The sequence below is a fragment of the Melissospora conviva genome (assembly GCF_049523535.1).
Classification (GTDB): Bacteria; Actinomycetota; Actinomycetes; order Mycobacteriales; family Micromonosporaceae; genus Melissospora; species Melissospora conviva.
In genome coordinates this window covers 168,017-223,438 of record NZ_JBLLDT010000002.1, presented here as the reverse complement: position 1 = coordinate 223,438, position 55,422 = coordinate 168,017, and the positions used below count along the sequence as shown (strand labels likewise).

Sequence of the window (55,422 nt, the reverse complement as noted above, 5' to 3'; positions counted from 1 at the left end):
GCGGCCGGTCAGCGGCTGGCCACGATGGCGAGTCTGCTCCACCTCGACCGCGACGGACGCTCCCTGGCCGCGGCGCTGATCGCCGATTCCGGGCAGGCGCCCGGGGTGTGGCTGCGGCAGTACCTGGATGCCTACCTCACCCCGCTGCTGCACTGCCTCTACGCCTACGACCTGGCGTTCATGCCGCACGGTGAGAACGTCATCCTGGTGCTCGACGGCTCCCGGGTGCAGCGGGTGATCTTCAAGGACATCGCCGAGGAGATCGTGGTGATGGACGCCCAGGCCGACCTGCCGGCGGCGGTGGCGCGGATCCGGGCCGACATCCCCGACGACGAGAAGGTCCTCTGCGTCTTCACCGACGTCTTCGACTGCTTCCTGCGCTTCCTCAGCGCGACCCTGGTCACCGAGGAGGTGCTGACCGAGGAGACGTTCTGGCGTACCGTCGCCGACTGCGTCGCGGACTACCAGCGGCGCGCGCCGCACCTGGCCGACCGGTTCCGGCGGTACGACCTCTTCGTGGGCACGTTCGCGCTCTCCTGCCTCAACCGGCTGCAACTGCGCAACAACCAGCAGATGGTGGATCTGGCCGACCCGTCGGCCGCGCTGCAGTTCGCCGGTGAGCTCGCCAACCCGATCGCCCGCTTCGCGCCGTCGGCTTGACGGCCCGGCAGCGGGTCACAGGCCGTGCAGGGCCAGGTCGATCGCGCGGATGGCGGCAGCGGACTGGCCGGTCGTCTCGGCGATGCCGTTGACCATCTGGAAGAGCAGCACCAGGTCGTCCGGGACCAGGTCGGACCGGACCTGGCCGTGCTCCTGGGCAAGCCGAAGCGATGGGGCGAGCGTGGTGGTCATCCGGCGCTGGCAGCGGGCGCGGACCTGCGGATCGAGTTCCTGGACGAGGCGCACCAGCGGGCGCATTACCACCACGTTCGTCAGCACTTCGCGCAGCAGGATCCGGAACGCGTGGGGCTGGTCGGCGGTGGCGGCGACCAGTTCGCCGAGCCGGTCCAACTGATAGCTGAGCACTGCGGCGGCCAGGGCACGCCGGTCCGGGAAGTGCCGGTACGCGGTGGCCTGACCGACGCCCGCGTGCCGTGCGATCTCCGGCAGGCCGACGCCCGCGCGTGCGCTCGTCATCAGGTCACAGGCGGCCTCCACGATGGCCGTCCGGTTGCGCTCTGCGTCCCGGCGAAGCGAGGTGCGGACTCCGTACGGCACGGCCACACTCCTTGAACCGACAGATGTTACTCACGCGTAACGATAATGTCATGATCTTTTGATTCTCGGTACGGGTCCCTACGCTGCGGCCACCCCCACGTCAATCCCCTATGAGGAGCACGCATGGCGCGACGCCGCCAGTTTGAGACCAGCCGACTGTTGTCCATAGTGGCAGCGGTGACCCTTCTCGGCGGGGCCGCAGCAGTCCCCGCCGCCTCCGCCGCTCCCGCCCCGGTCCAGGCGGCCGCGACCACCCTGTCGACGACCCCGCTGCGCTTCGTCGACATCGCCGGCGACGGCGTGACGCTCAAGGCCAACCACATCGCCCCGTCGGCGCCGGGCAGCTACCCGGCGATCATCTTCCCCTCCAGCTGGGGCCTGAACGACCTCGAGTACCTGGTCCAGGCGAAGAAGCTCGCCGCCCGCGGTTACGTCGTCGTCTCCTACACCCCGCGCGGCTGGTGGGCCTCCGGCGGCGAGATCGACACCGCGGGTCCCCGGGACATGGCCGACCTGTCGAAGGTCGTCGACTGGACGATCGCGAACACCGCCGCCGACCCGGCACGCATCGGCGCCGGTGGAATCTCGTACGGCGCCGGGATCAGCCTGCTCGGCGCCGCGTTCGACCCGCGGATCCGCGCGGTGGCCGCGATGAGCGGCTGGACCGACCTGGTCTACTCCCTCTACGGCGACCAGACCCGGCACAAGCAGTCGACCGGGCTGCTGTCGCTGACCGCACAGCTGCTCGGCAACCCCGGCGCCGAGCTGACCGGCAAGCTCGGCGATTTCTCCGCCAACCGCAACATCGACCAGGTGATGCAGTGGGCGCAGGTGCGTTCCGCCGAGACCTACCTCGACGCGATCAACGCCAACCAGCCGGCCGTGCTGCTCGCCAACGCCTGGGGCGACACGTTCTTCGGGGCCAACCAGCTGGTTGACTTCTACGGCGGCCTCACCACCGCCAAGCGGCTGGAGCTGCGCCCCGGTGACCACGCCATCGCCGAGCTGACCGGCCTCGCCGGCCTGGACAACGACGTCTGGACGAGCGCCACCCGCTGGTTCGACGAGCACCTCGCCGGGCTCGACACCGGCATCGCCGGCGAGGCGCCGGTGGTTCTCAAGCTCGACGACGGCGCGTACGAGAGCTACCCCGCCTGGTCGGCGCTGAACAACACCACCCGCCGGTACGGCCTGGGCGAGATCCGCCGGCTGGACGGGACCGGGCTGCTCGGCGGGAACCCGAGCGGCGGCTGGAGCAAGAGCCTGCCGGCCGACGCCGACACGATCGCCAACGGCGGTGCCGTGCTGATCACCAACGGGCTCGCCGCCATCACCGGCGAGCGGCCCCAGATCTGGCTGCCGCACGTCAACCGGGCCCGGGCCGGCGTCTGGGCGGCCGAGCGGCCGAACAGCCCGCTCAAGATCCGCGGCATCCCGAAGCTGCACCTGAAGCTGACCGGTACCGCCGCGCAGGGGACCGTGGTCGCCTACCTCTACGACCTCGACCGGCTCGGCAGGGCCAAGCTCATCACCCACCAGCCGGTCAGCTGGTCCGGCGGCACGGGCAACCGCAGCCTCGACGTCGACCTGACGGCGACCGCCTACGACCTGCCCGCCGGGCACTCGCTGACCCTCGTGGTGGACACCGTCGACCCGCTCTACTACGAGGAGAACAGCGCCGGCGTGATCACCGTCGCGGGCGGCTCCTACCTGGACATCCCCGTCAAGTGACCGCGGGCCGCTGAGTCCGGCGCCGTGGTCGACCGATCACGGCGCCGGACACCTGCGCAGGCGGGGCTGCCGCACCGGCCGCACTGCGGCACGGGCCGTACTGCGGGCACCGGCCGGGGGACGGGCCGCAGCTGCCGCATCCGGGTCGGCCCCGGCTGAGACGCCCACCGCCCGGCCGTCGGCGCTCAGCGGCGGGGCGGCGAGAACCGCGCCGTTGCGGCGGCGAGTTCTTCTTCGGTAAGCGACGGTCTGGGCAGGGCGGTCGCGCATCGGCGCGTCACGGGAAGGCCGTCGAGCAGCAGGACCAGATAGCGGCGCCAGGCCTGCGGATCGGCCTGCTGGCCGAAGTCGGCCGCTGCGCCGACCATCAGCAGCACGACCGGGACGTCCTCCGCGGTGAAGTCCGCGCGCAGCGCGCCCGCGGACTGGGCCCGGGCCACGAGGGTCCTGATCGCCGGCACGAGCCGCTCCTTGACGACCGCGATGCGTGCCGGGGCGTACCGGTTGCTCAGGCTGATTTCGCGCAGGCCGTGGTCGAGGGCGTGCCGGGTGCACGCCTCGGTCAGGAAATCGATCAGGGCGGCGCCGGGATCAGGGGCGGCGGCGGCCCGTTCGGCGAGCCCCGCCAGCGCCGCGACCTTCTCCTCGAAGAGGGCCTCGATCAGCTCTTCCTTGTTGGCGAAGCGGCGGTAGACCGTCCCCACTCCGAGCCCGGCGTGCCGGGCGACGTCGTCCAGGGTGACGTCCAGCCCGTGCCGGGCGAAGAGCTCCTCGGCGGCGTGCAGCGTCCGGCGCCGGTTGCGTTCGGCGTCGCGCCGCAGCGGACGGCCGCTCGTCGCTGCGTCCATGTGACGACCCTAGCATTAAGTGGAGAGGCTTCCTCCGTTTGCCGTACGGTCCGGACGACCGTCGGAGCCCGCGCTCCGCCATTGGAAGGACGTACCAGCGATGACCGCTTCCGCCCCGCCCGCAGACAAGGCGGCGAAGGCCGCCGACAAGCGCCAACGAGACTGGGCCGAGGCCGAAGCCGAGGGGATCGACGCCGCGACCTACGGGCGGCGCTGGTGGATCCTCATCGCGATGTGCACCAGCCTACTGGTCGTCATGCTGGCCAACTCGAGCCTCAATCTCGCCCTGCCCGGCATGACGGCGGACCTGGGCATCACGACCCTGCAACAGACCTGGGTGGTGGACCTCTACGCCCTGATCTTCGCCTCGCTGCTCTTCACCGCGGGCGCGGTGGGTGACCGGTACGGCCGCAAGAAGCTGCTCCAGATCGGTCTGGTGGTCTTCACCGCGGCCTCCGCGTACGCCGGGTTCGTCGCCGGCGACGGCGGCGAGCTGATCTTCGCCCGGGGCCTGATGGGGCTCGGCGCGGCGCTGGTGATGCCCTCCACGCTGTCGATCATCAACACTGTCTTCCCCCGCGGACAGCGCGCCTTCGCCATCGCCATCTGGACCGGCATCGCCGGCATCGGCACCGCCCTCGGCTCGGTGCTGAGCGGCTTCATGCTGGAGATCTGGGACTGGCGGTCGACCTTCGTCTTCAGCGTGGCGATCGGCGTCGTGGCCTATCTGGCCAACCACCTGCTCTCCCCGGAGTCGCGTGACGAGAAGCACTCCCCGGTCGACTGGCTCGGCGGCGTGCTCTCCACCGTCGGAATCCTCGGTCTGGTCTACGTGATCATTGAGGCGCCGAGCCACGGCCTGGGTGAGATCGACATCCTCGTCGGCATCGCTGCCGCGCTTCTCGGGCTCGGGTTGTTCATCTGGTGGCAGACCCGCACCGACCACCCGATGCTCGACCTGAAGCTCTTCCGCAACCCGCTCTTCACCATCTCCTCGATCGCCTGCACCGTGGCGTTCTTCGCGTTGATGGGCGCGTTCTTCCTGATGGCGCAGCTCTTCCAGCTGGTGCTCGGCTACGGCACGCTCAAGTCCTCACTGCTCACCCTGCCGATCATGCTGCCGATGATGGTGCTCGCCCCGGCCGCGCCGAAGATCTGGGCGCGGCTGGGCGCCAAGGTGACCATCGGGATCGGGCTCGCCGTCATCGCCGTCGGTTTCGTCCTCTGCTCCACCTGGCGCACCGACAGCAGCTACTGGCACATCCTCGGCTCGCTGATCGTCGTCGTCTGCGGCATGGCGCTGGCGATGACCCCGGCCACCAACCTCATCCTGGCCGCCGTGCCGAAGAACCGTTCCGGCATGGGGTCGGCGATGAACGACACCGTCCGCGAACTGGGCGGCGCGCTCGGGATCGCGGTCCTCGGCGCGGTCATCAGCGCCGGGTACTCCAACGGCGTCACCGACGCCACCGCGCAGTTGCCGCCGGAGCTTGCCGAGGCGGCCGAAGGGAGCCTCGCGACCGCCGTCATGGGCGTCGCGCCCGCGCTGGAGCAGGCCGCCGGGCCGGCGGTCGCCGCGCAGTTCCTCGACACCGCCCTCGCCTCGTGGATGAGCGGGCTGACCTCCGCGATGCTCGTCGCCGCGGTCCTCGCCGCGCTCGCCGCGGTCGGCACCTTCATCGCGATGCCGGGCAAGGAAAAGGAAGCGGAGCTGCTGCACCTGCACACCCTCGACGAGGTCATCCACGCCTGACCGGGCAGCGGCCCGGCGCCGGGCCGGGCCGCTGCCCGGTCAGGGCGGTGGCCCTCGTCGTGCCGGGTCGTCCCCGGCGACCTGCTCCTGCCCGGGGCCGGGCTGGTTCCCGGCCGCCCCGCGGGCGCGCCGGGAGACCGGATAGGTGGCGGCCCGCAGGCGCTGGACCGGTCCCGCCGGGAGCAGCCCGGGCGGATGATTGCCGATCGGGTCGAAGCCCAGGGCCGCGTCGGTGGCCGCGGTGAGCGGATCGCCGAGCGTGATCCGGGCGAACGGCCGCCAGAGGCCGGTGGCGCTCGCCGTGGCCAGCCGCAGCCGCGCCGCGCCCTGCGCGGCCAGGGAACCGACGGAGTCGAGAGTGCTGCCGAGCGGGCGGTCGGCCAGTGCGGCGAGGTAGATCCGCTGGCGGCCCCGCCGGTAGGAGGCGATGCTGCTGTACGGGCCGGCGAAGTCACGCCGGGGCAGCGGCAGATGCCGCAGCAGCGGCGAGCTGCCGCTGGTGGAGACGAGCAGGTCGACAGGGCCGGCCGGCCGGTGCAGTCGCACGGCGAGACCGAGCACGTCGGGCCAGCCCTGCGGGGTCGGTACCCCGCGGGAGAGCCGTACCGTCGCCCGGTAGCGGCCGGGGCCGTCGGCCACCGCGTCGGCGGGCGGTCCCCACAGCTCGGCGGTCGCGGTGAACGAACGGCCGCGGGGATGCAGCAGCCGGCCGCCGCGCAGCCGGGCGAGGTTGCGGGCCGCGCTCCCGGTTCCGGTGGGTCTCATGGTCGGGGCGTTACCCCGCGGCGGTGGGAAATATCGGCACCCCGCCGGACAACCCTTCCGAATTACCCCCTGGGGTATGCTGGCCTGCGGGAGGTGGCGTAATGAATCTTCGACCGGAGATGACGGCCGAGGCGCTGACCCGGCTCAAGCGGGCGCGCGGACAGCTCAACGCGGTGATCGAGATGATGGAGGACGGCCGGGACTGCCGGGAGGTGCTCACCCAGCTCGCCGCGGTCTCCAAGGCCGTCGACCGCGCCGGCTACAAGATCATCGCTTCCGGCATGCGGCACTGCAACGCCGCCCGGGAGCGGGGCGAAGAGCCGGAAATGACCGAGGCGGAGCTGGAGAAGCTCTTCCTGACCCTGGCCTGAACCATTCCGCGGCACGTCTGCCCACCCTGGTAGCGCGAAAGAGGAACAAATGAGCACTTCCGAAGCCGTACGTCCCGCCGCCGTCGACCCGGCCGAACTCGGCGAACTGCTGGCCGCCGGCACGGTGCGCGTACTGGACGTGCGGACCCCGGCGGAGTTCGAGACGGCGCACATCCCCGGCTCTTACAACGTGCCGCTGGACCTGCTCAAGGAGCACCGTGCCGAGCTGCGCGCGCACCTGGACGAGGACGTGGTGCTGATCTGCCGCTCCGGCGCCCGGGCCGGGCAGGCCGAGCAGGTGCTCAGCGGCGCCGGCCTGCCGCGGCTGCGGGTGCTCACCGGCGGCCTGCTCGCCTGGCAGAACGCCGGTGCGCCGGTGACGCAGGGCAAGCCGCGGTGGGATCTGGAACGGCAGGTCCGCCTGGTCGCCGGTTCGATCGTGCTGCTGAGCATCCTCGCGTCGATCTTCGTGCCGGGGCTGAAGTGGATCGCCGCCTTCATCGGCGCCGGGCTGACCTTCGCCGCCGTCACCAACACCTGCGCGATGGGCATGATGCTGGCCAAGCTCCCCTACAACCGGGGCGCGAGCTGCGACCTGCCGACCATCGTCGGACAGTTGCGCGAAGACCGGGCCTGAGCCGGCCCGGCTGTCGTCGGACACCCGCACACGGCAACGGCGGTCACCGTCACGGTGACCGCCGTTGCCGTCTCGCAGAATGGGTCAGCAGGCGTTGGTACGGAAGTCGGAGACCGCCGTGCCGCCGAACCCGCAGGTGAACGGGGTGAAGCGCTGGTCGTTGTTCAGGTAGCGCTTGAACCAGGACACCATCGCCCGCGACGTGGTCGCGTCAGTGGTCTGCGGGAAGAAGTGGCTGGCGTTGTCCAGCTCCACGTACGACTTCGGCCCGGCGAGGCTGTTGTAGAACGGGATCGAGTGGCTGGAGACCGAGGCGACGGAGTCCGATTCGCCGCCGACGATCAGCACCGGCTCGTTGACGTTGTTCCAGGTCTTGTCGGCGTTCCAGGGCGCCAGCGGCACCCCGGCCTTGACGTTGCCGGTGGTGTCGGCGGCGAGCGCCTCCAGGGTGCCGCCACCGCCCATCGAGTGGCCGGCGACCCCGCGGTTGGAGCCGTCGACGCGGCTGCGCACGGCGGTCGGGGCCGAGTTCACCGCCCAGTTCAGCGCGGCGATCAGCTGCTGTCCCCGGCTGGCGGGCTGGTCCAGCCGGGAGTTGGTCTCGATGCCGACCACCACGAAGCCCCAGGAGGCCAGGCGCGGGCCGAGCCAGGAGATGCTCGACCAGGACGCGGTGAAACCGGGGGAGATCGCCACGACCGGGTAGCGGCCGGTCGTGGTGGGGTAGTAGACGGTCCCGCCGCCGAAGCCGCTCACCAGCGAGGAGATGCGGTCCGAGCTGACGGAGAAGCTGCCGTTGCCGGTGATGTTGGAGCTTGTCGGGGCCTGCCCGATCTCGTCGGCGTGGGCCGGGGCGATGGCCACGCCGGTGCTGGTGAGCGCCACCGCGAGTGCGGCGACGGAGAAGAACCGGGCGAACCGGCGGCGACGGCGGGGGACGTCCGCCGACGCGGGGGCGGGTGCGAGAGTCTCTGGTAGCACGGGCTGCACTCCTTTGGGGGATAGCGGAGCACCGGATCGCGCCGCGACGGCTGCGCTCTGGCGAGTGGTGGTGGCGCGGATCCGATCGATGCATGTGATTTTTCGCCGGAGTTGTCCGCGGCGGCATCGGCTAAATCACCGGTCTGTTGCCATCCTGTTTCGCACGCTTTGCCGGAGAACTTTTTTGCCCGGCCGGGTGCCGTCGGTCGATGTCGCCCCGGGCCTTGCGGCACCTCAGCCTGCTTGCGGTCCGGCAATGCCCACCCGGTACGGTGATCTCCACCCCGGCTGTCCCCGGTGAGCCGGGGGCGGCAGAGAAGGGCACGACCATCAACCACGGGCAACCAGCGCGTGCGCCGTCGGGCGCGCGCCCGACGACGGAGCTGTGACGATGCCGTTGCGCGTGGCCCTGCTCTCGTACCGGAGCAAGCCGCACAGCGGCGGACAGGGCATCTACGTCCGGCACCTCTCCCGCGAGCTGGTCCGGCTCGGTCATCAGGTCGAGGTCTTCTCCGGTCAGCCACTGCCCGAACTCGACCCCGGCGTCGGCCTGACGCCCCTGCCCAGCCTCGACCTGTACCGTGAGCCGGACCCCTTCCGCACCCCGCACTGGTCGGAGTTCCGCTCCCCGGTCGACGTGCTCGAGTGGTCGATCATGATCACCGCCGGGTTCCCGGAACCGCTGACCTTCTCCCTGCGGGCCTGGCAGCACCTGCGCGAGCGGCTGGCCGAGTTCGACGTCGTGCACGACAACCAGTGCCTCGGCTACGGGCTGCTCGGCCTGCGCCGCACCGGCGTCCCGGTGGTCGCCACCATCCACCACCCGATCACCGTCGACCGGCGCCTGGAGCTGGCCGCCGCCGCCGACTGGAAACGCCGCTACTCGGTGCGCCGCTGGTACGGCTTCACCACCATGCAGGCCCGGGTCGCCCGCCGGCTGCCCTGGCTCACCACCGTCTCCGGTGCCGCCCGCGACGAGATCGTCACCGACTTCGGAGTGACCCCGGAGCAGCTGCGGGTGATCGGGGTCGGCGTCGACGTCGACACCTTCCAGCCGGCCAGCACCGACGAGGTCGTGCCGGGGCGCATCGTCACCGTCGCCAGCGCCGACGTGCCGCTCAAGGGACTCGATGACCTGATCGAGGCGATCGCCAAGCTGCGCACCGAACGCGACGTCGAGCTCGTCGTCGTCGGCAAGCTGCGACCCGGTGGGGCCGCCGAGCAGAGCATCAACCGGCTCGGCCTCACCGATGCCGTCCGCTTCGTCTCCGGGATCTCCGACGGCGACCTCGCCGCGCTCTTCCGCTCCGCCGAGGTCGCCGTGGTCCCCTCCCGGTACGAGGGCTTCTCGCTGCCCGCGATCGAGGCGATGGCCTGCGGCGCGGCCCTGGTCGCCACCAGCGCCGGCGCCCTGCCGGAGGTGACCGGGCCCGATGGGCACGCCGTGCTGCAGGTGCCGCCGAGCGACGTCGAGGCGATGACGGGGGCGATCCGCCGCATCCTCGACGACCCGGCCCTGCGGCGCCGGCTCGGTGCGGCCGGGCGGGCGCGGGTCGTGGAGAACTTCACCTGGACGCGGACCGCGCAGCGGACCGCCGACTGGTACGCCGAAGCAATCGAAGCGCAGAAACGGGCGAGAACATGTTGACTGTCGACTACGAGCGCCTGGATGTCCGGGCCGGTATGCGGGTGCTGGACCTCGGCTGCGGCGAAGGGCGGCACACGTTCGAGGCGTACCGCCGGGGTGCGCACGTCGTGGCGGTCGACATCAGCGCCAAGGACCTGGCGACCACGCGACAGTGGTGCAGCGCGATCGAGCTCGCCGGGGAGGCGCCGGCCGACGCCACTGCCAACGCCGTCCGCGGCGACCTGCGGCACCTGCCCTTCCCGGACGCCAGCTTCGACCGCATCATCGCCTCCGAGGTGCTGGAGCACATCCCCGACGACACCGCCGCCATCGCCGAGATCGAGCGGGTCCTCAAGCCCGGCGGGCTGGCCGCGGTCACCGTGCCGCGCTGGTGGCCCGAGCGGGTCTGCTGGGCGCTGTCGGACCAGTACCACGCCAACGAGGGCGGGCACATCCGCATCTACAAGGCCGACGAGCTGGCCGGCAAGCTTGCCGGGGTCGGCCTCACCCACACCGGCACCGACCACGCGCACGCCCTGCACAGTCCGTACTGGTGGCTCAAGTGCGCGGTCGGGGTGGAGCGCGACGCGGCGGTGGTGCGGGCGTACCACAAGCTGCTGGTCTGGGACCTGACCGACCGGCCGCTGGTGACCCGGCTGGCCGAGCAGGTGCTCAACCCGGTGCTGGGCAAGAGCGTGGTGCTCTATCTGCGCAAGGACAAGGTGGCGGCCCATGTCGGTTCCTGAGCTGCCGGGGGTGCTGACCGCCGACGACATCGTCGCCACGGCGCGCAGCATCGCCGCTGTCCAGGAGCCCTCCGGCGCCATCCCCTGGGTGCCCGGCGGCGAGGTCGACCCGTGGGACCACGTCGAGTCGGCGATGGCGCTGGACGTGGCCGGGCTGCACGCCGAGGCGGTCGCCGCGTACGAGTGGCTGCGGCGCGTGCAGCGACCGGACGGCACCTGGGCGTCGCGGTACCGGCACGGCGAGATCATCCAGCCGATCAGCGAGACCAACCACGCCGCCTACCTGGCCGTGGGTGTCTGGCACCACTGGCTCAGCACCTCCGACACCGATTTCCTCGCCCGGTTCTGGCCTGCCGTCAGCGCCGGGCTCGACTTCGCCGTCGGCTGCCAGGCGCCCTCCGGGGTGATCTGGTGGGCGGTCGACGCCGCCGGCAACACCGACCCGCAGGCGCTGCTGACCGGCTCTTCGAGCATCCACCAGGCACTGCGCTGCGGGGTGGCGATCGGGGCTCTGCTCGGCGAGGAACGTCCGGAGTGGGAACTCGCCGCCGACCGGCTGGCGCACGCGATCCGGCACCACCCCGGCGAGTTCGCCGACAAGAGCCGCTTCTCGATGGACTGGTACTACCCGGTGCTCGGCGGCGCGCTCACCGGCGACCAGGCCCGCGAGCGGTTGCGCGGACGCTGGGACGAGTTCGTCACCCCGGGCATGGGGGCGCGCTGCGTGGCCGACCGGCCCTGGATCACCGGGGCCGAGACCTGCGAGCTGGCGCTGGCGCTGGACGTCGCCGGCCGGCCCGACGCCGCCGCCGAAATGGTTGCGGCGATGCAGCATCTGCGCGAGGCCGACGGGTCGTACTGGACCGGAGTGGTCCTGCCGGAGCAGGTCCGCTGGCCGGATGAGCGCAGCACCTGGACCGGCGCGGCGGTGGTGCTGGCCGTCGACGCACTGCACGCCGCCCACCCGCGCAGCGGCATCTTCCGCGACAGCTGCCGCGAACCGGACGCCGGCGCGGCTGCCTGCCCACCCGAACTGGTCTGCGCCGCCGGCCGCTAGGCGAGCCGAGGAAGGCTCGTAGGTAAAACCGAAATCGCCGCGATTGTCAAAGACGCTTGAGCAGCTCAGCCTTCTTTTCCGCGAACTCCTGCTCCGTGAGGATGCCAGCTTCGTGGAGCGAGGCAAGCTTTCCGATCTGCTCGACAACGTCTGGCTGAGCTGGGATCGCGGTCGTTGCCTCGTTGCCTCGTTGGAACACCGACGATGCCAGGTTCAGCATCTTCTCGGTTATGCCAGTCTCCGCTGGAAGAGGCTCCGAGGACTCGGCCTGCGGGGCCGGATCGCTCTTTACCTGCTGGCCCTCGAGTAGTACGGAGAAGATCATGAACAGCTTCTCCGGCAACTCGATGATGGACTGATTGCCGTCGGCCCAGTTCACACAGACGGTGTGCCCCGACTTCAAAGCAGTCCCTAGGCTGGCTCCGATAGCTTTGCCGATCATCCCTGGCAGAGCAGCTTTCGCGGCAGCCTGGCCGATGGCGCCGACAACACCGTCCCTGGTAGGAAGCTCCTTCCACTCGAGCACGGTCTCGGCGTTGAGCTTGGGCCGCTTGAACGGGTTGCGTGGGTGCTGGATGGTGAGTCCGCCTCGGGCTGAGAGGACGCTGCCGCTCTCCAGGTGGCCGCCCACCACACGTCCTTGGTTCGTCAACTCCTGCAAGATTGCCACTCGCGAACCGTAGATCAAGACTTCGACCTCACGCATAGGTTGTGCGTATGCAATGGGTCCACTGTACGGATAAGTGACATCTGAGATGACTTGCCGTATAGGCCACTGGAACGGCCTGCTGTGTCCATGCCTTGCGCTCGGAAGGTCCGGGCCGCCGTCGGGTCGCCGCGGCCGTGATCCCGGCGTGCTGGTCGAGCAGGGCGTCACAGATCAGGCACGATCTTGGTGTGCGGCTGCGGCATCGGCATCGGCCTTGGGCGCCGCCTCGATCAGCCGCTGTCAGCTTCCTGCATCGACTTCTGGGATGACAGCGGGCGATTGGCGACGGGCGGCCCGGCCTGCCGGTCAGGCGGGGGCGTGGTCGCGGCGCAGCAGCCGCAGCGAACCCTGTCCCGGCAGTTCGGTGAACTCGCCGGTCGCAAGCGCCGTCAGGTACATCCGGTACGGCGCCTGCCCGCCGTCGGCCGGGTCGGGGAAGACGTCGTGGATGGCGAGCAGGCCGCCGATGGCCAGGTGCGGGGCCCAGCAGTGCAGGTCCCGCTGGGCGGACTCGTCGGTGTGGCTGCCGTCGAGGAAGAGGAACGAGACCGGGGTGCCCCAGAGCCCGGCGAGCGTCTCGGCCCGGGTGACCACGGCGACCACCACGTCCTCGGCCTGGGCGACCGCGACGGTACGCCGGAACCCGGGCAGCGTGTCGATGAGCCCCACCTCGGGGTCGACCAGCGTCGGGTCGTGGTATTCCCAGCCGGGCTGGTGCTCCTCAGAGCCGCGGTGGTGGTCGACGGTGACCACCTGACGGCCGCGCGGGCGCGCCGCGGCCGCCAGGTAGAGAGTGGACTTGCCCAGCCAGCTGCCGACCTCCAGGAACGGGCCGTCGACGGCGGTGGCCAGCGCCGCGTCGCAGAGGGCGCGTCCCTCGTCGGCGGGCATGAAGCCCGGCGCGGCCTGCGCGGCGGCCAGCAGCTGCGCGTCCGGTGCGACCGGGGTCGTCGGGGCTGGCGTCTGCTGGGTCATCGGTGGCTCGCTTCCTGCGCCGCGGTCGGTCCCGGCGCCGGTTGGCCGCCGGTGCCGCGGGCATGACCATACCCAAGGACGTCAGGCGGCGGGCCCGAGGCGTACGGGGATGGCGTCGTAGCCGCGCAGGACCCGGGTGGGGCGCCGGTGCGGCGGCCCGGTCACGGTCAGGTGCGGGAAGCGGGTGAAGAGCGCCCGCAGCCCGATCTCCGCCTCGAGGCGGGCCAGCGCCGCGCCGAGGCAGTAGTGCACCCCGCCGGAGAAGGAGAGGTGGTCGCGGGCGTTGGGGCGGGTGATGTCGAACCGTTCGGGGTCGTCGAAGACGGCGGGGTCGCGGTTGGCGCCGCCGAGCAGCACCTGCACGGGGGTGCCGGGGCGCAGCCGTACGCCGTGCAGTTCGGTGGCGACGCGGCTGATGCGCACGGTGGTCTGCACGGGGGAGTCGTAGCGCAGCATCTCCTCCACCGCGGTGGGCCAGTGCCGGGGCTCCTCGGCGAGCAGCTCGCGCTGTTCGGGGTGGGTGTGCAGGAGCAGGGCGCCGGTGCCGAGCAGGTTGACGGTGGTCTCGAATCCGGCGGCGAGCACCAGACCGGCGGTGGCGAGCAGTTCGTCACCGGTGAGCCGGTCGTCGCCGTCGAGCTGCACGAGCCGGCTGAACAGGTCGTCGCCGGGTTCGGCGCGCAGCCGCGCGAAGTGGCCGCGCAGCCACCCGTTGAGGGCGCGCACACCGGATTCGGCATGCCGGTACTCCCGCAGGCTCAGTCCGAAGTCGAGGGTCCGGGCGCCGGCCGCCCCCCAGCGCAGGAAACGCCCTCGCATCGCCAGCGGCACGCCGAGGATCTCCGCGATCACCGTGACCGGCAGCAGCGCGGCGTACCGGGCGACCAGGTCGACCGGCTCGTCACCGCCGCGGGCCGCGAGGTCGTCGAGGAGTTCGGCGCAGCGCTTTTCGATTCTCGGCCGCTGGGCCTCGACGGCGCGGGCGGTGAACACCCGGGCGACGACGCGCCGCAGGCGGCTGTGCAGCGGCGGGTCGACGGCGAGCAGCGAGGGCGGGTCGACCGGCCCGATCGGGGCGCGCCACTCGGCCAGCCGGGTCAGCGCGACAGCGCCCAGCGGAAGCTGCACGCCGGTGAAGCCGACGCCGAAGCGGTCGTCGCGCAGCAGCATGGTGGCGACGTCGTGCCGGGCGGTGGTGCAGACCAGGGGACCGGCCAGCAGCGGCGCCCGCTCGCGAAGTTGCCGGTAGAGCGGGTACGGGTCGGCGCGTGCGGCCGGGTCGGTCTGCAGCGCCGCGACCGGATCCCCGGCCCGGGCCGCCCGGCGCACCCCGTGCCGGATCAGGCCGTGCTTGAGCGCCCAGCGCACTGTCGTCGCGGGTCCGGTCAGGAGCATGGCGACCGCCCTCCTGGTACCGCTCGGTACCACCCGCGGCCAGTCTTCGCCGATGCCCGGCGGACGTCAATGGGTGCGGTGCTTTCAATCGCATGCGTGACCCTGTTGGAAGCCGTTGTCGTCGTGATGGCTACACCGTCGCTGATGTGCTCACCACATTGCTGTGGTGGCAGTCAATTTGTTGATGACTTTCAGTGGCGTCACGCCGGGCCACACTGGAAAGCGTCTTTGCGCGGTATGGCCCGGCCGATTGGAGGACCTAGCCTCGCGCGACGTGGCCCGGCGCATAGCGGAGTGCACCGGGTCGACACCCCGCGGCGGTCGGTGCTGGTCGGCAGGACCGCCACCGCACGGCGGGGCAGCAGGCCGTCGGGGCCGGCGGCGTCGAGGTCGGTCACGACGAGCTGCTTGACTTTCGCCTCCGGCCCTTCGACGTGCCGCAGGCCGGAGCAGACCGCAACGCAGAGATTCAGAACGGGGAGGGGAGGATCAGCGGCGGAAGGGGCCGGTGACGCAGTACGTGATGCCGCCCGACGACGACCCGGAGGTGCCGCGCTGGGAGGAGAAGTAGAGCCGGTCCCCGGCCGGGGTGAAGGCCGGCCCGGTGATTTCCGACCCGCTCTGCCCGGTGATCCGCAGGAACGGTGAGATCGTGTCGTCCGGGGTGATCAGGCAGATCTCCATGTTGCCGCCGTCCTCGGCCACGTAGAGGTCGCCGTAGGTGGAGCCGGTGATGTTGTCGACGCCGGTCAGCGGCGCCGTGCCGGGGGAGACAAGGTTGTCGTCGTAGGCCAGCTCGTAGGTGCCGGTGGTGAGGTTGACCTGCCAGACCCGGTTGTCGCCCTTGGTGGTGAACCAGACTCTGTCGTCGGCGTAGTGGCAGCCCTCGCCGCCGTTGAAGCTCTTCGTCGCCGCCACCTGGTAGCGGGTGTGGGTCGGCGAGCCGTCCGCGTCGGGCACGGTCTGCCAGGTGAACGAGCCGGAGGTCCCGCTGCCGGCGCAGAGCACCTGGAGAGTACCGGCCGACAGGTCGCCCCAGGTGGCCGGCACGAAGCGGTAGAAGCGACCGTCGGACTCGTCCTCGGTCAGGTAGACGACCCTGCGGACCGGGTCTGCCGCGGCGGCCTCGTGCTTGAACCGTCCCATCGCGGGCCGCGCCACCGCCGTCCCACCCAGCGGGTACGTTTCGAAGACCCGCCCCCGGGAGACCTCCTCGCAGGAGAGCCAGGTGTGCCAGGGCGTCTTCCCGCCGGCACAGTTGTTGTTGGTGCCGCCCAGGATCCGACCGGCCCCGACGACCGCGCCGGTGGCGTCGAAGACGATCCGCGATGCGCCGCCGCCGGCGGCCGCACCGACCTCCGAGTTGGAGACGTAGACCCAGCCCGAGCCGTTCGGGATGACCGCGCCGCCGTCCGGGGCGTCGTGCCAGACGTATGACGTGCCGGGCACCACCTGCCGTGAGCGGGCCACGACCGTGCTGGTGAATCCGGCCGGGAGCTGGATGCCCCGCGCGTCGGCGGGCAGTAGCGGCCCGTACGGGCCCGGGGCGTACTGGGCCGGTGCGCCGTACGCGGCCGACCAGGCCGTGAAGGGCAGGGCCACCGCGCCGGCGCCGAGCACCGTCGCGCGCAGCATCGCACGTCTGTCCATCGAACCTCCTCAAGGTGAAGTTGATGGAATCGTCCGATCCCGGTCTTGCCGGCGGTGGTGCGTCAGGTGAACGGCACACGCACGTCACGCGTCCGTTGCGTGGTGCCGAGCGGTGCGGTGGGGCAGCTCGCGTCAGCCGCTCGCACCCTCCCCGACCCGCAGCCCCGGCGCACGCTCACCGAGGGCCGGAACCTCGATTCGCACCAGGCGATCCCGTCGCACCCTCCGATAGTTGCCTGATTGGAAACTGCTCTGTATTGTTGCCGACATGGAAACTATCTACCCGGAGCCCGACCCGCAGCAGGCAGCCGCCGACCTCGACGCCGTCGCCGATGCGCGGCGCGCAGTCCGGGACCGTCGATGGCCGCTCTGGTTGTATCCGACCAACGCGCTGCTGCTGGGCGCGTTAGCGCTCGCCGGGCTCGTGGACTCCTCGATGCTCGCGACGTTCATCCTGCTCCCGCTCGGCGTCGCCCTCGCGAGGTTCAACTACTGGGCCGGCCGCCGCATGGGCACGCCGTTCGCGGTTCCCACCAGCCGTGGCTTCCGCGTCCTCGTGGCGCTGTCGGGTCTGTGCGTGCTCCTGTCGGTATTCGCGCGGGCCGCGGATCTGCCGTGGCTGATCATCGCGTGCGCCGTCGCGGCGGTGATCAGCTACGGCGCCGGGGCGGCCCTGCACCACCGGAGCACCCGCCCATGACCGGCCGGCTGGATCCGGTCATCCACCCGACCCACCGGCTCAAGATCTGCGCCATGCTCGACGCCGGCACCACCGTGGAGATGTCCGTCGTCAAGGAAGCCGTCGGCTTGAGCGCCTCCGCGCTCAGCAAGCAGGTCGCCGCGCTCGTCGAGGCGGGATATGTCAGACAGGAGCGGTCCGGCCGCGACTCCCGGCGCATCTGGTTGACGCTGACCAGCCAGGGAGCGAAGGCCTACCGGGGCCACGTCCGCGCGCTCCGGGAGATCATCGCCGACGCAGCCCATCAGCTGTAGGGGCAGGCGACCCGCAGCCCCGGCACACGCTCCTCGAGCGCGGGGACCTCCTGGGCGCAGGAGGGCCGGGCGATCGGGCAGCGCGGGTGGAAGACGCAGCCGCCGGGTCGCTCCACCGGGCTCGGCGGCTCTCCCTTGAGGACGGTGCGCTCGCGGCGCAGCGCCGGGCTCTCCACCGGGATGGCGTCCACCAGCGCCCGGGTGTACGGGTGCTGCGGATCGGTCAGCACCTGCGCCGCCGGCCCCTCCTCGACGATGCGCCCCAGGTACATCACCCCGACCCGGTGCGCCAGGCTCGCCACCACCGCCAGGTCGTGGGCGATGAAGAGGTACGCCAGCCCGCGCCGGTCCTGCAGCTCGCGCAGCAGGTTCACCACCTGCGCCTGCACCGAGACGTCGAGGGAGGCGACCGGTTCGTCGAGGACCAGCAGCTGCGGCTCCAGGGCGAGCGCGCGGGCGATGCCGATCCGCTGCCGCTGCCCGCCGGAGAGCTGGTGCGGCAGGCGGGCGCCCAGGCTCGGGTCCAGCCCCACCTCGGTCAGGAGCGCGTCGACCGCCTCCGGCCGGTACCGGCCGTGGATGCGCAGCGCCTCGCCGACCGCGTCGTGTGCCGACAGGCGCGGCTCCAGTGACGACATCGGGTCCTGGAAGACCAGCTGGAACCCACCCCGCAGCGGCCGCAGCGCCCGCCGGGAGAGCCGGGTGACGTCCCGGCCGTTGACGACGATCCGGCCGCCGGTGGGGGTGTCGAGGCGGACCGCGCACCGGGCCAGGGTGGACTTGCCGCAGCCGGACTCACCGACCAGCGCGTACGTCTCACCGGCGGCGACGGTCAGCGACACATTGTCCACCGCGGTCAGGCCGCCGTCGTAGGTGCGGACCAGGTTCTCGATGACCAGGGCGCTCAACTCGGACCTCCGGCGAAGTGGCAGGCGACCCCGTCGGCCGGCTCCGGCGCGACGGTGGCGCAGAGGTCGGTGGCGAGGGCACAGCGCGGATGGAAGGCACACCCGGCCGGGCGGGCCGCCGGCACCGGCGGGGCGCCGCCGATCACCGGCAGCGCACTGCGCCCGGCCGCCAGGCGCGGCCGGCTCGCCAGCAGCGCCCGGGTGTACGGGTGCCGGGCGGCGGCGAAGATCTGCGCGACGGTGCCGGTCTCGACGACGCGCCCGGCGTACATCACCGCGACCCGGTCGGCGACCTCGGCGACGAGCCCCAGGTCGTGGGTGATCAGCAGCGTCGCGGTGCCCTGCTCGTCGCGCATCCGGGCCAGCAGGCGCAGCACCTGCATCTGCACCGTCACGTCCAGGGCGGTGGTGGGCTCGTCGGCGACGACCAGTTTCGGCCGGTTCGCCAGGGCGATCGCGATCGCCACCCGCTGCCGCAGCCCGCCGGAGAGTTCGTGCGGGTACTGCCGGACGCGGCGGGCCGGATCGGGGACTCCGACCTCGGCGAGCGCGGCGGCCACGTCGACGCGCCGGCCGTGCACCTGGCCGGCTTCGGCGATCTGGTCGCCGATGCGCAGCAGCGGGTGCAGCGCCGTCGACGGGTCCTGGAAGACGAAACCGACCTGCGCGCCCCGCAGCCGGCGCAGGTCCGCGCCGGCCAGGTCGTTGCCGTCGAAGACGGCGCGTCCGCCGGTGACCGCCACCCCCGGACCGGCGAGCCCGAAGACCGCGGTGGTGGTGACCGTCTTGCCGGAGCCGGACTCGCCGACCAGCCCGACGATCTCCCCGGCGCCGACGGTCAGGTCCACCCCGTCGACGAGGCGCACTCCGCTGCGGGTGGTCACCACGACCGATTCCAGGTTCAGCATCAGCGGTCCCGCAGTTTGATGTCCAGGCTGTCGCGCAGGGCGTCGCCGAGGAGGTTGGTCAGGAGCACGGTGAGGGTCAGCGCGGCGCCGGGGGCTGCCGTCGCCCACCAGGCCAGCTCCAGGTAGCCGCGCCCGTCGCTGAGCATGTTCCCCCACGACGGGGTCGGCGGCCGGACGCCCAGCCCCAGGAACGACAGCCCGCCCTCGATGAGGATCAGCGTGCCGACGGTGAGCGTCCAGACGATCAGGTTCGCCGGCAGCACGGCGGGCAGGACGTGGCGGCGCAGGATGCGCCCGTCGGAGGCGCCCAGCCCGATCGCCGCCTGTACGTGGTCGGCGTCGCGCAGCCGGCGGGCCAGCCCGCGGGTGACCCGGGTCGGGGTGACCCAGGCGCCGAAGGTCAGCAGCACGATCAGCACCGGGACGGTGCCGCCGACGACGGCCAGGGTCGCCACCGCGAGCACCAGGAACGGGAAGGCGATCCAGATGTCGGCCAGACCGGAGATGATCCGGTCCCACCAGCCGCCGTAGTAGCCGGCGAGCAGGCCGAGCGCGATGCCGACGACGGCGGCGGCGGTGGCGGCGACGAAGCCGACGAGCAGCGAGATCCGGCCGCCGTACAGGGTGCGGGCCAGCACGTCGCGGCCCTTGTCGTCGGTGCCGAGCAGATGCCCTTCGCTGCCCGGGGGCAGCAGCCGGTGGGCGAGGTTCTGGGCCACCGGGTCGTGGCCGGAGATCGGGCCGGCCAGCAGCACAGCCGCGACGATGAGCAGCAGGCCGATCGCGGCGACCCAGACGCCGATGCGCTTCATTGCTTTCCTGACAGTCGGGGGTCGAGCAGGCCGGTGAGCCATTCGCCGAGGGCGCCGACGGCCACCACCGCGATGGCGACCACCAGCACGGTTGCCTGTACGACCGGGTAGTCACGGTTGTAGACGGCGTCGACGAGCTGCTTGCCGATGCCGTCGTAGGCGAAGAGGGTCTCCACCACCACCGCACCGGAGACCAGGTAGGAGACCTCGACGGTGAGCAGCGCCAGGGTTGGCAGCGCCGCGTAGCGCAGCGCGTGGCGCACCAGCAGCCGCAGCGTCGGCACGCCCTTGGCCTGGGCGGTGCGCACCCAGTCGGCGCCGAAGGACTCCAGCAGGTCGCCGCGGAGCACCCGGGCGACCTTGGCGGCGGTGAAGGCCGCCAGGGTGACCGTGGGGAGCACGAGCTGCGCGGCGGTGCCGGAGCCGTACGTCGGCAGCCAGCCGAGGTAGAGCGAGAAGAGCCAGATCAGGCCGACCCCGAGCAGGAAGTTCGGGGTGGCCTGGGCCAGCGCGGTGAGCACCGAGATGACCCGCCCCGGCAGCCGCCGGTGCCAGGTCGCGGCGAGCAGCCCGACCGGTACGCCGACCAGCAGCACCGTGACGAGGGTGGCCGCGGTCAGCAGCCCGGTGGCCGGCAGCCGGTCCAGGACCAGGCCGAGCGCCGGCCGGCCGTTGATCAGGGAGTTGCCGAGGTCGAACGTCAGCATGTCCCCCAGGAAGTCCCGGTACTGCACGCCGAGCGGGCGGTCGAGCCCCAGCTCGTGCCGGAGCCGTTCGATCTCGGCCGGCCCGGAGCCGGGGCCGGCGAGCACGGCGGCCGGATCGCCGGAGAGGCGCATCAGGAAGAAGAGCAGGCTCAGGATCCCGAAGGTGATCACCACCAGCCGCAGCAGATGCACCCCGATGCGGCGCAGTACCCGCCCGCCGCGGGCCGGCCGCCGGGACGGGCGGCGCTCCGTCCCGGCGGCCGGTGCGACCGTGCTCATTCGCTCTTGCCGCAGAGTTCCAGCCGGACCAGCGAGTTCCCGGTCATGCCGACCTCGACGAGCCGCTTGTTGTGGATGTAGACCAGGTCGGGCCAGGCCAGGAAGAGCACGCCGAACTCGTCGCGCAGGATCCCGGCCATCTCCTGGATCAGCCCGGCCCGCTTCGCCTCGTCCAGTTCGGTGCCGGCCTGCTGGTAGAGCTCCACGTAGCGGTCGTTGGCGAAGTGCTTCTGCACCTGCGGCGGCTGCGGGCCGAAGCGGGTGACGGAGATGATGTCGCGCAGGTCGAAGTAGTCGGTCTGCCAGTAGAGCAGCGGCGTCTTGCTGGTGCCGAGCAGGGTGCCGATGAACAGCGACAGCTCCTGGATCTCCACCTCGCTCTCGATGCCGACGGCGTTGAGGTAGCCGGTGACGATCTCGGCCTGCGACTTGAAGATGGCGGTGGTGGCGATGTTGAGCCGGATCCCCTCCGCCCCGGCCTCCTTCAGCAACGTCCGGGCCCGGTCCGGGTCGAAGCCCAGCGGGGTGATGGACGGGTCGTAGCCGAGCATCCCCTCCTGGAGCAGCTGGCCGTTGGAGGGCTTGCCGTAGCCGGCGAGACCGGCGTCGACGAACTCGTCGCGGTTGATCGCCAGGTTGAGCGCTTCGCGGACCCGGGGGTCGGCGAGCTTGGGCTCCACGTCGGAGATCAGCGAGCAGATCGCCGCCGAGCCGGCCGAGGGGTGCAGGACGCCGAACTGGCTGCGGAGCTGTTCGGCCTGGGTGGCGCCGAGACCGAAGGCGATGTCCACCTCACCGGCGCGCAGCGCGCTGGCCATGGTGCCGGCGTCCGGGATGCCCTGGATGGTGGCGCTGGCCACCCGGTCGGTGGCGCGCCAGGACCCGGCGAACGCCTCCAGTTCGACCCGCTGGCCGGGGGTGTAGCCGGTGACCCGGAACGGGCCGGTGCCGGAGGCCTTGTCGCCGGCGCTGCCGAAGACGGCCGGGTCGACCATGTCGATGCGGGTGAGCCGGTTGAACAGGACCGGGTCGGGCGTGGTGGTGGTGATCCGCACGGTGTGGGCGTCGACCGCGGTGGCCTTGGCGACCGCGCCGAGGAAGCTCTTGGTGGCAGAGACCTCGGCGCCGCCGTCGGTGAGGCGTGCGATGTTGGCGACCACGGTCTCGGCGTCGAAGGCGCCGCCGTCGTGGAAGGTGACGCCGTCGCGGAGGGTCAGTTCCACGGTGAGTTCGTCGACGCGCTTCCAGGCGGTCGCCAGCGCCGGGGCGATGGCGCCGGCGTCGTCGTAGCCGAGCAGGGCGTCGTAGACCTGGACGGCGTAGCTGCGCCCCACATTGGAGAGCGCGATGTGCGGGTCCAGCGAGTTGGTGATGGTGGTGGAGGCAAAGACGATCTTCGCGCCGGGCTTGATGGCGCCGCCGGCGGTGGAGGTGTCGGCCTTGCAGCCGGCGAGGGCGCCGCCGCTGATCAGTCCGCCACCGGCCAGGAGCGCCAGGCGCAGGGCGTCGCGACGGCTGAGGTGCGCAAAGGGCATAAGGTCCACCTAGCATCAAGCGTTCCGCGTGGCGAATCGCTGTTTCCTCTGTTGTTCCCGCTTGTATACCCCTCGGCCGGGCCGGGGGGAAGACCCCGCCAGGACGGACGATCTCCGACCCTGTCTGCCCGTCACCACGGTGACTGATCCCAGCGCCCGGTCACCGGTGGTGCCTGCCCCACCCCGGGTCGGTGGCTGGCTGCATTCCGCGGCGGCTCTGCGATTTCTACCGTCGAGACATGACAGTCATCGAGGTCGCCAACCTCCAGAAGCGATACGGCGGGCAGGTCGCCGTCCACGACGTCTCGTTCGAGGTGAACGCCGGCGAGATCTTCGGCGTCGTCGGTCCGAACGGTTCGGGCAAGACCACCACTGTGGAGTGCGTCAGCGGCCTGCGCCGCCCTGACGGCGGCACCGTACGGGTGCTCGGCCTGGACCCGCTGCGCGACCGCGACCGCGTCCGGCGCCAGGTCGGGGTGCAGCTGCAGGCCGCGCAACTGCCAGACCGGATGCGCGTGGGGGAGGCGCTGCAGCTCTACAGCTCCTTCTATCCGGATCCCGCCGACTGGCGGGCACTGCTGGACGAACTCGGGCTTGCCGACCGGCGGAAGGTCGCATTCGGCAAGCTCTCCGGCGGGCAGAAGCAGCGCCTGTCGGTGGCACTGGCACTGGTGGGCAACCCGCGGATCGCGATCCTCGACGAACTCACCACCGGCCTGGACCCGCAGGCCCGCCGCGACACCTGGCAGGTCGTGCGTGACATTCGCGACCGCGGGGTCACCGTCGTGCTGGTCACCCACTTCATGGACGAAGCCGAACGGCTCTGCGACCGGATCGCCGTCATGCGGGCCGGCCAGATCGTCGCCGTCGACGCCCCGGCCGCGCTCGTCGCCGCTGCCGAGGTCCCGGGCGTGGCCCGCCCCACTCTCGAGGACGCCGTCCTCGCCCTCACCAACGCTCCCGCCGCCTGAAGGACGAGGTTCACCATGTCGTACGCGTCCCTGCCCACCGCTCCCACGACCACCGGCCTCGCCACAGCGGGCCGGCGCGTTGCCACCGCTCTCGTGCGGCTCAGCTTGATGGAGGCGAAGCTTTTCCTACGGGAGCCACTGGGGGCGTTCTTCTCCATCGCGTTCCCGGCGTTGCTCGTGCTGATGCTCGGCTCGGCGATGCCCGGCTTCACCGAGCCGGTCGCCGAACTCGGCGGACTGCGCCCGATCGACACGTACCTGCCGGTGGTCCTGGCGCTGGCCATCGGCACGGTCGCGATGGTGACCCTGCTCCCCACCCTGGTCACCAGCCGGGAGCGGGGGATCCTGCGCCGGCTGTCGGCCACTCCGGTGACCCCGATCGCGCTGCTCTGCGCCCAGATGGTGGTCAACGTCGCGGCCCTGATCGCCGGGGTGGCACTTGCCCTGGGTACGGCCTGGCTGGCTTTCGACGTCGTCTGGCCGGCCAACGTCGCCGGGCTGCTGCTGGCCTTTGTGCTCGGCTCCACGGCGATGGTCTCGGTGGGTCTCTTCGTCGCGGCGATCAGCCCCAGCACCAGCGCCTCCGTCGGTATCGGCAGCCTGGTCTACTATCCGATGCTCTTCGCCGCCGGCGTCTGGACGCCCGGCCCGGCCATGCCCGACGCGGTGCGCCGCATCGCCGACTACACGCCGCTGGGAGCGGCCTCGCAGGCGATGCAGGACGCCTGGGCCGGGCAGTGGCCGAGCCTGCTGCACGTGATGGTCATGCTCGCCTTCACCGGCGGCTTCGCAGCGCTGGCGGCGCGCTTCTTCCGCTGGGAGTGACCGGCGCCGCCGAAGGCCCCGGCCGGCGTGGCACGGGGAGCGGGGAAATCGTGCGATGGCGGGCGGTAACCGGCCGCGGCTCCGTACGCTGACCGGGTGCGGAGCCGTGACTGCCGGTACAGCCGACACGGGCAGGGCTGATGGCCACAGCGGGGGACGCTGTGTCGGCGGACCAGCCCCAGCCGCTGCGCCGGCGGGAGACCGAAGCCGAGGTCACCTACGTCGAGCTCTTCTTCGACCTCGTCTACGTCCTGGCAGTCACCCAGCTCACCGATCTGCTGCTCGGGGACCTCTCCCCGGCAGGCGGGGCGAAGACGCTGATCCTCCTTTTCGCCCTCTGGTGGGCCTGGGTCGACACCGCCTGGGTGACCAACTGGTTCGATCCCGACCGGCCCAGCGTGCGCACCATGCTGGTGGCGGTGATGCTGCTCAGTCTGGTGATGGCGTCGGTGCTGCCCGAGGCGTACCACCACGACGGGCTCTGGTTCGCCGCGGCGTACGTGGCGGTGCAGGTCGGGCGCACGGCGGCCGTGGTGCTGCTGCTGCGCGGTGCGCACCGGCTGCGGCGCAACTTCGTGCGGATCCTGGTCTGGCGCAGCGTCAGCGGTGTCTTCTGGCTCCTCGGGGCGTTCCTGCCGGCCGGTGCCCGCATCGTCTGCTGGGGCGTCGCCGTGGTCATCGACCTCACCGCCGCCGCGGTCGGGTTCTATCTGCCGACGCTGGGCAGCGCCAACACCGACCAGTGGCGGATCAGCGGGGGCCACCTCGCCGAGCGCTGCCAGCTCTTCGTGATGATCGCCCTCGGCGAGTCGATTCTGGTGATCGGCGCGGACTTCGGTGGCCTGCGGATCCGCCCGCTGAACGCCCTGGCGCTCGCCGTGGCCTTCTTCGCCACGGTTGCCTTCTGGTGGATCTACTTCGACCGGACGGCCGACGCGGCCAGCGAGGCGATCAGCAACTCCGGCGATCCGGGACGACTCGGGCGCTCCGCCTTCACCTACTATCACGTGCCGATGGTGGCCGGGATCATCGTCACCGCGGCCGGGGACGAGCTGATGATCAGTGACCCGGGGGCACGCGCCGGGGGCGCGGTGGTGGCGACCATCTACGGTGGCGCGGCGCTGTTCCTCGTCGGGCACGGCCTGTTCAAGCGGAGGATCTTCGGGCGGTACGGAGGCGGCCGCTTCACCGGTGCGGCGGTCCTGCTCATCCTGGTGCCGCTCGGGATGCGGATGCCGGCGTTGGGCGCCTACCTTCTGGCCCTGGCGGTCCTTGTCGGCGTGATCGTCGCCGAGGAGTGGCGGCTGCGCCGCCAGCAGCGCCGGGCAGGGGCCGGCGAGCACCCGAACGCCGCCGGGTGGAACCTAGGATGACCGGATGCGCCTGCGTGGAGAGATCACTGCCGACCGCCCGCTGCTCGTACTCGCCGCAGAGGAGGAGGCTGCCCACCTCGACGAGGCATTACCGGTGCTGATCACCGGGATGGGCAAGGTGCTCGCCGCGAGTGCCGTCAGCACGGTACTCGCCGGCGCGCGGCCCGCCGCCGTGGTCAACCTGGGCACCGCCGGGGCGCTGCGGTCCGGCCGGAGCGGGCTGCACGAGATCGGCACCGTCCTGCAGCACGACCTGGACACCACGCTGCTGCGGACGCTCACCGGCCGCAGCTACGGCAGCCCGCTCGTTCTCGGCCCGGCCGGGCCGGTGCTCGCCACCGGTGATCTCTTCGTCTCCGCAGAGGCCGCCCGCGCCCGGCTCGCTGAGCGGGCCGACCTCGTCGACATGGAGGGGTACGCGGTGGCCTGGGCCGCCGCGCAGGCGGGGGTGCCGTGCCGGCTGATCAAGCAGGTCAGTGACGACGCGGGCGAGGGTGCGGCGCGTACCTGGCAGGAGTCGGTCGACGACTGCGCGCGGGTGCTCGCCGGGTGGGTGGCAGTGAACCTGCGCTGAGAAGTGACGTGCCGCGGGTTGTGCCCTGGGTGAACAGGGCTGGCGCGCCGTGGAGCGCGGTGTTCCCATCGACCGATGGAGATTCTGGTGCTCGGGGGTACGGCCTGGGTGGGACGGGAGATCGCCGCCCAGGCGCTGGCGCGGGGACATGCGGTGACCTGTCTGGCGCGCGGAAAGAGCGGTGCCGTCGCCCCCGGATCGCGGCTGGTCGCCGCCGACCGGCGTGATCCGGACGCGTACCGGGCGTTGACGGGCCGGCACTGGGACGCTGTTGTCGAGGTTTCCTGGCAGCCGGGCTTCGTCCGTGGCGCGCTGCGGGCGCTGGCCGACCGGGCGGGGCACTGGAGCTATGTCTCCTCCGGCAACGTCTACGCCTCCCAGGCCGAGCCCGGTGCCGACGAGTCCGCCCAGACGTGGCCGCCGACCGACCTCGATGAGGTGACCCGGGCCGAGTACGGACCCGCCAAGGCGGCCTGCGAGCAGGCGAGCCGCCAAGCCGTGGGGGAGCGGCTGTTGATCGCCCGCGCGGGCCTGATCGGGGGCCCGGGTGACCTGTGGGACCGCTGCGGGCACTGGGTGGCGCGGGCGGCGCGGGCGCCCGAGGAGCCGATGCTGGTGCCGGACACTCCGCAGGAGCCGACCCAGGTGGTCGACGTCCGCGATCTCGCCGCCTGGTTGCTCGACTGCGCCGAGGGCGGGACCGTCGGTGCGTTCAACGCGGTGGGCCCGATCGTGGACTTCGGCCAGTGGCTGGAACTGTCGCGGCGCATCGGTGGGCACACCGGCCCGGTGGTACCCGCGTCCTCGGCGTGGCTGTTGGCGCAGGGGGTGACCGAGTACATGGGGCCGGAGTCGCTGAGCATGTGGATGGCCGACCCGGAGGCGGCCGGGTGGCAGGCGCGCAGTGGCGCTGCTGCCGTCGCCGCGGGGTTGCGTCACCGCCCACGGGCGGAGTTGATCGCCGACACACTGCGCTGGGAGCGGGAGCTGGGCCTGGAGCGCCCGCGCAAGGCGGGGCTGAGCCCGCAGCGCGAGCGGGAGCTGCTCGCCGCACTCGCGGCCGGCGCGTAACGGTCCGGACGCCCCGGCCTGCTGCGCCGGCTGGGGCGGTCCCGGACCGGCGATTCTGCCGATGCCGGCGCAGGTGTGCGGTCCGGACAATGGGCTGCACGGGCTGCCCTGACGGGCCGCGCACAACTAATTGCACTGATAGTGCATCCAGCAGGGTGGGTGGCGGTGGAGGCGGACGAGGCGCGCGCCCTGGTGGCGCAGTTCCTACGGGGGTACGGTCCGGTCTGCGATCCGGCAGCCTTTCTGCGGGCCCGCTTCGACGCCGGTCTCGCCTGGATCCACTTTCCGCCGGGGCTGGGCGGACTGCACGCCCCCCGTGCCCTCCAGCCGGTCGTCGACGAGGCGTTCGCCGCCGCCGGGACGCCCGGCAACGACCCGCACCGCAACGCCATCGGTCTGGGCATGGCCGCGCCGACGATCCTGCGCCACGCCGGAGTGGACCTCGCGCTGCGGCTGTTGCGGCCGCTCTGGACCGGTGAGGAGATCTGGTGCCAGCTCTTCAGCGAACCGGGCGCCGGCTCTGATCTGGCGGGCGTGGCGACCCGCGCGGTGCGCGACGGCGAGGACTGGATCGTCACCGGGCAGAAGGTCTGGACCTCGCTGGCGCACCGGGCACGCTGGGGCCTGCTGCTGGCCCGCACCGATCCCGAGCTGCCCAAGCACCAGGGCCTCACCTACTTCATCTGCGACATGTCCCGTCCCGGCGTGGAGGTCCGGCCGCTGCGGCAGATCACCGGCGAGGCGGAGTTCAACGAGGTCTTCCTGACCGACGTGCGGATCCCGGACACCCTGCGCCTGGGCGCGGTCGGCGACGGATGGCAGGTCGCCCGTACGACCCTGATGAACGAGCGGGTCGCCATCGGCGGCCGCAGCCGCCCCCGGGAGGGCGGCATGATCGGTGTGCTCGCCGAGGCCTGGCGTGCCAACCCGCAGCGGCGTACACCCGGGCTGCACGACGAGCTGGTCCGGCTATGGATCCGGGCCGAGGCGGTCCGGCTGACCGCGCTGATGGTCGGCACGCAGGCCGCCGCCGGCGATCCCGGACCGGAGGGCTCGGCGGTGAAGCTCTCCTACGCCACACTGACGCAGCAGATCACCGGTCTGGAGCTGGAACTGCTCGGCGCGGAAGGACTGCGCTACGACGACTGGACGATGCGCCGCCCGGAGGGCGTCGACCTGCTCGGCCGCACCCCTGGCTATCGGTACCTGCGGGCCCGCGGCAACTCCATCGAGGGCGGGACCTCGGAAATCCTGCGCGGTGTCGTCGCCGACCGGGTGCTGAAGCTCCCCGCCGAGCCGCGCGCCGACATCGCAGTCGCCTGGAAGGACCTGCCGCGATGAGCGTCGACCCGCACGACGCGCAACTGCGGCAGCAGCTCCGTGCCGAGGTGCGCGCCGCCCTCGCCACGCTGAGTCCGTGGCAGCACGTCCTGCGGACCACCGCACCGGACCGCCGGCTCTGGCGGGTGCTCGCCACTGAGATGGGGCTGGCGGACCTGGCCCTGCCGGAGCGGCTGGGCGGCGCCGGGGCGAGCCTGCGGGAAAGCGCGGTGGTACTGGAGGAGCTGGGCCGGACCGTCGCCGCGGTGCCGTACCTGACGGGGACGGTGGCCGGCCAGACCCTGCTCGCCGCTGGGGCCGACGAGCTTCTCGCCCAGCAGGCCGACACCGGCCGGTACGCCGTGCTCGCCGTCCCGATCGACATGCCTCCTGGTGCTGCCGCCGGCTCCGGTGTCCAGGTGCAGCCGAGCGCTGCCGGCGGGTTGCTGAGCGGCAGAGTGCCGGCGGTCGCCGACGCCGCGGACGCCGACCTGTTGCTCGTCGCTGCCGCGGACGCGCTCTGGCTGGTCACCGCGGACGCCCCTGGGCTGACCCGGACAGCGCCGGTCTGCCTGGACCAGACCAGGCCGCTGGCCGATCTCGTCTTCTCGGGCACGCCGGCGCAGCGCCTGGCCACCGGGGCGGCCGCCACCGTCGCGGTGCAGCGTGGACTGCTCGCCGGCGCGGCGCTCCTCTCCGCCGAGCAGGTCGGCCTGGCGCAGTGGTGCCTGGAAACCACGGTGGAGCACCTGCGGACGCGCCATCAGTTCGGGCGTCCACTCGGCTCCTACCAGGCGTTACGGCACCGCCTCGCCGATCTCTGGGTGGAGATCACTCAGGCTCGCGCGGTCTCGGCGTACGCCGTCGGGGCGATGGCTGACGCGGACCCGCAGAGTGAGCCGGGCCGTGAGCTGCGTCTGGCCGCGGCGCTGGCGCAGGCCTACTGCGCGCCGGTGGCGGTGCAGGCCGCGCAGGAATGTGTGCAGCTGCACGGCGGCCTCGGCTTCACCTGGGAGCACCCGGCGCATCTCTATCTCAAGCGGGCCAGGACCGACGCGGTCGCCTTCGGCACGGCGGACCGGCACCGGGCCACCGTCGCCGATCTGGCGGATCTGGCACCGGTCTGATCCCCATCCCGGCCGGACCCACCACCGGCCCGGATCGGCCGTCTGATCGAAGGGCTGTCGCGCCGTATCTGCTGTTGCATCAAGGTTGCAGCGGCGGCGCGGCTGCGCCCTCCTGACTCCCTGCCGCGATCGTCGTCGTGCGGTGGGCGCCGGTTGCGGCCGGCCGGAGATTCTCAGAATCCGCTTCGGAATAAAAGGTGTATAGCTACTCTAATCACACCTGTCTGACCCGGGGTTTTCGCAGCTCGCGGATCACCGAACAGCCTGCGAACCGGCCGCAGGGCCGACGCCGGGACCCGTGACCCCCGTCGAAGGTGTCCCGCCCCGAGGGTCCGGACGGGACGGACCGTGGCGAGCAGGAAGGACTGATCGTGCACCTCACACCAAAGGAATTCGACAAGCTGACGATCCTGTCGATGGCCCAGATCGCGAACGCGCGCAAGGCCCGCGGCATCAAGCTCAACCACCCCGAGGCGGTCGCCGTCATCTCCGCCGCAGCCCTCGAAGGCGCGCGGGAGGGTAAGACCGTCGAGCAGATCATGGCCGACGGTCAACACGTGCTCAGCAAGGACGACGTCATGGACGGCGTCGCCGACATGCTCCCCATGATCCAGGTCGAGGCCGTCTGCACCGATGGCACCCGGCTGATCACCCTCCACACGCCGATCCAGTAGCGCCACGTCGCCTGGCCGCAGACGTGGCCGGGTGCCCGCACGAAAGTGAGGAAGCAGATGGCGGACCAGGCAAACCAGCAGCACCCGGTGACCGGGCACGGCAAGCGGATGGCCGACGGCAAGCACCACCCCGGGCCCAACCCCAAGCACCTGCCCCCCATCGGCGGCTACGTCCTCTCCGACGAACCGCTGGAGCTCAACGCCGGACGGCCGACCATCGAGATCGCCGTCCACAACACCGGGGACCGGCCGATCCAGGTCGGCTCGCACTTCCATTTCTTCGAGGCCAACCGCAATCTCGAGTTCGACCGCAACGCCGCCTTCGGCTGCCGGCTCGACATCCCCGCCACCACCTCCATCCGGTTCGAGCCCGGCGACCGCAAGACGGTCACCCTCGTGCCGTACGGGGGGCGGCAACGCGTGTACGGCTTCAACGGTCTGGTCAACGGCTGGACGGGCAGCGGCCCCATTCCCGGCTACCAGCCCGACCGGCCCGAGGCCGAGACCCAGGCGAAGATCCGCGGCTTCAAGAGCTCGTCGAGCTGACACCCGGAGCCCTATCCGTCGCCGACACGGTCAGCGACAGACCGAGGAGACATCAATGGCACGGATTTCCCGGCAGGAATACGCCGGAATGTACGGCCCGACCACCGGAGACAAGATCCGGCTGGCCGACACCGATCTCTACATCGAGATCGAGAAGGACCTGCGGGTCCTCGGCGACGAGGTGATGTACGGCGGCGGCAAGACACTGCGCGACGGGATGGGCTCCAACGCCCAGCTCAAGAGCTCCGAGGGCGTGGTGGACCTGGTCATCACCAACGTCACCGTCCTGGACGCCACCCTCGGCGTGGTCAAGGCCGACGTCGGGATCAAGAACGGCCGGATCGCCGGCGTCGGCAAGGCCGGCAACCCGGACATCATGGACGGCGTCACGCCGAGCCTGGTCACCGGCCCCGGCACCGACGCCATCTCCGGCGAGCACCTCATCCTCACCGCCGGCGGCATCGACACCCATGTGCACCTGGTCGCGCCGCAGCAGGCGACGGCGGCGCTCAGCAACGGGGTCACCACGCTCTGGGGCGGCGGCACCGGCCCCAGCGACAGCAGTAACGGGGTGACCATCACCCCGGGCACCTGGAACATCCACCAGATGATGCGGGCGCTGGAGGGGGTGCCGATCAACGTCGGCATCATGGCCAAGGGCAACAGCTCCGGTCTCGGCCCGCTCAAGGAGCAGTTGGAGGCGGGGGCGGCCAGTTTCAAGATCCACGAGGACTGGGGCGCGCCGCCGCAGGTGATCCGCTCGGCGCTGACCGTGGCCGACATGTACGACGTGCAGGTCAGCATCCACACCGACACTCTGAACGAGAGCGGTTACATCGAGGACAGCATCGCCGCCTTCGAGGGCCGCACCATCCACACCTTCCACACCGAGGGTGCCGGCGGCGGGCACGCGCCGGACATCATCAAGGTCGCCGGGCAGATGAACGTCCTGCCCTCGTCGACCACCCCGACCGTGCCGTACGGCATCAACAGCCAGTCCGAGCTCTACGACATGATCATGGTCTGCCACAACTTCAACCCGAAGGTCCCCTCCGACGTGGCGTTCGTGGAGAGCCGGATCCGCGCGGAGACGATGGCAGCCGAGGACGTTCTGCTCGACGAGGGCATCATCTCGATGATGTCCAGCGACTCCCAGGCCATGGGCCGGGTGGGCGAGACCTGGCTGCGCACCATCCAGCTGGCCAGCCGGATGAAGCAGGTCCGCGGCAAACTCCCTGAGGACGCCGACGGCAACGACAACTTCCGGGTGCTGCGCTACGTCGCCAAGATGACCATCAACCCGGCGATCACCCAGGGCATCTCGCACGTGCTCGGCTCGGTGACGCCCGGCAAGATGGCCGACCTGGTCCTCTGGGAGCCGGCCTTCTTCGGCGCCAAGCCCAAGCACGTCATCAAGAACGGCCAGATCTTCTGGTCGATCATGGGCGATCCGAGCGCCTCGCTGCCGACCCCGCAGCCGGTCTATTTCCGGCCCATGTTCGGCATGCACGGCCGGTCGCTGCAGCAGGACTGCATCACCTTCGTCTCGCAAGCCGCCTACGACCTCGGGGTGGCCGAGAAGCTCGGTCTGGAACGCCAGATCGTGCCGGTCCGCAACACGCGCACCCTTACCAAACGGGACATGGTGCGTAACGACAAGACCCCCGAGCTGACCGTCGATCCGGAGACCTTTGCGGTGAAGGTGGACGGCACCCACGCCACCGTGCCGCCGGCCGACAAGCTTCCGCTCACGCAGCTGCACTTCTTCAGCTGACCGCCACCCCCGAAGCAAGGAGGAGAGAAATGATCGTCGATTCGGTGGTCGGCAACGTCGCCGACCCGGCGTGGGAGGTCCGGCTCAAGGAAGCCACGGTGGACCATCTCGTGCTCGACCAGTGGGAGGCGCAGAAGAACCGGCTGCGCAAGCAGACCACCGCCGGCCTCGAACTGGCCGTCGCGCTGCAACGCGGTACCCGGCTGCGCGACGGGGACGTGCTCCTGTGGGACGAGGCCGGCGCCCACGCGGTGGTCGCCCGGATCGAACTGGGCGAGGTGATGGTGGTCCGGCTCGGCGCGCTCGCCGACCAGCCTGCCGAGACGTTGGTCCGCTCCGCCGTCGAACTGGGGCACGCCATCGGCAACCAGCACTGGCCGGCCGTGGTCAAGGGCTCCGACATGTACGTCCCGCTGACCGTCGACCGCAGGGTGATGGACTCGGTGATGCGCACCCACGCCTTCACCGGCATCACCCACGAGTTCGTCCCCGGGACCGAGGTGATCGCCTACCTCGCCCCGCACGAGGCCCGCCGGCTCTTCGGCGGCGCGAACTCCACGCCGCACAGCCACCTGCCCGACGGTGGTGAGGTCGCCGAAGGCAACGGCCACCACCCGGAACCCGGTGACCTGCCCGGCGCGACGCTCCACGCCCACCAGCCCGACGGCCAGCTGCACGCCCACATCAACTAGCAGGGAGCGACCGTGGCCACGATGACCGACACCCTGCGGGTGCTGCAGTTCGGCGACTCGGTCTTCCCGGTCGGCGCCTTCTCCTTCTCCAACGGGCTGGAGTCGGCGGTGCAGCACGCCGCCGTGCGCGACAAGGAGACCCTGCGGGAGTTCGTCGGCTCGGTCACCCGTACCGCCGCCACCGGCGACGGTGTCGCGCTGCTGGTCGCCCACCGGGGTGCCCGCGCCGGTGACCTCGACCTGGTGCGCGACGCCGATGAGGCGGTCTACCTGCGCAAACTCAACGAGGAGACCCGGACGATGACCGTGCGGATGGGGCGCAAGCTCGCCGAAGCCGCCGGGCACATCGTGGGCGAGTCCCTGCTCGCGCAACGGCTGCGTGACGCTGACTCCGGCGGGATCGCCGTCACCTACCCGGTGGCGCTCGGTGTGCTCTTCGCCGCACTCGACCTCGACGAACGCGAGGCGTTCGCCGCCCACCAGTACGGCGCCGCGCTGATGGTGCTCAGCGCGGCGGTCCGGCTGATGCGCGTGGACCACCTCGACACCCAGGCGATCCTCTTCGCCGTCAACGAGACGGTTCCGGCGATGTACGAGCAGGTCGCCACCGCCGGTCTGGACGAGATGCAGACCTTCGCCCCGATGGCCGACGTACTGGCCGCGGCGCACCTGCACGCGCACGTGCGCATGTTCATGAACTGACCCCGCGAACCCAGGAGAAAGACTGTGAAGACGACGAGCCGGATCGGTGTCGGTGGCCCGGTCGGAAGTGGCAAGACCGCGATCATCGAGGTGATGGTGCCCCGACTGGTGCAGGCCGGGCTGAAGGTGCTGGTGGTCACCAACGACATCGTCACCACCGAGGACGCCAAGCACGTACGGCGCGCACTGACGGGCGTGCTGCACGAGGAGCGGATCATCGGCGTGGAGACCGGGGCCTGCCCGCACACCGCCGTCCGCGAGGACCCGAGCATGAACCTCGCCGCGGTGGAGGACATGGAGGCGCGCTTCCCCGACACCGACGTCGTACTGATCGAGAGCGGCGGCGACAACCTCACCCTCACCTTCAGCCCGGCCCTGGTCGACTTCTTCATCTACGTCATCGACGTCGCCGCCGGGGACAAGATCCCGCGCAAGAACGGACCGGGCATCTCCCAGTCCGACATCCTCGTGATCAACAAGACCGACCTCGCCCCGTACGTCGACGCCGACCTCGGCGTGATGTCCCGCGACGCCGAGCGGATGCGGGGGGAGAAGCCGGTGGTCTTCACCAACTGCAAGACCGGCGAGGGCATCGACGAACTGATCGCGCTGATCCGGCGCAACGCCCTGTTCGGCATGGAAGAAGTCATGGCGTGATCGGTCTGGACGCCGCGCCGGAGCTCGCGCCGTACCAGACCCAGCCGGCGCAGATGCCGGCCGCATCGGTGGGCAAGGTCGGCAGACTGCGGCTGTGTTTCGCCCAGCGCGGCGAGCGCACCATCCTGGCCCACATCTACCGGCAGGCGCCGCTGCTCGTGCAGCGCGCGCTCTACTGGGACGAGGAGATGCCGGAGATGGCGTGTGTCTACGTGCTCACCACCTCCGGCGGCATCCTGCAGGGTGACCGGCTCGGCATCGACATCGAACTGGCCGCCGGCGCCCGGGCACACGTCACCACCCAGGCGGCCACCAAGATCCAGCAGATGGACGCCAACTACGGTGTGCAGACCCAGCGCGTCACGCTCGCCGCCGACTCCTACCTGGAGTATCTGCCCGAGCCGACGATCCCGTACCGCGACAGCCGCTTCCTGACCCACACCGAGTTGCGCGTCGACCCGAGCGCCACCCTGCTCTACGGCGAGACGCTGATGCCGGGGCGCAAGTACCACGCCGGCGGGGAGATCTTCGCCTACGAGGTCTTCTCCTCGATGCTGCGCGCGGCCCGGCCACAGGGACCGGAACTCTTCGTGGAGAAGTTCCTGATCGAGCCGGGCCGGCACGATGTGGCCCGGCTCGGCGTGATGGGCGGTTTCCACGTCTTCGCCAACGTCGTGCTGATGACGCCGCCGGAGGTCGCCGCCCGCGTCTTCGACCGCACCACCCCGACCTGGGACGACGGCACACCGCTGATCGCGGCGGCGAGCCGGCTGCCCAACGACGCCGGTCTGATCTACAAGGTGCTCGGCACCGAGTCCGAGCCGGTACGCGACGCGGTGCGCGCCTTCTGCGCGATCGCCCGCGAGGAGGCCGTCGGCCGGGCCGTGCCGAGGCCCTTCGCCTGGCGCTGACCAGCGGATCCGAGAGGGGACAGGATGAACGAGGTTGTTGCCCGCTGGCGACGGCTGGCCGACGGCATCCCCGCAGTGGCTTTCGTCGACTCCTGCCTGCGCGGGATCTCCCAGGTCATGTTCCAGAACAATCCGCTCACCGGTGCGCTGATCCTGCTGGCGATCGCGGTGGCCGCCTTCTCCACCGGCAACGGTGAGGTTCTCGGCGGCGCCCTCCTCGGTGTGGTCGTCGGCACCGGCACCGCACTGGCGCTGCGGGTGGACCACGACTCGCTGCGCTCGGGGCAGTTCGGGTTCAGTCCGCTGCTGACCGGCATCGGCGTCGCCACGTTCCTGCAGGAGAACGTGGCGATGTGGTGCTGTCTGATCCTCGGTGCGGCCGGCACCACCGTGGTGACGCTGGCGCTGAACCGCATCTTCAAGAAGTACGGCCTGACGGCCTTCACCTTCCCGTTCGTGCTGACCACCTGGGTGCTGCTGATGGCGGCGTACCAGTTCTCCCGGCTGCGCCTGGAGACCGGCAATGCGCCGGGTCTGCCGGGCGAACGGGCGCAGACGACATCGGTGTTCAACGCGGACGTGGCGCCGGCGATCTCCAAGGGTGTCTCCCAGGTCTTCCTCGCCGACAGCTGGATCGCGGGGCTGATAATCCTGGTCGCGTTGCTGATCAACAATCGGTGGGCGGCGATCTGGGCGCTGGTCGGCAGCGCCGTGGCGACCCTCGTGGCGATCGGCTTCGGGGTGGCCGAGACACCGTTGGAGAAGGGGCTCTACGGCTTCAACGCCGTGCTGACGGCGATCGCCATCGGGTCGGTCTTCTACAAACCCTCGTGGCGGGTGGCGGCCTACACCGTCGCCGGCATCGTGCTCACCCTCTTCGTGGGGGAGGCGCTGACCACCGTCCTGACGCCGCTGGGCATTCCGGTGCTGACCGGCCCGTTCAACATCGCCACCTGGCTGCTCCTGCTGCCGCAGCGCAGGTTCGCGCCGGTGCCGAACCACCAGCCCGTCCACAAGAGCATCTTCTCCGAGCGCCAAGCAAGCGACTGACCGGCACCACCGGGCACCGAAGGGGCAACCGATGCTGGCTCAACAAGCGATCAACTCCGGGGACAACGCCTGGCTGCTCGTCTGCGCCGGCCTGGTGATGTTCATGGTCCCGGGCCTGGCGATCTTCTACGCCGGACTGGCGCGTACCGGCAACACGCTCGTGATGATGCAGCAGAACTTCATCTCCCTCGGGGTGGTGAGCGTGGCCTGGATCCTGCTGGGCTACACCATCGCCTTCGGCGACGACGCCGGCAGTGGGCTGCTGGGCAACCTGGAACTGTTCGGCCTGCGCGGGCTGGAGGTGCCGCCCGCGCCCGCCCTGCACGTCGTCGGCGACGCCGTCACCGTCGCCACCCTCTCCTTCGTCGCCTTCCAGATGATGTTCGCGGTGATCACCCCGGCGCTGGTGACCGGCGCGACCGCCGGGCGGCTGAAGTTCGCCGGGTGGGTGGTCTTCCTGCTGATCTGGTCGCTGATCGTCTACTCGCCGGTGGTGCACTGGATCTGGCACCCGGGGGGCTGGCTGGCGAAGCTCGGCGCCCAGGACTGGGCCGGCGGGATCGTCGTGCACACCTCGGCGGGCGCAGCCGTACTCGGCATCCTGCTGGTGGTGGGGCGGCGGCGCGACTGGCCGCGGACGGCAGCCCTGCCCAGTTCGGTCCCGCTGGCGGTGCTCGGCGGCGGCATCCTCTGGTTCGGCTGGTTCGGCTTCAACGGCGGCGACGGCCTGCAGGCCAACGGCATCGCCGCGCAGGCCGTGCTGAACACCCACATCGCCGCGGCCGCCGGGATGCTCGGCTGGCTCCTGCTGGAGCGCCTGCGCGACGGCCACGCCACCGTGATCGGCGGTGTCTCCGGCGCCGTGGCGGGCCTGGCGACAGTGACACCCTGCGCCGGCTACGTCAGCACCCTCGCCGCCCTCGCCATCGGCGTGATCGCCGGGCTGCTCTGCCACACGGCGCTGCGCCTGAAGTACCTGCTGCGCATGGACGACGCGCTCGACGTCCTCGCGGTGCACTTCGTCGGCGGCATGACCGGCAGCCTGCTGCTGGGCTTCTTCGCCGACGCCGACGTCAACCCGCGCAGCGCCGACGGTCTCTTCAACGGCGGCGGAGCGGGGCTGCTCGGGCGTCAGGTGATCGCGGTGGCCTCGGTGGCGGTCTTCTCCTTCCTGCTCACCTGGGTGATCAGCGCGGCGATCCAGGCGACGATCGGACTGCGCGCCCCCGAGCAGGACCAGGGGCGGCAGGACAAGGCGCAGCAGGGGCTCGACGCGTACCACCTGGACGCCGTGTCGGGCCTGCCCGGCCCGGGCTCGCCGCACCCCAGGACCAGCCCGGCCGCGGGCCGGCACGCCGCCGACCGGGCGCCGGCCGCGCCGGCGCCGGGCATCCCCGACCGGCTGGTCACCGGCATGGTCGACCCGGACCTGGTGGAGACCGGGGAGCTGCGCGCCGCGCTGCTGGGCGCCGGGGCGGCCTCGGTGGTGCTGACCGAGGCGTTCGTGGCCACCGGTGGCACGGCCCGGCAGCACGTACGCGGCTACCACCACGAGCCGGACCTGGTGACCCGGCTGCGGGTGGAGGTGCTCGCCCCGGACACCGCGGTCGCGTCGATCTTCGACGTGCTCGACCGCTTCTCGCAGGGCCGGGCGGGCGGCTTCGTGCTGCAGGTGCGCGCCGACGGGCAGACACCGGCCGGCCCCGCCGCCCGCGGCTGACCGGGGCGGCGGCATGCCTTTCGGCTCCCGCCGCCCCGTCCCGGGCAGCCGCGGCTGGCGGGACGCCCGCACCGAGTTCCGCTTCCCGGTCGCCGCGCTGGTGCTCGCCTCCGTCGTGGGTGGACTGGTGGATGCCTACGCCCTGATCCGGTACCGGGTCTTCGTCGCCAACCAGTCCGGCAACGTCGTGCACGTCGGCATGGGACTGGGCGGGGAGTTCGCCGACTGGCCGGTCGCGGCGGCCTCCATCGGTGGCGTGCTGATCGGCGCGGCGCTCGGCACCGTCCTGAGGTGGAGGGCCAGACCGGGCCGGATCTCGCCGCCGGCGCGCCAGTTGACCGCCGCGCTGCTCGCCGTGGCCACCTGGGCCCTGACCGACGCGCTCCTCGACGCCGGCGCGCACGACGCCGGTGACCGGGCGCTGCTCGCCGTCCTCGGCGCCGCCGTGACCGGTCTGCTCGCCGTCGTCTTCTTCCGGGTCGCCGGCGTCACGGTCGTCACCACCTATCAGTCCACGACGGTGGTGGACCTCGCCAAGGGGCTCGTCGGCTGGCTGCACCGCCGGGCCGGCCGGTGGGCCTGGCCGTGGGTCTCCGCGGTGATCGGCCTCGCCTCCTACGCCGCCGGCGGCTGGCTCGGCACCCGGCTGCTCCGTCCGCAGCCGGCGACTTTCGTGCTCACCGCGGGGATCATCGTGGTGCTGCTGCTGACGGTGCGGGCCTACCGGGTCCCGGCGCCGGTCAGCCCTTCTCGGCGCCCGCCGTCAGCCCCTCGGTGAGGAGGCGTTCGCTGGCGAAGAAGAGGATCACGATCGGCAGGGTGAGGATCACCGACCCGGCCATCAGCACCGTCTTGGGCACCTCGACGCCGTTGGAGAGCAGTGACAGCCCCAGTGAGACAGTCCAGCGGTTCGGCCGGTCCACCAGGAAGAGCAGCGCGAAGAGGAACTCGTTCCAGGCGATCATGAAGTTGTAGAGCGCGACGGCCATGATGGAGGGCGCGGCCAGCGGCAGGCTGATCCGGCGGATGATGCCCAGCCGGCCCGCTCCGTCGATCGCCGCGGACTCCTCCAGGCTGATCGGAATGGTCTCGAAGTAGTTCTTCAGCATGTAGACCGAGACCGGCACGACCTGCGAGATGTAGACAAGGATCAGCCCGATCAGCGAACCGCGCAGGCCGAGCCGGCTGAAGAGCACGAAGAGCGGGATCGCGATCACGATCGACGGAAAGAGGTAGACGGCAAGGAAGAGCACGCTCACCTGGCGGTGGCCGAAGAAACGCAGCCGGGACACCGCGTACGCGCCGGGGATCGAGACCACCAGGGCCAGCGCGGCGGCCGAGACCGCGACGATCGCGCTGTTGCCGATGAAGCCCAGAAAGCCCTGTCCGCCGTCCGCGCGCGAGCGCAGCACCTCGGCGTAGGTGTCGACGGTGAACTCCTGCAGCGACACGATCAGCGCGCCCGGGTCCAGCAGCAGCCGCTCGATGGGCCGCAGCGAGAGCACCAGCATGTAGTAGAACGGGAACGCGGTGACCAGCACGAAGCCGGCGATCACCAGCCACCGCAGGTAGCGCAGGGTGCGGGTCTCCAGCGCGTCGCGATCCATCAGTCGTCCTTCCGGCCGGAGAAGAAGCGCAGGTAGACGGCGACGAAGACCATCAGGACCACGGCCAGCACCACCGCCTGGGCCGCGGCGGCGCCGACATCGGTACGCGCGGTGAGGAACTCGTAGACCCGGATGCTCACCACCTCGGTGCCCGCGCCGCCGCCGGTGAGCAGGTAGACGTCGTCGAACTTGTTGAAGGTCATGATGAAGCGCAGCACCGCCAGCAGCGCGATGACCGGCATCAGCTGGGGTGCCACGATGTGCCGGAAGCGCTGGGTGGGGGTGGCGCCGTCGACCCGGGCCGCCTCTTCCAGCTCACCCGGCATCGCCTGGATGCGCGCCAGCAGAAAGAGGAATGCGAACGGGAAGTAGCGCCACGACTCGAAGGCGATGACCGTCCACAGGGCCGTGGCGTCGTCGGAGAGGAAGGCGATCGGGGTGTCCCAGCCGAGCAGCCGCTGCCCCCAGTGGTTGACGATGCCGAACTGCGGGTCGAGCATGATCTGCCAGACGAAGGTCACCGCCACCACCGGCGCCACGTACGGCAGCAGCATGGTGGCGCGTACCAGGGTGCGGCCCCGGAAGGGGGCGCGGACCACGAGGGCGGCGATCAGGCCGAGCAGGATGGAGCCGGTGGTGGCGCAGACGCTGTAGACGACCGTGGTCCAGAGGGTGCTCCAGAAGCCGGGGGAGGCCAGCACCCGTTCGAAGTTGGCCAGCGTCAGCTCGCCGAAGAGCCCGGTACGGCGCAGCGTCGCCAGCCGGACCCGCTGGAAGGCCAGCAGCACCGTCCAGCAGATCGGCAGGGCCACCACCGTCAGCACCACGACCAGGGTCGGGGTGACCAGCGCCAGTCCGTCGCGCGACTCGCGCCGGCGCATCGTCAGCGGCCGGCGGCGCTGCCGCTGCGGCGCTGGTCGCCGGGCGTGCCGCGACCGGTCACGGGTCGGGGTGCCGGCCGGCGGCGCGCTCATTTCAGATCGGCTTTGATCGACTCGACCTCCTTCTGCGCCTGCCGGGCGGCGGCGGCGCCGTCGTCCCGATTGCCGCCGAGCGCCTTGGGCACCGGCAGCTCGCCGAGGATCGCCCCGACCAGCTCACCCTGTCCCTGCGGCAGGCCCCACCGGCCGAAGGTGTCCGGGCTGGTGCGCAGCGTCGCCAGCATGTCGCCGCCGTAGACGTCGTCGAGCCGCTTGCGGCTGTCGACGCCGACCTGGGCGTTGTTCCAGGCGGTCAGGAACCGGTCGGGCTGCTCTGCGGTGCCGCGGCGGACCGGGACCCGCCCCTCCGGCGCGATGCCGAACCACCGCTCGTAGCCGTCGCCGAGGAAGTACTCGACGAACTTCTTCGCCGGGTCTTCGCGGGCGCCATCGAGCACGGTCCAGGAGGAGATCTCGCCGTACTGGGCCGGTTCGCTGCCACCGGGGCCGCGGATGCCGGTGACGAAGCCGCTGTTGCGGGCGAGGAACTCCGGGTCAGCTTGGCACTGCGGGCAGGTGGGCCGGGCGTCGTTGCGCAGTCCGGCGAGCTCGTCGAGGATGAACGGCGACCAGATCAGCATCGCGGCCCGTCCGGCGAAGTAGGTCGCGCGGGTGGTGTCGACGTCCTGGGCGCCGGTGACCGAGTAGCGCTTGATCAGGTCGTTGTAGAAGCCGAACGCCTCGGCGCACTGCGGGGAGTCCAGCACGACCTGTCCGGCGTCGTCGGTGAGCTGGCAGTTGTTCGCCAGCGCCAGGTGCTCGAAGGTCTGCTGAGTGAAGACGCTGGGGGAGGTGGCGGCCGTGATCCCGGCCAGGTTCGGCTTGTGCAGCTTTGCTGCCGCCGCCGCGATGGCCTCGTAGCTGTCCGGCACGGGCAGGCCGGCTTCGGCGAAGAGGTCCTTGCGGTAGACCAGCAGCTGACCCCAGCCGTCGCTGGGGACGGCGAGCTGCCCCTGGTCGCCGGAGGTCAGCTCCAGCGCCCGGGGGGAGAAGGTGCCGGCGCCGAGGGCGCGTACCACCTCGTCGTTGGCGCTGGGGTGCAGCAGTTCGTTGACGGCCAGGGTCTGCACCCCCGACAGCGACACCGACCCGATCACGTCGGGTAGGTCGCCGGCGGCCGCGGCGGAGGCGACCAGCGACGGGAACTGGTCCTCGTTGACGGTGACGAGGTCGACGTTGACGCCGGTCGCCGCGGTGAAGTCCGCGATGATCGCCCTGGTCGCCGTCACCCGGTCGGCGACGTCCTCCAGGCTCCAGACCCGGATGGTGTCGGGGTCGCCGCTGCGGTCGTCGCCACAGGCGACCAGACCGGCGGCGGTGGTGATCAGGGCCAGGGCGGCTGCTGCCGCGCGCGTCGTTCGTGGCATCGGTGTGCTCCTATCGACGGGTCGATTCAGATCAAACACGGCCTATGGGCGAATAGCAAGGTATGTCCACTCTTGCTAGGGTGAAAAGCGACAATCGGGGTGTGAGCATGGAGAACTCGGTCGTCTGTCTCACCGGGCCGCGGCAGATCAGTCTCGAACCGTGTCCCACGGAGCCGCTCGGCGCCGGGCAGGTGCGGGTGCGGACCCGCTACTCCGGCATCTCCGCCGGCACCGAGCTCACCCTCTACCGGGGCAGTAACCCGCGGCTGACCAAGGACTGGGACGACGCGCGTCGCATCTTCGTGCCGCGCGAGGCGACGCTGCCCTATCCGCTGGCGGGTTTCGGGTACGAGGAGGTCGGCGAGATCGTGGAGGTCGCCCCGGACGTCACCCGGCACCAGGTCGGCGAGATCGTCTGGGGCATCTGGGGGCACCGCGCGGACGCCGTCGTCGCCGCCGAGGCGGTAGCGGCCCTACCCGCCGGGCTCGATCCGCTCGCCGGGGTCTTCGCCCGCCCCGGCGCGATCGCCCTGACCGCCATCCTCGCCGCGGACCTGCACCTGGGGGAGTGGGTCGGGGTCTTCGGCCAGGGCGTCATCGGGCTGATCGCGACCCGGCTGGCGGTGCTCTCCGGCACCCGGGTGGTCGCCGTCGACCGCATCCCGGCCCGGTTGGACCTGGCGCTCGGGCAGGGCGCCCGGTTCGCCGTCAACGCCGCCGTGGAGCCGGCCGCCGAGATGATCCGGGCCGTCACCGGGGGCGCGGGGGCCGACGTCTGCCTGGAACTCTCCGGGGCGTACCCGGCGCTGCACCAGGCGATCCGGGCGACCGTGCCGGCCGGACGGGTGGTGGCCGGCGGTTTCTACCAGGGCGAGGCCGGCGGGCTGGCGCTGGGCGAGGAGTTCCACCACAACCGCATCCAGCTCGTCGCTGCCCAGGTCTCCGCCGCCGCCCCGGGCGTGGCGGGCCGGTGGAACTCCGTCCGCATCGCACACACCTTCATGGAACTCGTCGGCGACGGCCAGGTCGATCCGTTGCCGCTGGTCAGTCACGTGGTGGCCGCCGCGTCCGTGGCCGAAGCGCTGGAGCTGCTGGACCGCGGCGACAGCGACACCCTGCAAGTGGTCCTGGACTTCTCATGACACTACGACTCGCCTGCCAGGAGCAGCTGCTGCCCGGTGCCGACCTGCGGGAGAAGTTCGACCTCGCCACCGGTCTCGGCTTCGACGCCATCGAGCTGCGCGGCCGCGGTGATCTCGCCTTCCGCGACCGGCTGCCCGAGCTGCGCCGCGCCGCCGCCGACGGGGTGCCGATGCCCACTGTCTGCGTCGACATGGACCACTTCATCGGTGACTTCGACCCCGGCCGTTCCGGCGACGCGGTGCGGAACATGCGCTCCCAGCTGTCGGTGATGGCCGAGATAGGCGGCGTCGGGGCGCTCACGCCCGCGTCGTGGGGGATGTTCTCCCGGCGACTGCCGCCGTTCGAGCCGCCCCGCTCCGCCGCCGACGACCGTCAGGTGCTCCTGGACACCCTCGGCGAGTTGGCCCGACACGCCGAGGCCGAGGGGGTGCGGATCTTCCTTGAACCCCTCAACCGGTACGAGGATCACATGGTGAACCGACTGGACGAGGCGGCCGAGCTCTGTACGGCCGTCGGGCTGCCCTCGCTCGGCGTCGTCGCCGACACGTACCACATGAACATCGAGGAGGACGACCCCGTCGCGGCGCTGGCGGCCGTGGCGCCGTACCTCGGGCACGTGCAGGCCAGCGACTCCAACCGGTACCAGCCCGGCGCCGGGCACCTTGACTGGCCGGCGCTGCTCGGCGTGCTGGACCGCACCGGCTACCAGGGGTACGTCGCGCTCGAGTGCCGGCTGCGCGGCGAGCCCACCGCCGCCCTGCGCCAGGCGGCGAGCACGCTTCGTGCGGCCTGGGCGGACCGGACCACGCAGTGACCTCCGTCGACGGGTCCCGCCGCCGGCGGCTGTGGCAGCTGGCCGTGGAGACCCTGGACGCCAACTGGGAAGGCGACCACACCGTCCCGTCGCGCACCCTCTATCCGCACCAGTGGAGCTGGGACTCGGCGTTCATCGCCATCGGCCTGGCCCATGTCGCCCCGGAACGGGCCTGGCGCGAGCTGGAGACCCTCTTCGCCGCCCAGTGGCGCGACGGGCGGGTGCCGCACATCGTGTTCAACCCGCGGGTACGCGTCGGTGGCTACTTTCCGGGTCCGCAGTTCTGGGACTCCGCGGTCTCCCCGGTGGCGCCGCCGCAGGCCACCTCGGGCATCGTGCAGCCGCCGGTGCACGCGATCGCCGCCTGGCACGTCTACCGCCGCGACCCGTCGCCGGCGGCGGGCCGCCGGCTGGCGGCGCTCTACCCGAAGCTGGTCGCCGCCCAGCACTACCTGCGACACGATCGCGACGTCGGCGGTGCCGGGCTGGTCTGCCTGGTGCACCCGTGGGAGGCGGGCCTGGACAACAGCCCCGCCTGGGACGCGCCGATGGCCGCCGTGCCGGCCGACCCCGAGCTGATGCGCCGGCACCGCCGCCACGACACCCGGGTCGCCGCGGCCGAGCAGCGCCCCACCGACGTCGACTACGCCCGCTACATCGTCCTGGTCGACTCGTACCGGCAGCGGCGCTATCTCGACGCGGGCCTGGCCGCCGACCACCCGTTCCTGGTGGAGTGCCCGCTGTTCAACGCGCTCACCGCCGCCGCCGAGTACGCCCTGGCCGACATCGCCGAGGTCGTCGGAGCGGACCCGGCCGCACACCGCGAGGCCGGCGCCCGGCTGACCGAGGTGCTCGGCGAACGTCTGTGGGATCCGCGCAGCGGCACCTTCCACGTCCGTGATCTGCGCACCGACGTGCTTCTGCCGTCCCGTACGGTGCTCGGGCTGGGTCCGCTGCTGCTGCCCGGCCTGCCCCCAGGCCAGGTCGAGGCGCTCGTGGCCGAGGCGACCTCCGACCGGTTCGGGGTGGCCGAGGTGATGCCGCGGCCGTTGCCGAGCTACGACCGCAGCGCCGCGGACTTCGACCCGGTGCGCTACTGGCGCGGACCGAGCTGGATCAACATCGGCTGGCTGGTCCGGGAAGGGCTGCTGCGCCACGGGCGCCCGGCACTCGCGGCGGGCCTGGCCGAGTCGATGATCGATCTGGTGGATCGCGCCGGCTGTCACGAGTACTTCGAGCCGAACACCGGCGCCGGTCTCGGGTCACCGGCCTTCAGCTGGTCCGCGGCGCTGCTGCTGGACGTGCTCGCCGCCACTGAATGAGTCCCATCGGGGGCGTGCTGTCAAGGGTTGTCCGGGGGGACCATTAGGCTCGCCGGGGCACGTGCCCCGTGGGCGACGTGCCCGATCGAGTACTCGGCGAGCCGAATGTGGGAGTACGACCAGGTGACTGTAGAGCCCGAAACCCTGTACGGGGCCGACGACCTCACCCATCTCGAGGGCCTGGACGCGGTGCGCAAGCGGCCCGGCATGTACATCGGGTCAACCGACAGCCGTGGCGTCGGTCACCTGGTGAACGAGATCCTGGACAACTCCACCGACGAGGCGGTCGCCGGCCATGCCCGGCACATCGAGATCACGGTGCACCCGGACGGCTCGGTGCAGGTCGACGACGACGGCCGGGGCATCCCCACCGACGTCAACGCCAAGTCCGGGCTCTCCGGGGTCGAGCTGGTGCTGACCCGGCTGCACGCCGGCGGCAAGTTCGGCGGCTCCGGGTACAAGGCCTCCGGCGGCCTGCACGGGGTCGGCGCCTCGGCGGTCAACGCCCTGTCGCGGCGCTTCGACGTCACGGTGCGCCGCGACGGCAAGGTGCACCGGATGTCCTTCCGGCACGGCCACCCCGGGGTCTTCGACGGGCCCGGCCCGGAGGCGACGTTCCACCCGGGGACCGGGTTGCAGGTCGTCGGCAAGATGGCCCGGGGCGAGTCCAGCGGCACCTCGATCCGCTACTGGTACGACGCGCGCTACTTCGAGACCGGTGCGGTGCTGGACGTGGAGACGGTCCGCACCAAGGTCCGCAACACCGCGTTCCTGGTCCCCGGCGTCACCTACGTGCTGCGCACTCCGGCCGAGGACGGGCCGGCGGAGGAGTCCTTCTGCTTCCCCAGCGGCCTGGGCGACATGGTGGAGTTCCTCGCGCCCGCGGCGGAGAAGCCGGTCTGCGACACGCTGATGATCAACGGCGAGGGGAGCTACAAGGAGAACGCCGCCGACGCCAGCGGGGTGATGCAGTCGAACGTGCTGCGCCGGGCCGAGGTGGAGATCGCGCTGCGCTGGGGGACCGGCTACGAGCGGACGGTGGAGTGTTTCACCAACACCATCCGCAACGTGCACGGCGGCACCCACCGCAAGGGTTTCGAGCGGGCCGTGGTGCGGGCGCTGGGCGAGGCGATCAAGAACACTCGCGGCCTGCTCAAGGCCAAGGAGGAGCCGCCGACCCTCGACGACGTCCTGGAGGGGATGACCGCCGTCATCCACGTCCGGATCCCGGAGCCGCAGTTCACCTCCCAGACCAAGGACGAGCTCTCCACCGCCGGCATCACCAAGGTCGTGCAGACTCTGGTGGACCAGCGGGTGCGCGCCTGGCTGGAGGACCGCCGGACCCGCACCGAGGCCCGTACGGTGCTCCAGAAGATCGTCGACGCCGCCCGGGTGCGGCTGACCCAGAAGCAGCAGAAGGACGCCGCCCGGCGCAAGACGGCGCTGGAGGGCGCGTCGATGCCGCCGAAGCTGGTGGACTGCCGCTCCACCGGCGTGGAGCGCAGCGAGTTGTTCATCGTCGAGGGCGACAGCGCGCTGGGCACCGCCCGGATGGCCCGTTCCTCGGAGTACCAGGCGCTGCTGCCGATCCGGGGCAAGATCCTCAACGTGCAGAAGGCGACGTTGCAGCAGGTGCTCGACAACGCCGAGTGCTCGGCGATCGTGCAGGTCCTCGGCGCGGGCTCGGGGCGGACCTTCGACCTGTCGCAGCTGCGCTACGGCCGGATCCTGATCATGGCCGACGCGGATGTCGACGGCTCGCACATCCGCACGCTGCTGATCACGCTCTTCGCCCGCTACATGCGCCCGGTGATCGAGGCCGGGCGCCTCTACGCCGCGATGCCCCCGCTGCACAAGATCACCACGAAGGGGCGCAACCCGGAGACGATCTACACCTTCACCCAGCCGGAGATGGAGAGCACCGTCGCCCGGCTCAAGAAGGCCGGCAAACAGATCGTCACCCCGATCCCCCGGTTCAAGGGACTCGGCGAGATGGACGCCGACGAGCTCTGGAACACCACCATGAACCCGGCGGCCCGTACCGTCCGCCGGATCACCCTGGACGACGTCGAGGCCGCCGAACGGGTGCTGGAACTGCTGATGGGCGAGAAGGTCGAGCCGCGCAAGAACTGGCTGATCGACTCGGCCGGGCGGGTCGACCAGGACACCATCGACGCCTGAGCGCGCCGCGCACGGCACCCGAAAGACTCGAGCACGCTGCGGAGAAGGAAGCGACTGAGCAATGGCACGCCGCAAGGGCAAGGAACTCCGGGTCGATCTTTCCGCCTTCGACCAGGCGGGGGCCCGCGTCGTCGACAACCCCCTCGTCACCGAGGTCGAGGACTCCTATCTGGAGTACGCCTTCTCGGTCATCCACTCCCGCGCCCTGCCCGACGCCCGCGACGGGCTCAAGCCGGTGCACCGGCGCATCCTCTGGTCCATGTACGAGCAGGGCTACCGCCCCGACCGGGGGCACGTGAAGTCCGCTCGCGTCGTCGGTGACGTGATGGGCAAGTACCACCCGCACGGCGACACCGCGATCTACGACGCCATGGTGCGGCTGGCGCAGGACTTCTCCATGAACGCCCCCCTCATCGACGGGCACGGCAACTTCGGCTCGCCCGACGACGGCCCGGCCGCCGCCCGGTACACCGAGGCGCGCATGTCGCCGGAGGCGATGCTGCTCGTCGGCGAGCTCGGCGAGGAGACCGTCGACTTCCACCCCAACTACGACGGCTCGCTGATGCAGCCCGGCGTGCTGCCGGCGGCCTTCCCCAACCTGCTGGTCAACGGCACCTCCGGCATCGCCGTCGGGATGGCGACCAACATGATCCCGCACAACCTCGGCGAGGTGGTCGCCGCCGCGCGCTGGCTGATCAACCACCCCGACGCCACGCTCGACAAGCTGATGGAGTTCGTGCCCGGTCCCGACCTGCCCACCGGCGGTCTGCTGCTCGGCCTCGACGAGGTGCGCAAGGCCTACGAGACGGGCCGGGGCGTGGTGCGCATGCGCGCCCGGGTCGAGATCGGACCGGTCGAGGGCAGCCGCGGCCGGCAGGGCATCACCGTCACCCAGCTGCCGTACGGGGTGGGCTCGGAGAAGGTCATCGAGGCCATCACCGAGGAGGTGCGCGGCAAGCTGATCACCTCCGGCCCGCGCAAGGGGCAGCGGCAGCCGGCCCGGCTGCAGGGCATCGCCGACGTCAAGGACCTCACCGACCGGGAGAACGGCACCCGGCTGGTCGTCGAGTGCAAGGTCGGCGTCAACCCGCAGGCGCTCCTGGCCGACCTGTACCGGCTCACCCCGCTGGAGCAGTCCTTCGGGGTGAACAACCTGGTGCTGGTCGACGGTCAGCCCCGCACCCTGGGGCTCAAACAGCTGCTGGAGGTCTTCCTCCACCACCGCTACGAGGTGGTCACCCGTCGCACCGACTACCGCCGCCGCAAGCGCGCCGAGCGGCTGCACCTGGTCGACGGCCTGCTCATCGCCCTGATCGACATCGACGAGGTGGTCCGGCTCATCCGCGGCAGCGAGAACGCCCAGGCCGCCCGGGACGCGCTGATGAGCCGCTTCGCCCTGACCGAGGTGCAGGCGACGTACATCCTGGACACACCACTGCGGCGGCTGACCCGCTTCGATCGCATCGAACTGGAGACCGAGCAGGAGCGGCTGCGCGGCGAGATCGCCGAGCTGTCCCGGATCCTCGACGACCCCGAGGTGCTGCGCAAGGTGGTCAGCGATGAGCTCGCGCAGGTGCGGACGAAGTTCGCCGGGCAGCGGCGTACCACGCTCATCGACGGTGATCTCAAGGAGGTGCTCGCCGCCTCCGCGCCGGCCGGCCCGCTGGAGGTCGCCGACGACCCCTGCCAGGTGATCCTCTCCGCGGGCGGTCTGGTGGCGCGCACGGCCGCCGAGTCCGAGGAGTCGACCGAAGGGCGGCGGCGCAACGGCCGGACCCGGCACGACGCGGTCCGGGCGGTGATCGGCGCGACGGCGCGAGGACAGGTGCTGCTGGTCACCAGCGCTGGACGGGCGTTCAAGACCGACGTGCTGCCGCTGCCGGTGCTGCCAGAGCAGGCCGGTACGGTCTCGCTCGCCGGCGGGATGTCCGCGGCCGAGCTGCTGCCACTGCTGCCGGGGGAGCGGGTCGTCGGCCTCGCGCCACTGCGGGAGTCCGACGCGGCCTCGCCTGGGCTGGCCCTGGGCACCCGCAACGGCGTGGTCAAGGTCTGTGCGCCGGAGTGGCCCGTACGCGCGGACGAGTTCGAGGTGATCGGGCTGCGTGACGGCGACGAGGTGGTCGGCGCCACCTGGCTGACCGACGGCGAGGAGGAGCTGACCTTCGTCAGCTCCGACGCCGCGCTGCTGCGTTTCGCCGCCAAGCTGATCCGTCCGCAGGGCCTCAAGGGTGGCGGGGTCGCCGGGATCAACCTGCCCGCGGAGGGTGAGGTGATCTTCTTCGGTGCGGTGCGCACCGACGATCCGCGGCACGGCACGCCGGTGGTGGTCACTTCGACGGGCCGGAGTGTGAAGGTCACCCCGTTCGCGGCGTACCCGGCGAAGGGCCGGGCCACCGGCGGGGTGCGCGCGCACCGGTTCCTGAAGGGGGAGACCCGCCTGGATCTGGCGTGGGTGGGGCCCCGAGCGGCCGCTGCGACGGCAGCCGGCGATCCGGTGGAGCTGCCGGTGGAGGATCCCCGCCGGGACGGCTCCGGGTTGGCCGCTGTGGTGCCGGACGTGGTAGGGCATCTGGTGGAGCGGGACTGAGAACGCGTTCGCCGGATCCGGGACGTGCCCGGATCCGGCGAAGGATGTGGTGCCGGCGAAAGAGGGGTGCGCCCTACCGCGACGGCTCCGGCAGCTCGCATTCGATCTTCGGGTTGGCCCCCGCGTAGTTGAGGGGCCCGGCGACGATCGTCACCAGAATCGTCCCGGCCTTGGCGCAGTTGGTGTCCTCGTCGCCGAAGTAACCGCGCTGGCCCGCCGCGACCGCGCCGATGATCAGCCAGATTACGACGAGTACTCCCAGAATCGACGGACCTCGCATGGTCGCCTCCCGCTGTTGTCATTGACTGGTAGGACTTCTACCCAACGACGGTCCGGCCGTAACGCCGTCCGCGCCGGCGCGGGCCCGGCGCGCGCAACTGGCACGGCCCTGCCGGTGTGGCGGGGGCCGTGCCAGGTGCCGCGGGGACGGTGTCGAGTGGTCAGTTCACGAAGACCAGCGGGCTGCCGGCGGCGTTGCCGCGCACCGGACCGTACTTGGCGCTGAAGTACCCGTTGGCCGGGCAGGTGACCGGACCGGAGTACTTGGTGAAGGGCTGGTTGGTGAAGGTGATGGTGTTGCCCACGTTGGACGACGCTCCGGTCAGGGTGTTGCCGGTGGCGCGGTAGACGCAGGTGAGGTTGCCCAGCAGGCTGCGCAGCACCATCGTGGTCTGGATCGGCGCCGCCGCCGTGCCGGTGATCGTCACGACCCCCGCGGAGCTGCTGGTGGTCGCGAAGGGCAGGTTGTTGATCGTGATGCTCTGCACCCCGGTGGTGCCGACCACGTTGCTGGTGCAGGTGCTCAGCGTGTGCCCGGTGGTGGACTCGGTGGCCGTGCCGGGGGCGATCGGGTTGGTCACCACGGTGGAGGTGAAGGTCGAGGCCGTGCACTTCACTCCGGTGGTGCCGGTCGTGGTGGTGTAGAGGGTGGCGTTCGCGCCGGAGGCCAGCGAGGCGCTGAGCACGGCACCCACGGGGACGGCAGCTCCGCCGGTGCTGTTGTAGGTCAGGACGTTCCCGGCGGCGGCGGCGCTGGCCGGGGCGGCCAGGGCCGCGGTGGTGAGCAGGGCGGCCGTCACGGCGGCGCCCAGCAGGCGGTTGATGCGCATGTGTCTCTCACTCTCCGTTCGAGTGTTTCAGGGCCGTTCTCAGGAGGATGCAGCGAGGGCTGACGTCAGGTCGGCGAGGCTGGGGGAGATCGCCAGGGAGACGTCGGTGTCGGAGAAGACCACGGCGTTGTGGCCGGCGGCGCTGGGAAGTCCGAAGACCAGGTTGATCAGCGGGTCGAGGGTGCCGAGCAGGCCGCAGCCGTTGGCGCGCGGCACCGCCAGGGAGTTGTCGACGAGGCTGGCGTCGGTGAAGGAGGCGACGATGGTCTCGTGTCCGTTGGGATCGGCCTCGATTCCGATGACGCCCGGGTCGCCGCTGATCGGTCCGGCCGGCGGGGGCGGGCTGGTGGTGCCGGTGGTCGGCCGCAGGACGATCGGTGCCCGGTCGGATCCGATGTAGCACTTGAGTCCGAAGAGGGCGTTGTACAGGTGCAGTTTGATCGGCATGACGAACGCCGGGTGGGGTTCGCCGGCGGCCAGCGGTACGAACTCGGTGATCGGTCCGGCCAGCTCCACGTCCGCGTAGACGCTGGTGACGCCCGGGATGATGTTGCCGATGCCCGGGATGTCGACCTCGATCGGCTTGCTGGTCAGGGTCTGGCCCTTGCTCGGGGGCACCGTGCGGTAGACGTTGGCGGTGGTGCCGCTGGGGAAGTCGACCACCGGCGCGGAGGCGTCCCAGTAGACGCCGAACTGCAGGCGGATCGGCGAGGTGATCGGTACGACGTGGCTGCCGATGGTCATGCTGCCGCCGTTGGTCGTCGAGGTCATGCAGCCGACCTGCAGGTGGGTCGGATCCTTCATCACCGCGCTGTTGACCGGACAGCCGTCCAGCCCGGTGTAGATGCCACCGGGGGCCGCGGCCTGGGCGGGCAGCGCGGCGGCCGCCGTGGCCAGCACGGCGACCATCGCCGCGGTCACGCCGCGGCGCCACCGTGCGAGGCTTCGCCGGCCGGGCCGGTGCCGGGTGCCGCCGGCGGGGTAGGGGGTACGGAACGGGCGCATACGGGCTCCTTCAAGGGGATGCCGGAGGGCGCGGTGCGACCAGCTGGCCGACCGTCGTCGCGCGATGCGCACCGCCGATGAGGTGTCGGCGGCGCTGTCGGATCGACTGAACCGGTGCGGGGAGCAAGTGCGGCACGGCGAGGCGTGCCATTGGCCGGGCTGTGTCCGTCAGCCATACTGAGGGCTGTCGAGGCCCCGTACGACTGCCGGACTCGCGAGCTCGTTCCCATTCGTAACAGGATGGAAATGAAACTCATCGATGTTATAAACCGCTCTTCCCGGTTCGGTCAAGGGAGGCGGCCGATGGGGGGACTGAAATGACTGCCGGCGACAAAAGCACCGCCACCGCCACCGTCGTCCCGCTTCCCGGTGCGCGACTGGGCCGGGACCCGGAGCGGGCGATCAAGCGCGGGCCGCGCCGGATCCCGGCCGAGGCGGTCGCGGCGACCCAGCGCGACCGGCTCTACGACGGCCTGGTGCACACGGTGGCGGAGAAGGGCTACGGCAATGCCCGGGTCAGCGACATCTGCCAGGCTGCCGGCGTCACCCGCCCTGCCTTCTACGCCCTCTTCGAGGGCAAGGACGACGCGTTCCTGGCGACCTACCGGCACGGGATCAGCGTCGTGCTCGACATGATGGAGCAGGCCTACCGCGACGCGGGCCAGTGGCGCGACGGAGCGCGGGAGGCGCTGCGGGTGCTGCTCGAGGTGCTGGCCTCGGTGCCGGCCTTCGCGACCATGGCGCTCGTCGAGATCGACGCGGTGGGCCCGGCGGCCCGCCGGGAGCAGGACCGGGTGCTGCGCCGGTTCGACCGGTTCTTCGCCGACGCCCCGACGCCTGCCGACTGCCCGGACCTCGGCGAGCTGGTGGCGGGGGTGGTCGGTGGCATCTACGCGGTTCTCCAGCGGCACATCGCGGCAGGCCGGGTGCGGCAGCTGCCCGAGCTGCTGCCCGGACTGACCTACTTCATGACGGTGCCCTATCTCGGGCCCGAGCAGGCCGGCCGGGAGGCGGCCCGGGCCGGCGAGCCGATCGGCGCGGCCATTGCGGCGCCCTGCCGCCAGCCGGGCGCCGACCACGCGTAGAGGGTCAGAAGCACCAGCGGTTTTGATCCTTTTTCGCCATCCGGGAATCGAGTGTTTCCGGACAGTTAAATCTTGACCGATGTCAATACCCGACGGTAACTTTCTGTTCGCCGCCCGGCGATCGGAGCAATTGACGATACCGGCAGTCGAGCGCTCCGTCGCTTGATCGCCGTGGCGACCCCCAGCACCCCCTGCGCCGGTAACTCACCGCATCTTGACCGGGAGGCGCCATGTCCACCGAGGAAGAATCGACCACAACCGCGTCACCGGACGAAGGAAAGACGCGCTGGCGTCGCTTCGCCGGAGCGATGATCGCCACCGCCGCGATGGGAGCCGGGATGGTGGCGCTGACCGCCCAGGGCGTACTCGCCAATCAGTTCGCCATCTCCGGCATGCCCTTCACCGTCACCGTGAACGAGCTCGACGGCGACGGGTTCGCCCAGTTCGCACGCATCCGCAACACCCTCGAAGACAACCCGGTCGGTGAGCCGTACGGCGGCCAGTACGTCGTGCTCGTCTCCGCCGTGGACAAGGCCACCCTCTCCAACATCTGTCAGAGCATCGACATGGGTGGCGTGCACATGAAGCTCACGGCCGGCAAGCCCGGCCGCCCGGTGACCGCCGACAAACTGGTCATCGACGGTGACGTCATCAACGGTGACCTGGCCGAGTTCACCTCGATCGACATCGGCCAGGACGCCAGCACGCTCGACGAGGTCCCCGGCGTCACCGGTGGGATCGGCATCTTCGGCCAGCAGGCCGAGAGGGTCAAGATCCGCAACCTGCGGCAGAACAACTACGCCGCCTCCGCCGCGACATTCCGGCTCCCCGGTCTGTCCATGTCGTTCAGTCAGAGCGGCTGCTAGCGGTGCGTCGCGCGGCTCGTCGCGCCGAGCCCGCCGGTGTCATGCCGGCGGGCTCGGTCGCCGAAACCGACGAGGATCCCTCGATCCTGCCCGCGCCGCTGGAGGAGCCCTCGCCGGCCACCGCGCCGCTTGAGGAGCCCACCTCGGCCACCGCGGCGCCGGCCGCATCGCCCCGTCTCGGACTGCGCCTGCGGTGGCGCCGGTGGCGGCGTACGCGCCCGTTCTGGGCCGCCGTCTTCGCGATGCTCGGTGGCGCGATCACCCTGGCATCGGTCCGGGCACCGCTGCCGATCGTGCTGGAGGTGGGCATGCGGGGCCTGGCCACCTACCTGGTGCCCCTGCTGCTGACGACCGCCGGAGTGCTGCTGCTGATCAACCCGAGCCAGCGGCTCTTCTACGCGATCGTGGCCATCGTGATGGCGCTGACATCCTGGCTGACGTCGAACCTGGGCGGGTTCTTCCTCGGCATGCTGCTCGGCCTCGTCGGCGGTGCGCTCGCGTTGGCCTGGGCCCCGACGACAGGCTTGAAAGAGGGCGTGCGGCGACGGCGGCGGGCAGGACGAACCGCCCCGTCCTGAGCACTCTCCACAGTGGCGGGAGCCCGGCTACGGCGCCGACGTCACCTGATCACGACGACGCCACCGCCCGCGCGCGGCGTCACCGGTCACGCCGGCGGCGCCCACCGGCGCCGCCGGGATCGCGGCGGGGGGGGGCGGCGCCCCCCCACGGGGCCACGGGACCACGCCGGGGAGCGGCAACGCCGG

At 71.4% G+C, this 55,422-nt stretch carries 54 protein-coding genes (1 of these 54 running past the window's edge); 35 read left to right on the top strand and 19 right to left on the bottom strand.

The window, feature by feature from the left end:
* Nucleotides 1–660, top strand: the final stretch of a protein-coding gene (locus ACK8GG_RS06215) for an IucA/IucC family protein (RefSeq protein ID WP_440355792.1). Its footprint begins 1,131 nt before the window's first position; 660 of the gene's 1,791 nt are visible here — the last part of the coding sequence; the start codon falls outside the window, past its left edge; the stop codon is at nt 658–660.
* Between the two features lie 15 nt (nt 661–675).
* Here ACK8GG_RS06215 and ACK8GG_RS06210 read toward each other — a convergent pair whose 3' ends face one another.
* Nucleotides 676–1,218 (bottom strand): TetR/AcrR family transcriptional regulator, encoded by a 543-nt coding sequence (locus tag ACK8GG_RS06210; RefSeq protein ID WP_440355791.1) that lies wholly within the window; start codon nt 1,216–1,218, stop codon nt 676–678.
* Between the two features lie 177 nt (nt 1,219–1,395).
* On the opposite strand from ACK8GG_RS06210, the gene ACK8GG_RS06205 reads away from it, so the two are divergent.
* Nucleotides 1,396–2,949: a CocE/NonD family hydrolase gene (locus ACK8GG_RS06205; RefSeq protein ID WP_440355790.1), complete on the top strand. Its 1,554-nt coding sequence runs from the start codon at nt 1,396–1,398 to the stop codon at nt 2,947–2,949.
* A gap of 185 nt (nt 2,950–3,134) precedes the next feature.
* Here the strand turns inward: ACK8GG_RS06205 and ACK8GG_RS06200 are convergent, their stop codons facing one another.
* Nucleotides 3,135–3,797 (bottom strand): TetR/AcrR family transcriptional regulator, encoded by a 663-nt coding sequence (locus ACK8GG_RS06200; RefSeq protein ID WP_440355789.1) that lies wholly within the window; start codon nt 3,795–3,797, stop codon nt 3,135–3,137.
* A gap of 100 nt (nt 3,798–3,897) precedes the next feature.
* Here ACK8GG_RS06200 and ACK8GG_RS06195 point away from each other — a divergent pair, with 100 nt between their 5' ends.
* The gene (locus tag ACK8GG_RS06195; protein ID WP_440355788.1) at nt 3,898–5,550 is read left to right on the top strand and encodes an MFS transporter; all 1,653 of its coding nucleotides are present in this window, start codon (nt 3,898–3,900) and stop codon (nt 5,548–5,550) included.
* A gap of 39 nt (nt 5,551–5,589) precedes the next feature.
* Here the strand turns inward: ACK8GG_RS06195 and ACK8GG_RS06190 are convergent, their stop codons facing one another.
* Nucleotides 5,590–6,315 (bottom strand): phosphodiesterase, encoded by a 726-nt coding sequence (locus ACK8GG_RS06190; protein ID WP_440355787.1) that lies wholly within the window; start codon nt 6,313–6,315, stop codon nt 5,590–5,592.
* Nucleotides 6,316–6,416: 101 nt separating this feature from the next.
* On the opposite strand from ACK8GG_RS06190, the gene ACK8GG_RS06185 reads away from it, so the two are divergent.
* Nucleotides 6,417–6,686, top strand: coding sequence for a metal-sensitive transcriptional regulator (locus ACK8GG_RS06185; protein WP_440348752.1), 270 nt, complete (start codon nt 6,417–6,419; stop codon nt 6,684–6,686).
* A 49-nt stretch (nt 6,687–6,735) separates the two neighbouring features.
* On the top strand, nt 6,736–7,323 hold the full coding sequence (locus ACK8GG_RS06180; RefSeq protein WP_440348751.1) for a rhodanese-like domain-containing protein: 588 nt from the start codon (nt 6,736–6,738) through the stop codon (nt 7,321–7,323).
* Between the two features lie 84 nt (nt 7,324–7,407).
* Here the strand turns inward: ACK8GG_RS06180 and ACK8GG_RS06175 are convergent, their stop codons facing one another.
* The gene (locus ACK8GG_RS06175) at nt 7,408–8,304 is read right to left on the bottom strand and encodes an alpha/beta hydrolase family protein (protein WP_440352985.1); all 897 of its coding nucleotides are present in this window, start codon (nt 8,302–8,304) and stop codon (nt 7,408–7,410) included.
* A 391-nt stretch (nt 8,305–8,695) separates the two neighbouring features.
* Between ACK8GG_RS06175 and ACK8GG_RS06170 the strand changes: the two genes are divergently transcribed.
* From ACK8GG_RS06170 to ACK8GG_RS06160, 3 genes are read left to right on the top strand one after another with little or no spacing between them, the layout of a single operon-like run.
* Entirely contained in the window at nt 8,696–9,952 is a 1,257-nt protein-coding gene (locus tag ACK8GG_RS06170; RefSeq protein ID WP_440355786.1) for a glycosyltransferase family 4 protein, read from the top strand.
* Complete coding sequence (locus tag ACK8GG_RS06165) at nt 9,946–10,677, top strand: class I SAM-dependent methyltransferase (RefSeq protein WP_440355785.1); 732 nt, start codon at nt 9,946–9,948, stop codon at nt 10,675–10,677. Before ACK8GG_RS06170 ends, ACK8GG_RS06165 begins: the two co-directional genes overlap by 7 nt.
* Nucleotides 10,664–11,734 carry a prenyltransferase gene (locus ACK8GG_RS06160; RefSeq protein ID WP_440355784.1) on the top strand — a complete coding sequence of 357 codons (1,071 nt, stop codon included), beginning with the start codon at nt 10,664–10,666 and terminating at the stop codon, nt 11,732–11,734. Before ACK8GG_RS06165 ends, ACK8GG_RS06160 begins: the two co-directional genes overlap by 14 nt.
* Before the next feature lie 46 nt (nt 11,735–11,780).
* Here the strand turns inward: ACK8GG_RS06160 and ACK8GG_RS06155 are convergent, their stop codons facing one another.
* The 4 genes from ACK8GG_RS06155 to ACK8GG_RS06140 all read right to left on the bottom strand — a co-directional run bounded on the left by ACK8GG_RS06155 (nt 11,781) and on the right by ACK8GG_RS06140 (nt 16,463).
* Nucleotides 11,781–12,404, bottom strand: a complete 624-nt coding sequence (locus tag ACK8GG_RS06155; protein WP_440355783.1) for an SHOCT domain-containing protein — start codon at nt 12,402–12,404, stop codon at nt 11,781–11,783.
* 345 nt (nt 12,405–12,749) lie between these two features.
* Entirely contained in the window at nt 12,750–13,418 is a 669-nt protein-coding gene (locus ACK8GG_RS06150; RefSeq protein ID WP_440355782.1) for a class I SAM-dependent methyltransferase, read from the bottom strand.
* An 81-nt stretch (nt 13,419–13,499) separates the two neighbouring features.
* Complete coding sequence (locus tag ACK8GG_RS06145) at nt 13,500–14,813, bottom strand: cytochrome P450 (RefSeq protein WP_440355781.1); 1,314 nt, start codon at nt 14,811–14,813, stop codon at nt 13,500–13,502.
* Nucleotides 14,814–15,302: 489 nt separating this feature from the next.
* Complete coding sequence (locus ACK8GG_RS06140) at nt 15,303–16,463, bottom strand: alkaline phosphatase PhoX (RefSeq protein ID WP_440355780.1); 1,161 nt, start codon at nt 16,461–16,463, stop codon at nt 15,303–15,305.
* A 232-nt stretch (nt 16,464–16,695) separates the two neighbouring features.
* Between ACK8GG_RS06140 and ACK8GG_RS06135 the strand changes: the two genes are divergently transcribed.
* Both ACK8GG_RS06135 and ACK8GG_RS06130 read left to right on the top strand, forming a co-directional pair.
* A complete protein-coding gene (locus tag ACK8GG_RS06135; protein ID WP_440348743.1) occupies nt 16,696–17,163 on the top strand; it encodes a hypothetical protein in 468 nt (155 codons plus the stop codon).
* Nucleotides 17,160–17,456 (top strand): transcriptional regulator, encoded by a 297-nt coding sequence (locus tag ACK8GG_RS06130; RefSeq protein ID WP_440348742.1) that lies wholly within the window; start codon nt 17,160–17,162, stop codon nt 17,454–17,456. Before ACK8GG_RS06135 ends, ACK8GG_RS06130 begins: the two co-directional genes overlap by 4 nt.
* Here ACK8GG_RS06130 and ACK8GG_RS06125 read toward each other — a convergent pair.
* Genes ACK8GG_RS06125 through ACK8GG_RS06105 form a run of 5 tightly spaced genes read right to left on the bottom strand, consistent with a single transcriptional unit; the run spans nt 17,447 to nt 22,605 of the window.
* Complete coding sequence (locus ACK8GG_RS06125) at nt 17,447–18,364, bottom strand: ABC transporter ATP-binding protein (protein ID WP_440348741.1); 918 nt, start codon at nt 18,362–18,364, stop codon at nt 17,447–17,449. The genes ACK8GG_RS06130 and ACK8GG_RS06125 overlap by 10 nt on opposite strands.
* A complete protein-coding gene (locus ACK8GG_RS06120) occupies nt 18,361–19,272 on the bottom strand; it encodes an ABC transporter ATP-binding protein (protein WP_440355779.1) in 912 nt (303 codons plus the stop codon). The genes ACK8GG_RS06125 and ACK8GG_RS06120 overlap by 4 nt, the downstream gene beginning before the upstream one ends.
* Complete coding sequence (locus ACK8GG_RS06115; RefSeq protein WP_440355778.1) at nt 19,272–20,084, bottom strand: ABC transporter permease; 813 nt, start codon at nt 20,082–20,084, stop codon at nt 19,272–19,274. The genes ACK8GG_RS06120 and ACK8GG_RS06115 overlap by 1 nt, the downstream gene beginning before the upstream one ends.
* Nucleotides 20,081–21,070 (bottom strand): ABC transporter permease, encoded by a 990-nt coding sequence (locus ACK8GG_RS06110; protein WP_440355777.1) that lies wholly within the window; start codon nt 21,068–21,070, stop codon nt 20,081–20,083. The genes ACK8GG_RS06115 and ACK8GG_RS06110 overlap by 4 nt, the downstream gene beginning before the upstream one ends.
* Entirely contained in the window at nt 21,067–22,605 is a 1,539-nt protein-coding gene (locus ACK8GG_RS06105) for an ABC transporter substrate-binding protein (protein ID WP_440355776.1), read from the bottom strand. Before ACK8GG_RS06105 ends, ACK8GG_RS06110 begins: the two co-directional genes overlap by 4 nt.
* A 239-nt stretch (nt 22,606–22,844) precedes the next feature.
* Here ACK8GG_RS06105 and ACK8GG_RS06100 point away from each other — a divergent pair, with 239 nt between their 5' ends.
* The 17 genes from ACK8GG_RS06100 to ACK8GG_RS06020 all read left to right on the top strand — a co-directional run bounded on the left by ACK8GG_RS06100 (nt 22,845) and on the right by ACK8GG_RS06020 (nt 39,370).
* A complete protein-coding gene (locus ACK8GG_RS06100; protein WP_440352995.1) occupies nt 22,845–23,576 on the top strand; it encodes an ABC transporter ATP-binding protein in 732 nt (243 codons plus the stop codon).
* Nucleotides 23,577–23,591: 15 nt separating this feature from the next.
* Nucleotides 23,592–24,401 carry an ABC transporter permease gene (locus ACK8GG_RS06095; RefSeq protein ID WP_440355775.1) on the top strand — a complete coding sequence of 270 codons (810 nt, stop codon included), beginning with the start codon at nt 23,592–23,594 and terminating at the stop codon, nt 24,399–24,401.
* Nucleotides 24,402–24,541: 140 nt separating this feature from the next.
* Nucleotides 24,542–25,774: a low temperature requirement protein A gene (locus tag ACK8GG_RS06090; RefSeq protein WP_440352997.1), complete on the top strand. Its 1,233-nt coding sequence runs from the start codon at nt 24,542–24,544 to the stop codon at nt 25,772–25,774.
* A gap of 4 nt (nt 25,775–25,778) precedes the next feature.
* A complete protein-coding gene (locus tag ACK8GG_RS06085; protein ID WP_440352998.1) occupies nt 25,779–26,348 on the top strand; it encodes a nucleosidase in 570 nt (189 codons plus the stop codon).
* A gap of 75 nt (nt 26,349–26,423) precedes the next feature.
* The gene (locus ACK8GG_RS06080; RefSeq protein ID WP_440355774.1) at nt 26,424–27,419 is read left to right on the top strand and encodes an NAD-dependent epimerase/dehydratase family protein; all 996 of its coding nucleotides are present in this window, start codon (nt 26,424–26,426) and stop codon (nt 27,417–27,419) included.
* Between the two features lie 165 nt (nt 27,420–27,584).
* Entirely contained in the window at nt 27,585–28,760 is a 1,176-nt protein-coding gene (locus ACK8GG_RS06075; protein ID WP_440353000.1) for an acyl-CoA dehydrogenase family protein, read from the top strand.
* Nucleotides 28,757–29,866, top strand: coding sequence for an acyl-CoA dehydrogenase family protein (locus ACK8GG_RS06070; RefSeq protein ID WP_440355773.1), 1,110 nt, complete (start codon nt 28,757–28,759; stop codon nt 29,864–29,866). The genes ACK8GG_RS06075 and ACK8GG_RS06070 overlap by 4 nt, the downstream gene beginning before the upstream one ends.
* 371 nt (nt 29,867–30,237) lie before the next feature.
* On the top strand, nt 30,238–30,540 hold the full coding sequence (locus ACK8GG_RS06065; RefSeq protein WP_440348729.1) for an urease subunit gamma: 303 nt from the start codon (nt 30,238–30,240) through the stop codon (nt 30,538–30,540).
* Between the two features lie 57 nt (nt 30,541–30,597).
* The gene (locus ACK8GG_RS06060; RefSeq protein ID WP_440355772.1) at nt 30,598–31,086 is read left to right on the top strand and encodes an urease subunit beta; all 489 of its coding nucleotides are present in this window, start codon (nt 30,598–30,600) and stop codon (nt 31,084–31,086) included.
* A 55-nt stretch (nt 31,087–31,141) separates the two neighbouring features.
* Nucleotides 31,142–32,860 carry an urease subunit alpha gene (locus ACK8GG_RS06055; RefSeq protein ID WP_440348727.1) on the top strand — a complete coding sequence of 573 codons (1,719 nt, stop codon included), beginning with the start codon at nt 31,142–31,144 and terminating at the stop codon, nt 32,858–32,860.
* A 29-nt stretch (nt 32,861–32,889) separates the two neighbouring features.
* A complete protein-coding gene (locus tag ACK8GG_RS06050; RefSeq protein WP_440348726.1) occupies nt 32,890–33,552 on the top strand; it encodes an urease accessory protein UreE in 663 nt (220 codons plus the stop codon).
* A gap of 21 nt (nt 33,553–33,573) precedes the next feature.
* Entirely contained in the window at nt 33,574–34,254 is a 681-nt protein-coding gene (locus tag ACK8GG_RS06045) for an urease accessory protein UreF (protein ID WP_440348725.1), read from the top strand.
* A 24-nt stretch (nt 34,255–34,278) separates the two neighbouring features.
* On the top strand, nt 34,279–34,911 hold the full coding sequence (gene ureG, locus ACK8GG_RS06040; RefSeq protein WP_440348724.1) for an urease accessory protein UreG: 633 nt from the start codon (nt 34,279–34,281) through the stop codon (nt 34,909–34,911).
* Complete coding sequence (locus ACK8GG_RS06035) at nt 34,908–35,822, top strand: urease accessory protein UreD (protein WP_440355771.1); 915 nt, start codon at nt 34,908–34,910, stop codon at nt 35,820–35,822. Before ureG ends, ACK8GG_RS06035 begins: the two co-directional genes overlap by 4 nt.
* 24 nt (nt 35,823–35,846) lie before the next feature.
* Nucleotides 35,847–36,872, top strand: coding sequence for an urea transporter (gene yut / locus ACK8GG_RS06030; RefSeq protein WP_440348722.1), 1,026 nt, complete (start codon nt 35,847–35,849; stop codon nt 36,870–36,872).
* Nucleotides 36,873–36,903: 31 nt separating this feature from the next.
* Nucleotides 36,904–38,592 carry an ammonium transporter gene (locus ACK8GG_RS06025; protein WP_440348721.1) on the top strand — a complete coding sequence of 563 codons (1,689 nt, stop codon included), beginning with the start codon at nt 36,904–36,906 and terminating at the stop codon, nt 38,590–38,592.
* A 13-nt stretch (nt 38,593–38,605) separates the two neighbouring features.
* Complete coding sequence (locus ACK8GG_RS06020; protein WP_440355770.1) at nt 38,606–39,370, top strand: YoaK family protein; 765 nt, start codon at nt 38,606–38,608, stop codon at nt 39,368–39,370.
* On the opposite strand, the gene ACK8GG_RS06015 is transcribed toward ACK8GG_RS06020, so the two are convergent.
* From ACK8GG_RS06015 to ACK8GG_RS06005, 3 genes are read right to left on the bottom strand one after another with little or no spacing between them, the layout of a single operon-like run.
* Nucleotides 39,333–40,199: a carbohydrate ABC transporter permease gene (locus ACK8GG_RS06015; protein ID WP_440348719.1), complete on the bottom strand. Its 867-nt coding sequence runs from the start codon at nt 40,197–40,199 to the stop codon at nt 39,333–39,335. The genes ACK8GG_RS06020 and ACK8GG_RS06015 overlap by 38 nt on opposite strands.
* Nucleotides 40,199–41,173, bottom strand: coding sequence for a carbohydrate ABC transporter permease (locus ACK8GG_RS06010; RefSeq protein ID WP_440348718.1), 975 nt, complete (start codon nt 41,171–41,173; stop codon nt 40,199–40,201). Before ACK8GG_RS06010 ends, ACK8GG_RS06015 begins: the two co-directional genes overlap by 1 nt.
* Complete coding sequence (locus tag ACK8GG_RS06005; RefSeq protein ID WP_440348717.1) at nt 41,170–42,546, bottom strand: ABC transporter substrate-binding protein; 1,377 nt, start codon at nt 42,544–42,546, stop codon at nt 41,170–41,172. Before ACK8GG_RS06005 ends, ACK8GG_RS06010 begins: the two co-directional genes overlap by 4 nt.
* A 107-nt stretch (nt 42,547–42,653) precedes the next feature.
* Here ACK8GG_RS06005 and ACK8GG_RS06000 point away from each other — a divergent pair, with 107 nt between their 5' ends.
* The 5 genes from ACK8GG_RS06000 (at nt 42,654) to ACK8GG_RS05980 (ending at nt 50,593) form a co-directional block, all read left to right on the top strand.
* Nucleotides 42,654–43,688 carry a zinc-binding dehydrogenase gene (locus ACK8GG_RS06000; protein ID WP_440349215.1) on the top strand — a complete coding sequence of 345 codons (1,035 nt, stop codon included), beginning with the start codon at nt 42,654–42,656 and terminating at the stop codon, nt 43,686–43,688.
* Entirely contained in the window at nt 43,685–44,503 is an 819-nt protein-coding gene (locus ACK8GG_RS05995; RefSeq protein WP_440355769.1) for a sugar phosphate isomerase/epimerase family protein, read from the top strand. The genes ACK8GG_RS06000 and ACK8GG_RS05995 overlap by 4 nt, the downstream gene beginning before the upstream one ends.
* Nucleotides 44,500–45,825, top strand: a complete 1,326-nt coding sequence (locus ACK8GG_RS05990) for an MGH1-like glycoside hydrolase domain-containing protein (RefSeq protein WP_440348715.1) — start codon at nt 44,500–44,502, stop codon at nt 45,823–45,825. Before ACK8GG_RS05995 ends, ACK8GG_RS05990 begins: the two co-directional genes overlap by 4 nt.
* A gap of 105 nt (nt 45,826–45,930) precedes the next feature.
* Nucleotides 45,931–48,006 carry a DNA gyrase/topoisomerase IV subunit B gene (locus tag ACK8GG_RS05985; RefSeq protein WP_440353010.1) on the top strand — a complete coding sequence of 692 codons (2,076 nt, stop codon included), beginning with the start codon at nt 45,931–45,933 and terminating at the stop codon, nt 48,004–48,006.
* A gap of 61 nt (nt 48,007–48,067) precedes the next feature.
* Complete coding sequence (locus ACK8GG_RS05980) at nt 48,068–50,593, top strand: DNA gyrase/topoisomerase IV subunit A (RefSeq protein WP_440355768.1); 2,526 nt, start codon at nt 48,068–48,070, stop codon at nt 50,591–50,593.
* Between the two features lie 73 nt (nt 50,594–50,666).
* Here the strand turns inward: ACK8GG_RS05980 and ACK8GG_RS05975 are convergent, their stop codons facing one another.
* From ACK8GG_RS05975 to ACK8GG_RS05965, 3 genes are all read right to left on the bottom strand, one after another.
* Nucleotides 50,667–50,873: a hypothetical protein gene (locus tag ACK8GG_RS05975; protein WP_440348712.1), complete on the bottom strand. Its 207-nt coding sequence runs from the start codon at nt 50,871–50,873 to the stop codon at nt 50,667–50,669.
* 160 nt (nt 50,874–51,033) lie between these two features.
* Complete coding sequence (locus tag ACK8GG_RS05970) at nt 51,034–51,702, bottom strand: Tat pathway signal sequence domain protein (protein WP_440353012.1); 669 nt, start codon at nt 51,700–51,702, stop codon at nt 51,034–51,036.
* A 39-nt stretch (nt 51,703–51,741) separates the two neighbouring features.
* Nucleotides 51,742–52,707: a hypothetical protein gene (locus ACK8GG_RS05965; protein WP_440355767.1), complete on the bottom strand. Its 966-nt coding sequence runs from the start codon at nt 52,705–52,707 to the stop codon at nt 51,742–51,744.
* Between the two features lie 317 nt (nt 52,708–53,024).
* Between ACK8GG_RS05965 and ACK8GG_RS05960 the strand changes: the two genes are divergently transcribed.
* The 3 genes from ACK8GG_RS05960 to ACK8GG_RS05950 all read left to right on the top strand — a co-directional run bounded on the left by ACK8GG_RS05960 (nt 53,025) and on the right by ACK8GG_RS05950 (nt 55,236).
* Nucleotides 53,025–53,792, top strand: a complete 768-nt coding sequence (locus ACK8GG_RS05960) for a TetR/AcrR family transcriptional regulator (protein WP_440355766.1) — start codon at nt 53,025–53,027, stop codon at nt 53,790–53,792.
* A gap of 230 nt (nt 53,793–54,022) precedes the next feature.
* Nucleotides 54,023–54,658: a DUF6230 family protein gene (locus ACK8GG_RS05955; RefSeq protein WP_440348708.1), complete on the top strand. Its 636-nt coding sequence runs from the start codon at nt 54,023–54,025 to the stop codon at nt 54,656–54,658.
* Nucleotides 54,659–54,699: 41 nt separating this feature from the next.
* Nucleotides 54,700–55,236 carry a DUF6114 domain-containing protein gene (locus tag ACK8GG_RS05950; protein WP_440355765.1) on the top strand — a complete coding sequence of 179 codons (537 nt, stop codon included), beginning with the start codon at nt 54,700–54,702 and terminating at the stop codon, nt 55,234–55,236.
* Nucleotides 55,237–55,422 lie beyond the last annotated feature (186 nt).

Coding starts and splice junctions, on each gene's coding strand:
- ACK8GG_RS06180 (WP_440348751.1), top strand. CDS start 6,736: ATGAGCACTTCCGAAGCCGTACGTCCCGCCGCCGTCGACCCGGCCGAA.
- ACK8GG_RS06130 (WP_440348742.1), top strand. CDS start 17,160: ATGACCGGCCGGCTGGATCCGGTCATCCACCCGACCCACCGGCTCAAG.
- ACK8GG_RS06100 (WP_440352995.1), top strand. CDS start 22,845: ATGACAGTCATCGAGGTCGCCAACCTCCAGAAGCGATACGGCGGGCAG.
- ACK8GG_RS05995 (WP_440355769.1), top strand. CDS start 43,685: ATGACACTACGACTCGCCTGCCAGGAGCAGCTGCTGCCCGGTGCCGAC.
- ACK8GG_RS06115 (WP_440355778.1), bottom strand. CDS start 20,084: ATGAAGCGCATCGGCGTCTGGGTCGCCGCGATCGGCCTGCTGCTCATC.
- ACK8GG_RS06120 (WP_440355779.1), bottom strand. CDS start 19,272: ATGCTGAACCTGGAATCGGTCGTGGTGACCACCCGCAGCGGAGTGCGC.
- ACK8GG_RS06170 (WP_440355786.1), top strand. CDS start 8,696: ATGCCGTTGCGCGTGGCCCTGCTCTCGTACCGGAGCAAGCCGCACAGC.
- ACK8GG_RS06105 (WP_440355776.1), bottom strand. CDS start 22,605: ATGCCCTTTGCGCACCTCAGCCGTCGCGACGCCCTGCGCCTGGCGCTC.
- ACK8GG_RS06085 (WP_440352998.1), top strand. CDS start 25,779: ATGCGCCTGCGTGGAGAGATCACTGCCGACCGCCCGCTGCTCGTACTC.
- ACK8GG_RS05965 (WP_440355767.1), bottom strand. CDS start 52,707: ATGCGCCCGTTCCGTACCCCCTACCCCGCCGGCGGCACCCGGCACCGG.
- ACK8GG_RS06000 (WP_440349215.1), top strand. CDS start 42,654: ATGGAGAACTCGGTCGTCTGTCTCACCGGGCCGCGGCAGATCAGTCTC.
- ACK8GG_RS05950 (WP_440355765.1), top strand. CDS start 54,700: ATGCCGGCGGGCTCGGTCGCCGAAACCGACGAGGATCCCTCGATCCTG.
- ACK8GG_RS05955 (WP_440348708.1), top strand. CDS start 54,023: ATGTCCACCGAGGAAGAATCGACCACAACCGCGTCACCGGACGAAGGA.
- ACK8GG_RS06190 (WP_440355787.1), bottom strand. CDS start 6,315: ATGAGACCCACCGGAACCGGGAGCGCGGCCCGCAACCTCGCCCGGCTG.
- ACK8GG_RS05980 (WP_440355768.1), top strand. CDS start 48,068: ATGGCACGCCGCAAGGGCAAGGAACTCCGGGTCGATCTTTCCGCCTTC.
- ACK8GG_RS06195 (WP_440355788.1), top strand. CDS start 3,898: ATGACCGCTTCCGCCCCGCCCGCAGACAAGGCGGCGAAGGCCGCCGAC.
- ACK8GG_RS06200 (WP_440355789.1), bottom strand. CDS start 3,797: ATGGACGCAGCGACGAGCGGCCGTCCGCTGCGGCGCGACGCCGAACGC.
- ACK8GG_RS06160 (WP_440355784.1), top strand. CDS start 10,664: ATGTCGGTTCCTGAGCTGCCGGGGGTGCTGACCGCCGACGACATCGTC.
- ACK8GG_RS06150 (WP_440355782.1), bottom strand. CDS start 13,418: ATGACCCAGCAGACGCCAGCCCCGACGACCCCGGTCGCACCGGACGCG.
- ACK8GG_RS06045 (WP_440348725.1), top strand. CDS start 33,574: ATGACCGACACCCTGCGGGTGCTGCAGTTCGGCGACTCGGTCTTCCCG.
- ACK8GG_RS06070 (WP_440355773.1), top strand. CDS start 28,757: ATGAGCGTCGACCCGCACGACGCGCAACTGCGGCAGCAGCTCCGTGCC.
- ACK8GG_RS05960 (WP_440355766.1), top strand. CDS start 53,025: ATGACTGCCGGCGACAAAAGCACCGCCACCGCCACCGTCGTCCCGCTT.
- ACK8GG_RS06145 (WP_440355781.1), bottom strand. CDS start 14,813: ATGCTCCTGACCGGACCCGCGACGACAGTGCGCTGGGCGCTCAAGCAC.
- ACK8GG_RS06020 (WP_440355770.1), top strand. CDS start 38,606: ATGCCTTTCGGCTCCCGCCGCCCCGTCCCGGGCAGCCGCGGCTGGCGG.
- ACK8GG_RS06140 (WP_440355780.1), bottom strand. CDS start 16,463: ATGGACAGACGTGCGATGCTGCGCGCGACGGTGCTCGGCGCCGGCGCG.
- ACK8GG_RS06010 (WP_440348718.1), bottom strand. CDS start 41,173: ATGAGCGCGCCGCCGGCCGGCACCCCGACCCGTGACCGGTCGCGGCAC.
- ACK8GG_RS06165 (WP_440355785.1), top strand. CDS start 9,946: ATGTTGACTGTCGACTACGAGCGCCTGGATGTCCGGGCCGGTATGCGG.
- ACK8GG_RS06055 (WP_440348727.1), top strand. CDS start 31,142: ATGGCACGGATTTCCCGGCAGGAATACGCCGGAATGTACGGCCCGACC.
- ACK8GG_RS06005 (WP_440348717.1), bottom strand. CDS start 42,546: ATGCCACGAACGACGCGCGCGGCAGCAGCCGCCCTGGCCCTGATCACC.
- ACK8GG_RS05985 (WP_440353010.1), top strand. CDS start 45,931: ATGTGGGAGTACGACCAGGTGACTGTAGAGCCCGAAACCCTGTACGGG.
- ACK8GG_RS06080 (WP_440355774.1), top strand. CDS start 26,424: ATGGAGATTCTGGTGCTCGGGGGTACGGCCTGGGTGGGACGGGAGATC.
- yut (WP_440348722.1), top strand. CDS start 35,847: ATGAACGAGGTTGTTGCCCGCTGGCGACGGCTGGCCGACGGCATCCCC.
- ACK8GG_RS06110 (WP_440355777.1), bottom strand. CDS start 21,070: ATGAGCACGGTCGCACCGGCCGCCGGGACGGAGCGCCGCCCGTCCCGG.
- ACK8GG_RS06185 (WP_440348752.1), top strand. CDS start 6,417: ATGAATCTTCGACCGGAGATGACGGCCGAGGCGCTGACCCGGCTCAAG.
- ACK8GG_RS06090 (WP_440352997.1), top strand. CDS start 24,542: ATGGCCACAGCGGGGGACGCTGTGTCGGCGGACCAGCCCCAGCCGCTG.
- ACK8GG_RS05975 (WP_440348712.1), bottom strand. CDS start 50,873: ATGCGAGGTCCGTCGATTCTGGGAGTACTCGTCGTAATCTGGCTGATC.
- ACK8GG_RS06095 (WP_440355775.1), top strand. CDS start 23,592: ATGTCGTACGCGTCCCTGCCCACCGCTCCCACGACCACCGGCCTCGCC.
- ACK8GG_RS06060 (WP_440355772.1), top strand. CDS start 30,598: ATGGCGGACCAGGCAAACCAGCAGCACCCGGTGACCGGGCACGGCAAG.
- ACK8GG_RS06015 (WP_440348719.1), bottom strand. CDS start 40,199: ATGGATCGCGACGCGCTGGAGACCCGCACCCTGCGCTACCTGCGGTGG.
- ACK8GG_RS06025 (WP_440348721.1), top strand. CDS start 36,904: ATGCTGGCTCAACAAGCGATCAACTCCGGGGACAACGCCTGGCTGCTC.
- ACK8GG_RS05970 (WP_440353012.1), bottom strand. CDS start 51,702: ATGCGCATCAACCGCCTGCTGGGCGCCGCCGTGACGGCCGCCCTGCTC.
- ACK8GG_RS06050 (WP_440348726.1), top strand. CDS start 32,890: ATGATCGTCGATTCGGTGGTCGGCAACGTCGCCGACCCGGCGTGGGAG.